The organism is Brevibacillus soli (assembly GCF_044759095.2).
GTDB lineage: Bacteria > Bacillota > Bacilli > Brevibacillales > Brevibacillaceae > JBIYSM02.
This window is the reverse complement of record NZ_JBIYSM020000001.1, coordinates 1-57,671: the sequence shown is the minus strand read 5'-3', so window position 1 is coordinate 57,671 and position 57,671 is coordinate 1. Positions and strand designations below refer to the sequence as shown.

Sequence of the window (57,671 nt, the reverse complement as noted above, 5' to 3'; positions counted from 1 at the left end):
CCCGCCGGACATGGTTGTGTCGGAAGACCGTTTGGATGGATACAAACAGGCCTTGGCCGAAGCAGGGCTCACCTGCCGACCGGAGTGGATCATGACCGCTGAAATGCTGCAGGCAGGTGGATTCCACGCCACCTCCATGGTGATGAACCAGCCTGAACGCCCCACCGCCTTCGTCGTGATTGACGACGTTGTTGCCTTTGGCTTCATTCGTCAGCTGTATGAAATCGGCCTGCGGGTCCCGGAGGATGTCTCCATCGTCGGGTTCAACAACATCATGCTGTCGGAGCTGAGCAATCCGCCGATCAGCACAGTGGACATCGGGATCTACCACCTTGGCTACATGACGGTGCAGCTCCTCATCCGCAAGCTGTCCGGTGAAGAGATTCAACAGCCGCAGCTTGTCCTGCCGCACCGTTTGATTGTGCGCGGTTCCTCCTTTCGACCGAACCCGTGATGATTGAATAGGGAAGGAGAACAATTGACATGAATTTGTCACCTGTTACCAACAAACCGTATATAAACGACGCCATTATCGGCAATTCCTCCATGCTGGCCGCCCTGGGACGGACGGGGGAGCTGTACCGCCTTTGGTGGCCCCACGTCGATTATCCGCAGCACGTAGAGCGGATGCGCGCAGGGATCTATCTGGAAGGAGAAAGTGCGGAGACGCTCTGGCTCGATACTCCGTTGGAATGGCAGTACGAGCAGTCCTACGTACCCAAAACCAACGTTCTGAGAACGGTCGCAGCTGCGAAAAAACTGCCCGTCCGCATGGAAACGACGGATTTCGTCGCGCCGGACGACCCTCTGTTGATCCGCTGGTACAAGCTGACCAATACGGGGCAAAAGCAGCTTGACCTCCGATTTTTCCTCTACGCGTCCCTGACGATTGGTGAAAGCGGCCTGTACAATACCGTGGCGTACGAGCCCAAAGTGGACGGTCTCGTCTACTTCCGCCACCAATACGCTTTTGCGCTGGCCAGTCCGCTGGGCTGCACACAGTACACCTGCGCCGATGCCCTCAAACACGCCGCCCAAGGTTACTTGCCTGGCAACAAAATCGCCATGACACCGGATGGAGCCCTTGGCTGGAAACTGTCGCTCGCGCCGGGAGAAACGGTCTCCCTTCCTGTTTATCTGACAGCAGGTACGACCATCGACGAGGCGATTGCAGGCATGCTGTCCGCCCATTCCGTTCCCGCAGATACCTGGCTGGAGCGTACGATCCATTATTGGCACCAGTACCTGAACAGTCTGCCCGCGCTGCCGACCGCAAACGAGCAGATCCGCCGCATCTACGATCGCTCTCTGTTGGTCTTCAAACTGATGGCGGACAAGGCAACAGGCACTGTCATCGCAGCACCGGAATTCGACGAGGCGTTTACCCGCTGCGGCGGCTACGCCTACTGTTGGGGCCGGGATGCCGCCTACATCACCACCGCTTTCGACCGGGCCGGTTTGACCGACCTGACCCGCCGGTTTTACCGCTGGACGCTGACTGCTCAAGATGCGGACGGCTCCTTCCAGCAGCGCCACTATCACGACGGACGCCTGGCTCCTTCCTGGGGACTGCAGATCGATGAAGGAGGCTCCATTCTCTGGGGCATGTACCAGCATTATCTGATGACCCGTGATCGCTCATTTCTGGAGGAAGTGTGGACAGCCGTGGAGAAAGGGGCTGCCTTCCTGCTCTCCTATCTGGATCAGGACACGGGGCTCCCGCTCCCCAGCCGCGATCTCTGGGAGGAGCGCAACGCGGAGCACACGTATTCGGCCGCAGCCGTTTACGCCGGCATGAACGGGGCCGCTTCCATTGCCAGAGAGCTTGGCCGTGACGATGTGGCCGGCCGGTGGGAACAAGCGGCAGAGTCACTGAAGGAAGCGATTCTGACTCAGGCATTCAACGACAAGAACGGCACGTTTTACCGAGGCGTCAAACTGCAGGTGGACCGCTCCACCTACGAGCGCGCGTTGGAGGCCGGCAAGCAGGTTTCTCTGGAGACGGATGAAAAAGGCTACGTCTCTTATTTCGTTGCGCATGACGACATCTATGACATCAGCCTGATTGGCTTAACGGTTCCGTTCGGTGTCCTGGATGCGGCAGATCCGCGGATGGCTGCGACCGCGGACGCAATTGAGCGCACGTGCACTTCGCCGATTGTAGGGGGAATCCGCCGCTATGAAGACGATCACTACATCGGCGGCAATCCGTGGATCCTGACCACACTGTGGCTGGCTCAGTACCGGATCGCCCAGGGGCGTTACGACGAAGCGAAGCAATACCTGAACTGGGCCGTTTCCCACGCCACTTCACTCGGCCTCCTGCCGGAGCAGATCGACAAACAGACCGGGGAAACAGCCTGGGTAGTGCCGCTTACCTGGTCCCACGCGATGTTCGTGCTGACTGTCCACATGCTGAGTGACAAGGGGCAGCTGTAACATGAGCGGTCGCGCAGACAACCGACTGTTGTCGTTGGCCTGGCCGGCCATGCTGGAAATGCTCCTCTACATGCTGGTACTGTTCGTGGACACCCTGATGATCAGCCCGCTCGGCCCTGCCGCACTGGCTGCTGCCGGCATCGCCAATCAGATTTTTTCCATCCTGGTCCTGCTGCTCTCCGTCGTGGCAACCGGCTGCAATGTGCTGGTTGCCCATGCGAGCGGCGCCAATCTTCCCGCAGAGGCGAAACAGGTAGCGGAGCAATCCCTGTTCGCCTCTTTTTTGATCGCAGCAGGGGTGACAGCTGCAATCACTCTGACCACTCCCTGGATGATGGCTCTATTTCAGGCACAAGCCGATGTGCAGGCGTTAGGTGCCCCCTTTTTGCGAATTCTCGCCTGGTCCATCCCTTTTTTGGCGCTCTCCATGACGCTGGGTGCTTATTTGCGCGGCAAAGGGGACATGAAAACACCGATGCTGGCTGCATTTTTCACCAATTTGTTCAACGTGGCGGGCAATCTGGTGTTCATCCATGGCGTGGGACCGATCCCCGCCCTCGGAATCGACGGCTCCGCCCTGGCTACACTGCTCGCCCGGATGGCGGGCCTCGCTCTTTTGTTTCTGCTTCTGTATAAAAGACACCATGCCATCGGCAGCAGCATGTTTCGCTTGTCCCAGCACCGTCCCGACGTGTACCGACGCCTGCTGTCGATCGGCGGGCCGGCTGCCCTGCAGCAGGCAGGCTATCACGCGGGTCAGATGGTGATGGTCATCATCATCGCCCTGATTGGCACGACTGCCGTCGCCGCCCGCCAGATCAGCATGTCGGTGGAGTCCCTGTCGTTTCTCCCAGGCTTCGGCATCGGCCTGGCCATCACCTCGCTGGTCGGCTTGCATCTGGGGGCGGGCTCACACCGCCGCTGCTACGAAGAGGCTGCTTCCGCCATCCGTCTCGGCGTCTCGATTATGGGCTCAATCGGACTCGCTCTGTTCCTTTCCGCCGAGTGGCTGGTCGGCATGTTTACCGCAGATCAAACTGTCTTTCCCCTGGCCGTGCTTTGCTTGAAAATCATGGCGTTCGTCCAACCGGCCAAGGCTGCCAATATGATCCTCGACGGTATCTTCCGCGGTGCGGCCAAAACCCGCTGGAGCCTCTATGTAACGCTGGCCGGCGTGTGGATGTGGGGTCTGCCCCTTGCATACGCAGCAGGTGTCCAAATGGAGTGGGGACTGCCTGCCGTATTTGTCGTGCTGGCATTGGAGGAATGGTTGCGGGCAGGGGCTAATACGTTGTACTTTGTGAAACGAAAGTGGCTCATTGCAAAACCCACCAAATCAGGCTAATTGCCTAGTGGTGGGTTTTCACTATCACTCTATTTCCATCTCCAGCAAAGCATAGCTTAAACTTTTCCCGTGTGTATCCATGACAAGCGATGTTGTAACTCCTCCCATTAACGCCTGTTCACAAACGAATTGGAGGGCAGAAATATTTGGAAGTTCATACCGAATTACCTCCCCCGCCACAATGCCTATAAGATGCCTCCTTACTTCCTCCGCCGTTACCTTTGCACACAAAAGAGAAAAATCCTCTTCCTCATAACAGATCAAGGACAAAATCAGAGTGTTCCCCTTGTCACCTGCTCTGCAATGGGCAATTTCGTACAGTTTTCTTTTCACGCTCTCCACTCCCGAATCGTCACATGTGGTGCTGTTTTCTCTCTTTCGACGGCAACGGATACAATCCCAATCACTTCTTTCACGTACTTCCGCGCCCCGCCCCCGCCGGCCGGTCCGTTGGTATAGAGCGCCTCGACTTCCTCGCCAATTTGTTCGGCGGCTTCTCTGGTCGGTGCTTTAGCCGCCACTCGCAGGCGTACCTCGTATGGTTCGGGACATTGTCCAAACAGCGTGCGATGTACGGAAGACATGCCAATATAATCAACCCGTATTTCCGTTACATGGCTCTTTAATCGCTCCGAAACAACTTCCCCTGCAAGCTTTGCCCTGGCCAATGCGTTTGAACCAGCGTAGGAGATTTCTCCTTCTCCAACAAAACCAGCATGATACCCGACGCTTACCTTCAATGTAGCTGGCCTCGGTATCCCCGAGCTGCCGCTTACCTCTACCCGATTTTCCCCCGCTTGACGCAGACGAACCGTTGAAAAGTCAACAATAACGTCCGGGGTAATGTATTCAAACGGGTTCGTTACTTCATAGAGCAGCTGTTCTTTTGCCGTAGCCAGGTTTATGACCCCACCCGTACCTTCTACCTTGCCAATCACTGCGGTTCCCTCTTCATCCACATCGGCAAAAGGAAACCCTAACTGTGACAGGTTTGGTACCTCTTTTTTCCCCGGATCTGCGAAATACCCGCCGGTAATTTGTCCTGCACACTCCAGCAAGTGACCAACTACCGTCCCCTGGGCCATACGCCTTATATCTGCGGTTGACCAACCGTAATGATGGATCATCGGAGCGAGAAACAAGGAAGGATCAGCTACCCTGCCTGTCACGATGACGTCCGCCCCAGTTTGCAACGCCGGTAGAATCGCGTCCGCTCCCAGATAGGCGTTTGCTGAAATGATCGGTCCAAAACGGTGGAGCGGCTCATTCGTTTCCAACGAAAGATCCTCCATTGAAAGATGTTCCAGAACATCGTCTCCGGTTACTGCCGCTACTTTAATAGAAATGCCGGCTCGTCTGGCAATCTCCACAATCTTTTCAGCGGCGGCAACGGGATTTGCCGCTCCCATGTTGGTAATCAATCGCGTTTTTGTTTTGGCAAGGGAGGGAAGCAGAAGCCCCATTCGTTTTTCCAACAGTACGTCATACCCCTGGGACGCGTCCTGACGTTTTCTCATTTGTGCCAGGGCAATCGTTCGTTCCGCTAGACATTCCAATACAAGATAATCGAGATTTCCCTTTTCAACCAGTATGACTGCAGGCTCCAAGCGATCGCCGGAGAATCCTGCGCCTGAACCAATTCGAATCATGGTATCACCTCAAAGTGAGATAGCGCCTGTTAGTAACGCAACAATTGTCATGACGATGGTGGTACCGAATGCCCATTTGAAAATGAAGCGTTGATGGTCCCCAAGCTCCACTCCTGACATACCAACGAGAATAAACGTGGATGCGGTCAGTGGGCTTAGCGGAAATCCTGTCGTCATTTGCCCGAGTATTGCAGCCCGCCCAATTTCGATCGGATCGATGCCAAAAGAGGACGCCGTCTGGCTCATTACCGGAAGGACCCCAAAGTAGTAGGCATCGGGCGTAAACACCAAACTGAGAGGCATGCTCGTTACGGCAACCAATACGGGCAAATGTGCGGCAAGCCACTCCGGAATGATTGAAACCAATGCAGCTGCCATTCCATCAATCATTTTCGTCCCTGTCAAAATTCCGGTAAAAATACCAGCCGCAAAAATCATGGTGGAGACCATTACCACATTTCCCGCATGGCTTACCAAGCGGCGGTGCTGTTCATCAGGATGAGGATAGTTCACAAACAGGGCAACCGCAAAGGCAACCATAAACAAAACGGGAAGCGGCAGAATGCCGGAGACCAGAGCAATCAACAGAGCAGCAGTTAGCAAAACGTTAAACCAAAAGAGATGAGGACGTCGGGCTGACGCCTGTTCTTCGGAAAGTTCGCCCGCATGATCGTAGTGAAAATCCACAACTCCAAGCCGCTGGCGCTCTTTTTTTCCCAACAGGTACGAGGCGATCAATACCCAGACAATCCCGGCAATCATGGCGGGTATTACCGGATTGAACAGTTGGGAGGCATCAGCATGCAGGGTCGTCATCGCCCGCGCCGTAGGCCCTCCCCAAGGAGCGATATTCATAACCCCCGCACCCAAGGCAACGACACCAGACAAAACCAGAGGATTCATTTTCAGTCTTTTGTAAAGTGGCAGTAAGGCCGAAATGGTAATCATGAACGTAGAAGCGCCGTCGCCGTCAAGGGCAACGATCAGGGTAATGATTGCGGTTCCGACGACAACTTTTAACGGATCCCCTTTTACCAGCCGCATCGTGCGAGATATGATCGGATCAAACAAACCTGCATCGATCATCAGTCCGAAGTACAAAACGGCAAAAGCCACCATGATACCGGTCGGTGCAACCTTTTTAATCCCCTCCAGCATCATACTGCCAATTTCCGGACCGAATCCACCGATGAGGGCAAAGGGCACGGGCACCGTAATCAAAGCCACCAGCACCGAAAGCCTCTTGCTCATAATCAGGTACAGAAAACCGGCAACGGTGAGAAAACCTAGTAAAGCAAGCATACAACCTCCTCCATTTCTTTTGGTTTTTCATGAATAGGGAACGATTACTTCCTCTTTTCCATTGAATAAGCAAGTGTCATGCCAATAAAGAAAGCGCTTCATAATAAGCGCTTTCAACTATGGATTGTATTTCATTTTTACAATTATTTAGAAAAATGAATTCACTCTAGGCCGAAGCTTTCAACGATTGTACACGGGAAGTAGAATCAAATGGATTAGAATGCGTTTCTAATCATTTGGAATTTTTGACGAATCAAGCTTGTACTTTTTTATTTTGTTATACAAGGTGGCTAACGAAAAACCAAGTGCCTTCGCCGCTTCTCGCTTCTCATCACTTCCGAACCTTTCCAATGTGTCTATGATCAATTTTCGTTCCACTTCGTCCAGAACTTCGCGAACAGTTTGACTGTCAGGTTTTCGCAACAAGTCGGGCGAGGTCTGCTTTGCCTTGGCGATAAGCACCGGAAGATGTTGAAGGTCAATCTCTCTCCCATCCGCCATACATATGGCATAATCAATAGCGTTTTTTAACTCTCTTACATTTCCGGGCCAATCGTAAGACTGTAATACTTGTAGCGTAACCCCTTCAACCGAATCGACCAACCGAGGGCCATCCAACGTATTTACGGGAGAAGAACGGATAAATGAATCGATCAGTTCAGGAATATCCTCTCTTCGTTCACGTAGTGGAGGCAATTGCAAACGGAATACATTCAGACGATAAAACAAATCCTCACGGAAGCGGCCCTTCGCTACAAGCTGCTCAAGATCGTGGTTGGTTGCGGCAATAATTCTCACATCGATGTCTTGCTCCTTCGTATCCCCGATCCGGCGAACCTTGCCTTCCTGAAGGACCCGCAGTAACTTTGCCTGAAGATCATAGGACATATCCCCGATCTCATCCAGGAAGATGGTGCCATGGTTGGCCAGTTCAAACAAGCCCATTTTTCCGCCTTTTTTCGCATTGGTAAAGGACCCTTCTTCGTATCCAAAAAGTTCACTCTCCAACAGCAAGAGGGGAATGGCTGCACAGTTAACCGGTATAAAAGGCCGCTCTCTCCTGCTGCTGTTGTTGTGTATTGCCTGGGCAAACAATTCCTTTCCCGTGCCGCTTTCTCCGAAAATGAGAACCGGCAAGTGAGTTTCCGCCGCTCTTTTGGCGATGTGAACGATCTGTTTTAGTCCCCGGTCTTTGCCAATGATTTGATCAAACGTGTACTTCGCTTGATGGAGGGAATCCATTGTTCTTTCCAACTGCTGTATTTTCTCTTTTTTCTTTTGCAATTCTTTGGAAAGCTTGTGCACCTCGGTTAAACTTTTGCAGACAGAGACAGCCCCAATTATCTCGTCATGAACGACGATCGGAGCCATATCCACCACATATTCATGCTCTCCTTCTTTCCGGTAAACACCTACTCGGCATTTTCCGTCCCTAAGTGTATCAGGCAACTGGGCCCCCGGACGAAATTGGCGTAGTGGCTTCCCGATGATTTTTTCAGGAATAACGCCGGTAATTCTGGTGTATTCGGGATTCACCATTTGCACGATCCCTTGGTGATCAATAACTAGGACCCCGTCGTTTATCGAATAAAGAACGGCCTTCCACCATTCGATCTGGTTTTGCAAGGAACGATCCATCTCTTTCCGCTCCCTTCCTGCTGGTACGGGAAACACCACGCTGAATTTATCCATTATTTTAACAGAAAGTTCAAACAAAGCTGTAGCAAAAAAACCACTGGCTCAATCCAGTGGTTTTTCTTGTTGTATAAGAATTTATAAATTTGGACATCCCATACAGCCGCTAGAAAAGTGTTCGGGGCCCCGCCCGGCGAAGCGTAAGCTAATGCCGGGTGGGTTTTCTTATTCATCGAGGGTGGTTCCCTCGGACAGGTTCAGATAGTGCTGCAGCTCCTCGTAAAAGGCGGGATTGCAGGCCATGACGCTGCTTTTTTCGTCGAAGGGGAGCCGGTTTCCCGCCATCGTCGTCACAACCCCCCCCGCTTCCTCGACAATAATCCGTCCCGCGCCGAAGTCCCACGCATTCAACGACAGGCTGACGTAGCCGTCCAGCCGTCCTGCCGCTACGTACGCCATTTCCAGTGCGGCGCTGCCCAGGAGGCGCATGCCCCGTACTTTTCCGGCCAGTTTTTTGACGATCAGATCGATGCCGATTTGCTCGGCCTGCTTGTTCCAGAAAACGCTGGTGCAAAGGAGCGCTTCTTCCAGCGTCACCTGACGGTCAAGCCGAAGTGGGCGATCGTTTAAAAAGGCGCCCTCTCCCTTGACCGCGTAAAACATCTCGTCTCGGGAAGGGTCGTACACGACGCCGACCATCCCCTCTCCCTTGTGATAGACAGCTATGGAGACGGAAAAATTAATCTGCTGGTGGACGAAGTTGGTGGTCCCGTCAATCGGATCGATCACCCAAAGCGTGTCAAACTGTTTGGGGTCACCTGCAAACGTACTCTCTTCTCCCAGTATCCCGTGATCCGGAAACTTTTCAAGGATCGTCCGAACAACGTGCTTTTCCACTTCCTTGTCCACAGCCGTCACCAGATCGGAAGCGGAGGTTTTATATTCAACGGTGAAGGGCTGCTTCATCCGCGTAAGGCTTAGTTCACCTGCTGTTCGGGCACAGTGAAGAGCGAGCTCCTTTAGTGCCGCGAGTGTTGATGCTTGCACACGTATCGCCACCTACATCATGACTTTGCCTCTAGTTTACCATACTTTTCATACGGTTACACCCCAAGCGGTCTCTCATAAGAAAACCCAGCCGACTTAAGCGATCGCTGGTGTCGGCTGGGGCCCCGAACACTTTTCTAGCGGCTGTATGGGATGTCCAAATTTATAAATTCTGATACACCCAAAAAAGAGGCCCGCGCCCGGGCCTCCTTTTCTCACCTGACTAGCAGCAACGTGTGACTCCGCCTTTTTCATAACGGTCACGCAGCGCACACATGTAATATTCTCTTTCTGTCATCGGGAACTGACCGGGCGCGGCGTGATTCGCGTACCAGTGCTTCAGATAGCGATCGTAGTCCGGCATGCCAAAAATCGTCTTGATCGTGGAACTCATTCGGCGCAGGTACTGGCGAGCCGCTCTCCACTTCCTTTTCATGCGACATGATGTCCTGTTCCGTCGTAGTAGTTGTCGCCCTTGGACTGTACATACGGGGACTCCTGAAGCGGATACTGCTTGCCGCGCAGAATGTTAATCCAGAGACGCATACCGTCCAGGATGATGCCGATGGTAATCACCATAAAGATGGCGCAAACCGCTGCATCGATCTGGTCGTTCAAAATCATTTTTTGGGCAGCCTCTACGGTTTTTGCCCCTGGAGGCAGCTTACCCTCGGCCAGTGCTTTTTGGAACGATTCAGCATGAGCGAGGAAGCCAATTTTCGGGCTTGTATGGAACAGCTTCTGCCAGCCGGCAGTCAGCGTAGCCGTACTCAGCCAGGCCATCGGCACAAGCGTTACCCAAGCGTAGCGGGCCTTGCCCATCTTGAAAATAATGGTCGTTCCAACCACGAAAGCGATCGCAGCCAGCATCTGGTTGGCAATGCCGAACAACGGCCAGAGGGTGTAAATACCGCCGAGCGGATCCATAACTCCCTGCAGGAGGAAGTAACCCCAGCCCAGCGTAATGACTGCGGAACCAATCAGGTTGCCAGGCAGCCAGGTGACATCCTTCATTTTTGGAATGACGTTGCCCAAGAGATCCTGAACCATGAAGCGTCCGACACGCGTACCGGCGTCAATCGTCGTCAGGATGAATACAGCTTCAAACAAAATCGCGAAGTGGTACCAGAAAGCCATAAGCGCTTTTCCGCCGAGAACCGCCGAGAAGATAGTCGCCATCCCGATTGCCAGCGACGGTGCTCCTCCTGTTCGGGACAAAATGGTTTTTTCGCCGATGTCGTTGGCGAGCGTGGTAATTTGGTCAGGTGTAACGGTGAAGCCCCATTCGGCAATTTTCGCCGCAGCCGCAACTGCGTCCGTACCGATTGCGGCAGCCGGAGAGTTCACGGCGAAGTAAAGACCCGGTGTCAGCACGCAAGCCGCGATCATGGCCATGATGGCGACGGCCGACTCCATCAGCATGCCGCCGTAGCCAATCGCCGGTGCGTGAGATTCTTTGGCAATCATTTTCGGCGTCGTACCGGAGGAAACCAGCGCGTGGAAACCGGACACGGCACCGCAGGCAATCGTAATGAAAAGGAACGGGAACAGGTTTCCGGCAAAGACCGGTCCTGTACCGTCAATGAACTTGGTCAGCGCAGGCATTTGAAGCGGCGGCAGCGTAAGTACGATACCTACTGCCAGTACAGCGATCGTACCGATTTTCAGGAATGAGCTCAGGTAGTCGCGCGGTGCCAACAGCAGCCACACCGGCAGTACAGAAGCGATGAAGCCGTAGACGATGATCATCCATGCCAGCTCTACCTTCGTAAAGGTAAAGGCAGGTCCCCAGGTCGGAGATGCCGCAACCGCTTGCCCCCACCACAGAGAGAGGAACAAGAGCCCCAGGCCGATCAGCGACCCCTCCATCACGCGGCCAGGTCGGATGTAGCGCATGTACAGGCCCATCAGAATGGCGATCGGCAATGTCATGAAAATCGTAAAGGTAGCCCACGGAGATTCCGCGAGAGCGTTTACCACAACCATCGCAAGAACAGCGATCAGGATAACCATGATGGCCAGGACACCGATAAGCGCCAATGCTCCGCCAAACGGCCCGATCTCTTCTTTGGCCATCTGGCCGAGGGTTTTCCCGTTGCGGCGCATCGATCCGAACAGAATGATGAAGTCCTGAACGGCTCCGCCGAGCACAACACCGACGATAATCCAAATGGTACCCGGCAGGTAGCCCATTTGTGCGGCCAGCGTCGGACCGACGAGCGGGCCTGCACCGGCAATGGCCGCGAAGTGGTGACCGAAGAGGATCCACTTGTTTGTGGGGACGAAGTCTTTTCCGTCGTTGTTCACTTCAGCGGGAGTGGCGCGATTATCGTCCAGACCCATGATTTTACTGGCGATGAATCTGCTGTAAAAACGGTAGGCTACAGCGTAGGTACAAAGGGCGGCTGTCAGCAGCCAAAACGAGTTGACCGACTCTCCTCGGGAGAGCGCCAACGTCCCGAAGCCAACTGCACCGAGCGCGGCGATACCCCCCCAAATCAGGGCAGAGAGAAACCATTTTTGCATCCCGGTATCCTCCTTAGGATAAAAAGAAATATAAATTCATACCTCTACCCTACAAAAAAAGCGGTTACACAAAAATGCAAATTGTCTAAACAGTACAAATTCATGCGCGAAAGGGGATATATCTGCGCGAAAGCGATTTCATTTTCAAAATCCCAGGCGTCTCTTCAGTTCTTTCACCACATTGCGGCTGACGGGCACCTCCGTACTCCGCTGATCCTGCATGATCAAATGGACGGCTCCCTTAAACCACGGCACCAGCTCAGCCGTTTTGGACAAATTGACAATGTAGGCGCGATGCGTACGAAAAAAAAGCTGTTGCGACAGGCGGTTCTCCAAGTCCTGCAGGGTAAAGGAGGTGGCGAACTGCTCGCACTCCGTGTAAATGGTGGCGTACCGCCCGTCCAGGGTGGCAAACACGATTTCGTCGGGATCCAAAAGCAGGATTTTTCCGTTCTTTTCCACGGGAATCCGACGCAGCTGCTTTTCGTGCAGGACCGTCTGTAAAAGCGAGTGCAAACGCTCTTCCAAGGGGGGGGAAGCCGCTTGCGGCTGTTCGGTCTGAAGACGCAGCTTGCGCACCCGATTGATCGTCTTTTCCAGACGGTGTTCACTGAACGGCTTGACGATGTAGTCCACCGCATCCGTCTCAAATGCGCGTACCGCGTGGATCTCGTAGGCGCTGGCAAAAATGAGGATCGGCGGGTTTACCATCAGCTCGTACAATTCCTGCCCGACGTCCACCCCGTCCCGGTCGTGCAAATGGATATCGAGAAAAACGGCATCCGGCGCTTCCCCCGGGATCAGCTCGATGGCCTCCTCTCCGCTCGCCGCCTCTCCTGCCACCTCCACGTCCGGAAACTGTTCGAGCAGAAAACGAAGCTCGGCACGAGCCGGAGCTTCGTCATCCACGATGAACACTTTCAGCATGCACCTTCACTCCTATAGGCAAATGTATGGTACAGGTGGTCCCTCTTCCTTCTTTGCTCTCTATGGCAATGTCATAGGGCTGGCCATAAATCGACTGAAGCCGGCCTCGAACATTTGACAATCCGATACCGGACAGACGCCGCTTGCCGTCACTTGTTGGGGAAGCTACGGCAAACGGATCGGAGGTCATCCCCACACCGTTGTCCGCTACCGTCAACTCGAGTGTCTGAAAATCCTTGCGTCGGGCGAAAATTGAAACCACTCCCCCCTCTCGTTTGGGCAGCAGTCCGTGTTTGACCGCGTTTTCCACCAACGGCTGCAGCACCAAACCGGGGACGACATACTTTTCCACTCCCGGCTCGACATCGTATTCGACGCGCAGTTTCTCTCCAAAGCGCGCCCGCTCAATGGCCAGATACGCTTCGATATGCTCCAGTTCCTCCGCCAGCGTGACAAAGCCCCCGCTGTCGTGCAAATTGCGGCGGAAGTACTCGCCCAGATGAATGAGCAGCTCCCTTGCCTGGCTCGGGCGAAAACGGATGAACGAGACGATCGTATTCAATGCGTTAAACAAGAAGTGCGGGTTGATCTGGGCATGCAGCGCCTTGATCTCCGCATCGGCCAACAGACGTGACTGCTTCTCCAATTCAGCCAGCTCCAGCTGCGTGGAGATCAGATTTCCCAATCCGCGAACCAATTCGAGATCGACTGCAGAAAGCTTGCGGTAGCGGTCCTGGTAAAGCTTCAGCACACCAGCCACCTCCCGCTTGCGCATTAGCGGCACCAATATGGCAGAGCGCAGCGTACAGCTGGGCTCCTTGCAACCGATCTCCTCTTTGGAATTGGCAATCTTTAGTTCCTTGGTCTCCACCACTTCCCGCGTCGCCTTGGTGGAGATATCCTGTCCCGCTGCGTGATGGGAGGAACCGGCTCCGACGTGGGCCAACACCGATTTGGTGTCGCAAATGGCGACTGCCGCCACCCGCGTCGTCCGAAGAATCTCCAGCGCCACTTTTTCCGCTGACTCAAAGGTTAAGCCCTGGCGCAGATAGGAAAGTGTCTTGTCGGCCACCTGCAACGTCCGCTGGGCCTGCAGGGCGCCGATTTGATCCTCTTCGCTTTTTACCAGATCAATGATGATCATGAAAACGGCAATTCCCAACGAGTTGACCACTGACATCGGCACGCTGATGGCTTTCACAACTTCGAGCGCTTGTGCGAACGGTTGGGCGACGAGCAGGATGATCCCCATTTGCATCCATTCGGCTACAAACCCGACTGCCAATGCGGTTGTCCATTTGATTTCCTTGTTGCGGTGAAAATGATAGACCAACCCCGCCATCATCCCTTCTGAGATGGTGGAGATGGCGCAGGCCAGATCGGTAAAACCGCCCAGCGTATAGCGATGTATGCCGGCAATCAATCCGGTCGCAAGCCCCACCCACGGCCCTGCCAATAGGCCGGCAACGACGGCGCCGATGACGCGGTTGTTGGCGATGGCGTCCTGAAACCAGATTCCGTTGTACGTTCCGAGAATCGAGATACAGGAAAAGATCAGAACCATGATCGCCTTTTCCTTGCGCGTCGCCCGCTGATGCAGGGTACTCCGAAACGCTTTTACCCGCGTAAACAAAAACGCAGCGACGACCAGCACAGCGGTCCGTTCCGCAAGCGATATCATCAGAGCCATGTTCACGGATGTGTTCCTCCTCCCACCACAGACGTTGTGGTTCCATTATCGCCACTGGGCGGGCAGCGGGTCAAGCTGAATTGTCAGCAAAATCAAAACTTACACAAAATAAAACCCGCCGGTGGATTTGCCGCCAGCGGACCTACACAAGAATTTGATTGTTTTACAGATTGCCGCGAAGCTCTTGTTCACGTTCCAGCGATTCAAACAACGCTTTGAAGTTGCCTTCGCCAAATCCGCGGGCACCTTTGCGCTGAATGATTTCGATAAAGAGCGTCGGGCGGTCTACGATCGGCTTGCTGAACAACTGCAGCAGATAGCCCTCGTCGTCGCAGTCCACCAGGATGTTCAGCTTTTTCAACTGCTCGATGTCCTCGTCAATGCTGCCTACACGCTGTTTCAGATCTTCGTAGTACGTTTCCGGTACATACAGGAAGTCGACGCCGTTCGCGCGGAGTTGGGTAATGGTTTCGACGATGTCGTTGGTCAACAGCGCCAGGTGCTGCACGCCCGCCCCGTGATAGAACTCCAGATATTCTTGAATCTGGGATTTGCGCTTTCCTTCAGCGGGCTCGTTGATCGGGAACTTGATGCGTCCCGTACCGCTCTGCATGACTTTGGACATGAGTGCGGAATACTCCGTGGAGATGGATTCGTCGTCAAAGTGACGCAGAACGCTGAATCCAAACACCTTTTCATAATAGGAAACCCACTCTTCCATGTTTTCCACGTTGCCCACGATGTGGTCGATCCCGATCAGGCCGGTGGACGGGGCCTGCACCGGAGACTCGTAGGCGGTGTAGCCCGGGAAGAACGGTCCGTTGTAGTTCTTTCGTTCGATAAAGGAGTGGACGTTGTCGCCATAGGTAGCGACAGTCGCTTTTTTCACTGTGCCGAACTGGTCGGTGTACTCGGTGGGTTCCATGACAGGCTTCGCTCCGCGGGCAACCGCCTCCTGGAACGCTTTTTCACAGTCTTCCACGCGAAGTGCCACGTCTTTTACGCCGTCGCCGTGCAGTTTTACAAACTCCGCAAGCGGACTATTCGGCGTCAGTGTTCCACTGATGACAAACGTGATGTGATTTTGTTTCAGCACATAAGACACTTTTTCGCGGGAACCGGTTTCCAGACCGGCGTAGGCTACCGCTTTGAAACCAAACGCTTTGGTAAAGTAGTGCATGGTTTGCTTGGCGTTGCCAACGTAAAACTCCACGTAGTCCCAATCTTGAATCGGAAAGAAATCGGTGCTCATTCGTTACCCTCCGTTTTCAGAGTTTCAAAACGATTGCAAGCATTTCGTCTTTATCCTGAGATTACATGGGAAGGGTTTACTCCTGCAAGAACACGGAGCAACGCATAAACGCTTTTCCCCCATAAAGTACGCAAATGCAATCGCGCTTGGTACGATGAGTTTCATTGAGGCTGCGAGGAGTTGATTTTAAAGCGAGACAAAAACAAAAAGTTGCTATCTGCATAAAATGGTTTTTGAGCTTGGCAAACGCTCTTGAAATGTGAAGGGAAGTGTTCAATTTATGGCGGACGACGTTCAATTTATTATAAAAAATTTCAGAAAAAAATTCGGGTACGACATCAACTTAAGCAATCCCCAAACTATTTCCGAGAAATTGCAATGGATTAAACTCTATGGAAAACTAGAGAGGTTTGCAAAATATACCGATAAGTATGAGGTTCGCCAATTTATAAAGGAGAGGATCGGTGAACAGTATCTTGTTCCACTCCTTGGTGTTTACGATAATGCACATAACATCAAAGTACATTCCCTCCCCCGATCATTCGCATTGAAAGCAACCCATGGCAGCTGTTGGAATATCCTTGTCAAAGACAAATCACGACTGAATTGGTACAAAACCAGGAGAAGAATGAATAAGTGGCTCAATACCAATTACTGTGATTTATCTGGAGAACGCAATTATAAACCGTTACAAGGTCGCGCAATGATTGAAAAATATTTACATGATCCGTCTGGGGATCTGAAAGATTACAAGATTCAATGTTTCCATGGAAAACCAATGGTTGTTTCGGTCATCGGAGGTCGATCGGCTAACAGCAAGCCAAAGGTTCGATTGTATGACATGAATTGGAAAGAGCCACCTTTCGATTTTACTGGGGTGAATTTATTCCCTCAACCACTGAAGAAACCGAAACGCTTCTCAGAGATGGTGGCCATTGCCCAGCAACTTTCGCAAGACTTCCCCTATGTACGAGTTGACCTCTATCATACAAATGACAAAGTTTATTTTGGCGAATTAACCTTTGTGCCATTATCGGGTTATTTCCTCAGTCCATTGGATTTCCAGAAATGGTTGGGTTCATTTCTGGATTTGAGTCGCTATGTCTAAAAGGCTCAACTGCAATTGTTTATTTCAGAAACTGCAGTATGCAGCGCGCGGGAGGCAACCATGATACCATTGGATCCATTACAGGATAAGGTACGGGAAGTATGCGAGTTATATCCTTGGTACAAAGGCTTGATCGGCGGAAAGAAAGCAGAAGAAATGGACAGCTTGCAGGATTTGCCTCTAATGACATCGGAAATGATCGAGAATTATTATTACAACCAACCTAACGATCCAAGTCTATTCGTATACCAAACTTCAGGTACAAGCTCGGGCCGGCGAAAATCTATCATTTTCTCTGAGGAAGACCTCAGGCACCGCATGAATATCATTGTGAAGCTGTACAGCGAATTTATTGCGGGAAGCGGGTGCACTAAGGCTTTGGCGGACATGGGTGGGTCCACCGGCGTTGTGATGAGCAACTCTCCGGCCATATTCGCACGGCTGGGATTGGAATACGAATCCATTTCCTTTGAACTGCCGATCGAGCGGCACATAGAACGGCTGCAAACGTTTAAGCCCGATCTGCTGTACACGATGCCTTCTATTCTGGACCATATCGTATATGCCGCCGAGAATCCGCGTGCGTTTGGTATCCGCAAGATGATTCTGCTCGGGGAATTCACCACGCCGAAGTGGCGGAGAAATATGGCCCGTCTGTTCGGAATTGAGCCGCATGACATTATGGTCACATACGGTTCGACTGAACTCGGCTTAATCGCTTCTTACTCCCATCATCTTGACAGGTATATTCTTGTCGACGGAATTTTTGCGGAAGGAATCGCGACGCACGAATTAGGCGGTGAATTCGAGCCGCTGGGCAAAAACGAAAGTATCCTGGTGCTTACTTCACTCAATCGCAAATTATTTCCGGCCCTTCGTTTTGTGACCTATGACGTCGTAAGGGATTTTCGTCCTGTTATGGTGAACGGTGCAGAGAGACAGAGCTTTGAATCTATTGTCAAACGGGTAGGCCGCGAACTGAAGCACGGGGAAAAAATCAGCCTGTATGATATTGAGCAGGCTGTCTATCGGCATGTCGAGGATGCGATGATCCGGGTCAAGGTACGAAACAATTCGCTGACCGTTTATATCAAAAGCAAATCTGCGGTTGACTCCCTGATTTCGACGATCAGGGAGGAAATCATGGATTGCATTCCGGAAATCGGCACGATGATACGCAACCGTCTGCTCAATGAGATTGAGGTGATCTGGGTAGCCAACGATGAGCAACTGTTGAGCGGGCTGATCAAAAATAAAAAGATATATTACGAGAGCGGGGAATTCTGATGAAGAAGATTTCCTTTCCTTGGCTAGCTTTGATTTTCGTCATCTGTTTAAGCTTGATCTCGACGAGTTGTGCCGGCGGAGAACAAAATTCTGGAGGAGGCACTGCCCTCTCACAGGCGAACAGCCCAAACGGTGCAAGCGGACAGCCGATATCCGTGAATTTAAAAGCGGCCACCAGCAATACGCAAACCTCCGTGTACCTGTTTACCGCAGCATTGGGCGAAATATTATCTGAGGCAAAACCAATCAAAATAAACCTGGACATCTTGCCTTATGCGGGTGCCATCGGAAATGTCGAATTGGTCACGCGGAAAGAAGCGGATTTTGCCACCAGCTTTAATGTCACGAATAAATGGGCTTATGATGGTGTCGTTGCTTACGATCACAAGTTTGAGGATATTCGCGGACTGGTGGGCGGTTTAAATCAATATTATGTAGGCATTATTGCCAGCGATGAATTTTTGAAGAAATATAATCTCACTTCCTTGGCACAAATCAAAGAAAAGAAAATTCCCGTGAGAATCATTACCAATACCGTGGGTACATTGGCGGAGTTCAATACCCGCCATGTATTGCAAGCATACGGACTAAACGATGAGATGATCAAAAGCTTTGGCGGTTCTGTGGAATTCACTTCCAATGATGTAATCAAAGCCAAATTCCAGAACGGTACGGCTGACCTGCATATTTTGGCTATGACCAAAGCTCACCCGGTCATTACGGAGATTGCGCTGCAAACGGATATCGCCGTTTTGCCCCTGGAAGATATCACAACGGATTTGTTTAAGCAGTACGGATATACCCAAGAAGTTTTTCCTAAAGGAGAATTTAAAGGTCAAAGTGAGGATATTCATACGGTAGGCTTTGTCACAGGATATATTACTCACAAAGACATGAGTGACGAAGTGGCCTACACCATCACCAAAGCTGTTGTCGAAAATAAAGCTGCCTTGGTCTACGGGCATAAATCGGTAGAGGATTTTGATCCTCAAAAGGCGGCCGATCCCGATTCGCTCGGCATTCCTCTTCATCCTGGAGCGGTGCGGTACTACAAAGAAGTCGGAATCTTAAAATAAGAGGGGCTGGACGTGAAAAAATATACAGGGTGGATGCCGATCATCGCCCTCAGTTGGTCAATCTTTCAACTCTATCTTGCCGGATTGGGTCCATTAACCTCGCAAATACAATCTTCCCTTCATCTTGCTTTTGCTTTGGCACTTACCTTTGTGGTCTTTCGCAAAGGACAAAAATCAAAATATTTCCTGATTCGAGGCATGGACTATCTCATGTCCCTGGTTTCGCTGGCATCCGGGATTTACATTTATATAGAGGCCGATCGGCTGCTGGCCCGCATTCAATTTGTCAGCGATTTGACCCTATTGGATTATGTGTTTTGTTTTGCCATCCTGATTCTGCTATTGGAAGCCGCAAGGAGAACCGTTGGCAAGTCCATGACCATTCTTGCCCTGATCTTTCTTGCGTATTCATTTTTAGGCACTTTTTTGCCTGGTCCTCTGCATCATGGAGGACTCACGCTTAAACGCTTGACGGAAGTATTGTATTATTCGCAAGATGGAATATTAGGTGTTCCTCTAGGGGTTTCTATGGACTATGTCTTCTACTTTGTCTTGTTCGCCTCATTTTTGGATCATTCCGGGGGAGGAAAGCTTTTTATCGATCTTACCTTCCGTTTAACCAAACGGTCCAAAGGGGGGCCTGCCAAGGCGGCAGTGATTTCCAGCGCATTGCAGGGCACGATAAGCGGAAGCGCCGTCGGCAACGTGGTAAGCAGCGGCGTCTTTACCATCCCGCTCATGAAAAGAGCCGGATATACTCCGACCTTTGCCGCTTCGGTTGAAGCGGTGTCTTCAACGGGAGGTCAAATGATGCCTCCCATTATGGGGGCTGCAGCATTCATTATGGCCGACACCATAGGTGTCCATTATTCAATGCTGGTATTAGCGGCTATTATTCCCGCCATTTTATATTTTTTTTCATTATTTCTCATTGTCCATTTGCAAGCGAGTAAATCAGGATTGAAGACAGCGGAAAGCATAATGCCACACGAAAGTCCGCTGAAACAATTGCACTTGCTTGTGCCCATCGTCATCCTGATCTTTTTCATTTTTTTAGGAAAAACACTGCAGCAATCCGCATTTTGGGCCATTATTTCCGTTGTGGTCGTCAGTTATGTAAGAAGATCAACGAGACTAAAAGTGGATGAGATTATGGATTCGTTGATTAGCGGTGCTAAACAAGCGATCCAGGTTGCCATACCTTGCGCTGTAGCCGGAATCGTGGTCGGAGTTATTATTCATTCCGGTTTGGGGCTTACGTTCAGCAGTTTCATCATTGATTACTCATTAGGAATACCCATTATATCCGTTTTATTTGTGTGTTTCGGATGCATCATTCTCGGTATGGGAATGCCGACCACATCCGCCTATATCACGGCTTCCGTATTATTGGCCCCTTCATTAGCGAAGTTAGGTTTCCAGCCCCTAGCCGTGCATATGTTCATTTTCTATATGGCCTGTTTGTCCATGGTCACTCCACCGGTAGCTTTGGCATCTTATAGTGCGGCAAGCATAGCGCAGTCTAAGGCTAATAAAACGGGTTACTTGGCTTTCTACTTGAGTATTCCTAGTTTTTTGATTCCTTTTTCCTTTATTTTCAACCCTGCGCTTTTATTAATCGGCGAGCCTATATCTATTGCCTGGATAACGATAAAAACGATAGTCGGTTTAATCGCTTTATCGGGTGCGCTCGTTGGTTATTTGATAGCTCCAACACCATTCCTAGTTCGAATCCTAATGGCAGCGGCAGCCATTCTTATGATTGGTCATGGGATTGTTTCTGATATTACCGGGTTGCTCCTATTTGCCGTTCTTCTTACGATTCAATTTCGTGTAAGTTTAACCCACCTTTAACTGAGTGGTGCTTTATTCGGTTCTGCAGCCGAACACGATTCGTGATCCAAGTGAACAGCCCTCTTCCCGCATGCTGACCGGGAGAGGGCCGTTTCGTCCTTTTATGTGCGTCCTACGACATCAATTTTTTTACATCCCGGTAGCTGATCGCCAGTTCACGATCTACGACGCTCGCCTCTTTGACATGGGAGTCCAGTTCTTCGTGCATGACGTCCAGCAGTTCCTTGGCTTGATGAACCTGAACGGCAATCTCATCAGAAAAACGCTTTTGCTGCTGAATGGTCTCCATGACGCCCGATACTTCGCCATTTACTTCCTGGAAGGCGCGGACGATGCCTTCCATTTTCTCTGAAGCATCCTTGCTGGTGGACAGGCCGGTCCGGATGGCGTCGGTGCTCTTCGCGCTGTTGGAGAGCGCTTCTTTTGTCTCTTCCTGAATTTTTTCAATCAGCGACGCGATGTTTTTCGTGGAGTTGGCTGTCATCTCGGCCAGTTTCCGAACCTCGTCAGCGACAACGGCAAACCCCCGGCCCTGTTCCCCGGCCCGGGCAGCTTCGATGGCTGCGTTGAGGGCCAGCAGATTGGTCTGGTTGGCGATGTCACTGATCACCTGTACGATACTGGTAATTTCCGAAGAGCGTTCCTCCAGTCGACTCATGGAAGCAGACGTATTGGCCGAGTCCTGTTCCAGTAGCGTCATGACTTGAACCACTTCCGCCATGGCTGCCTTGCCTGCGTTCGCCCGCTCAACCGACTGCAGACAGATGGAGGTCAACCGCTCGCCCCGGGACTGCAGCTGATCGGCAGACTGGTCGGAGCCTTCACTGATGGCTTGAATGTTGCCCACAATCTCTTTCATCCGTGCCGCCAGCCTTGCAATTTCTCCGTGCTGTGCGTTTACCACACCGTGTTGATCAATCAGTGCGCCCATCCGCTCATACAGGGACAGAAGTTCACGGTTCAACTCTTCCTTTTTATCGTATTCAGGTTCTGCTACAGCTACTGCCACTTCTTGAAGTGCCTCGTCTTTCTTCTTTTTCCAGAACATGCTTGACCCTCCCTCTTCCCTTACAAGTCATCGTCGCGGTGTGCGAACAGGCGCGATTCCTTCACACCCGGATGCTGTTTTACCAATGTCAGCAGGTTTTCCAGGAAGTAGTAATGACCCTCCAGGAACTCTACATCCTTGCGTTCAAACTTTTGTGCCTGCAGATACTGCTGCATCTCCAGCGCATATCGCTCCAGCTTGTGGTAGAAGTCGTTCGCCTTCAGCATTTGCTCCACTTCCGGATACTCCGCCTTCAATCGGTTGATCTCGCCGTATATTTTCGTTCCTTCCAGAATCAGCTGATACGCCGCCCGTTCGTAGGATGCGGTTGTAGCCAGTTCCTGCTCGCGACGAGCCTCGCGCAAAGCGGACAAGTACGTGATAAAATGATAGATGGTTAAAAATAATGGCCCTAAAAACAAGATGATGCCTGCTTTGTACACGTGCTGATTCGCGATGCCGCTGATGAGCAAAAACAGGTGATACAGGATCGCTCCCAACCACACGTAAATGATGATGTGATGGTTTACTTTTCCAGCTTCCTGCTGGCGTGAAAAAACAAACGTCAACCCCAACAGGTAAAAGGCGAGCAGCGTAAAGCTGGCGCTGAACAAGGCCATTTCCATCTCCTGCAGCCAATCCGCCTCGGCGGGAATCTCGATGAGAAACTCAAAGGCGAGTACCAAAAGTGAGAAGAGCAAACCCATAACCCAAAATCGACCCACCTCCGAGTCGACCCGTCGCTGAGAGCGATATCGTTCCGCACGGGAAACTTTCAACGTTCGTCACCTCACAACCTGAAAGATTCGCCACGATTCTCCAATTTCCTCTAGCGCCTATCACAAAATCTGACATTTGGAGGCACATATGAGCATTCACTTCCCACCTGCTTTTGAAGAGCGTATGAAAACGCTCCTGCAAGACGAATACGCCGCTTTTGCCAAAAGCTACGAACACCCGTCCTGGCAGGGGCTGCGCATAAATCCGCTGAAAATTGAACCGTCCCGTTTTTTGGAGATGCAGCCGTTCTCCCTGAAGCCGATCCCCTGGTGTCCAACCGGATTCTACTATCCCGAGGGGGAGCGTCCTGGCAAGCATCCGTACCACGCCGCCGGCCTCTACTACCTGCAGGAGCCGAGTGCCATGTCCGTCGCCGAGGCGGCCGAGGCGCAGCCGGGCGAAACGGTGCTTGACCTGTGCGCCGCTCCCGGAGGAAAAACCACACAGTTGGCCGCCGCCCTAAACGGCCAGGGGTTGCTCATCGCCAACGAAATTCATCCGGTGCGGGTAAAGGCTCTTTCCGAAAACGTCGAACGCCTCGGCATTCGCAATGCAATCGTCACCAACGAAACGCCGGAAAGGCTTGCAGACCGGTTCCCGCAATTCTTCGACCGGATCGTGGTGGACGCTCCCTGCTCGGGTGAAGGCATGTTCCGCAAACTGCCGGAAGCCCTGGACGACTGGTCGGTCGAAAAGGTGACAGAGTGCCATCTGATGCAGCTGGACATCCTCGAAGCGGCCGCCCTCATGCTGAAACCGGGCGGAACCCTTGTCTACTCCACCTGCACGTTTGCTCCGCTGGAGAACGAACAGTCCATCGTCCGATTCCTTGAAGACCATCCGGAGTTTGAACTGGCGCCGCTGCCCCACCCTGAATACTTCTCGCCGGGAGTCCCGGAGTGGGCTGATCCAATCAAGCCGGAATTGGCGAAAACAGTACGCCTGTGGCCCCATCGGCTCGCGGGAGAAGGGCATTTCATCGCGAGATTGCGGAAACGCGCGGATGCTGAACGCGTTGATCGAATGTCCCCTCGCAAGGAGAAAAAAGCCAAAGCAGGAGTTGCCGGACGGAAAGAAGCGCTGGGTGCATGGCGTTCATTTGCCGCAGAAAACGTGCCGGCCATCCACGAACAACTGCAGGACGAATCCGCGTTTACCCTGTTTGGCGAGCAGCTGTACCACGTTCCGGCACCCTCTCTTGATCTCGGCGGGCTGAAAGTGGTGCGGGCCGGTCTGCATCTGGGCACCGTGAAGAAAAATCGGTTCGAACCGTCCCATGCCCTCGCATTGGCTGCGGCGGCTGACGACGCTGTTCGCAGCGCCGATTTCTCCGCAGATGATCCTGACCTGCAGCGCTATCTGCGCGGGGAAAGCCTGCCTCACGACGGCAGCGGCGGCTGGACGCTGGTGACAGTCGACGGTTTTTCACTCGGCTGGGGAAAGCAGGCGGACGGTCAGTTGAAAAACCATTATCCCAAAGGACTGCGGTGGCTGTAGGAGCCCAGTGAAAAGGCCAAACCCCCCGATCAAACGGGGGGTTCTTTGTGTCCAAGATCAACGCTGACGCCGCGAGTACTCGCTGTCCACGACGGTGAGCGAACCGGTTTTGATGTAGCGCAGAATTTTGGAGACGGAGATACCGGTTGCGTTGGCAATTTGCATTGCATTGGAGTTAGGGTTGCTTCGCAAATACTCTCGTACTGCTCGATATTCGTCCATGTCGCTATGGTTGCAAACCCGGCAAACTTCTTCTTGCGCCGGCTTGATATTCCCGCATTTCTGGCAAATTTCGCTCATAGTCTCTCTCCCTACACCCCGGAACAGCAGCCTGGGCCTATTGTCTTCGTCCAATTTGGCTGGAAAATACAACCGTTCTCTACCTATCTTACCATTACCCGTTTTTCTACGGAAGAAAAACAAGAAAACGTCCGGCGGTTACCGGACGTCTACGTCTTGTATTTGAGGCATTTACCGCGATTTTTTTACAGCTGTCTTCGCTGTCTTTTTTCGAGCGGCCTTGGCTTCTTCCCGGCGACGCTTTTGCTCATACTGCGTCTTCCACTCTTCCATTTCCTTGGCCAGCTTCTTTTTGTATCCCGGTTTTACTTTCGCCGATTTCTTCAGCGCCTCCCGGAGCGGAGCGTCCTTCTTTGCCTTCTCCCGCTTCTCTTCCTTTTGCTTCTCTTCGCGCAGCTTGACAAAGTACTCCTCGCGCTCCTTGGCACGTTCCTTGCGCCCTGCGTCGAGGTGACGGCCGGGAACGAATATTTTTTCCTCAATCTTCGCTTTGGTGGCCTTGGCGAAACGGGCAATCAAGCTTTTTTGGCGCGGCGAGCAGAACGAAATGGCCGTGCCTTTTTGGCCGGCGCGACCCGTTCGGCCGACACGGTGAATGTAGCTCTCGACATCGTTGGGAAGGTCGTAGTTAATCACGTGCGTGACGCCTTCCACGTCCAACCCGCGGGCAGCAATATCCGTCGCCACCAGGTATTGAAACTTGATGTCACGAAACTGCTTCATCAACTGCTCCCGCTTGTTTTGCGACAGGTCTCCGTACAGCGCCTGCGCTGCGAACCCGCTTTCCTGCAACCGGGCAGTCAGCTGCTGCACGCGCTGCTGGGTATTGGCAAAAATGATCGCCAGGTACGGATTTACCGATTCCAACAGGTCGACGAGTGCGTCCGTCTTGTCGCTTTGATTGATCACGTAGTACAGCTGCTCAATGATTTCCACGGTTTTTTGCTTCGTCTCGATCCGAATATGGGGCGGCTGGTCCATGAAGCGTTGGGCCAGCTTTTTCACCAGATCCGGCATGGTTGCGGAGAAGAGAAGAACCTGGCGATGCTGCGGCGTAGAGACAATAATTTGTTCCACTTCGTCGAGGAACCCCATCTCCAGCATTTTGTCCGCCTCATCGAGCACCAGCGTGGAGATACGCCCAAAATGGAGCGACCCGCGCTTTATGTGATCCAGCACCCGGCCCGGTGTGCCCACCACGATATGGACAGTGTGCTTTAACTTGCTCAGCTGCCTCTCAATATCGGTTCCACCGTGCAGGGAGAGCACGTTCACCTCCAGATGCTTGCCCAGCTTTTCAATCTCCTGCGCAATCTGGATGGACAGCTCCCGCGTCGGTGTCAGAATCAACGCCTGAATGTCCCGCTTGTCCAGCTGCAGCTTTTGCAGAATGGGAAGGACGAACGCAGCCGTTTTTCCCGTACCCGTCTGGGCCTGGCCGATGACGTCCTTCCCTTCCAAAATGTAAGGGATTGCCTCTTCCTGAATCGGTGTGGGCTCTTTATAGAACAGGTCTTCAATACCCTGCATGACTTCCGGTCGAAATCCAAATGAAGCAAACGATTTACCCATGATACTCCACTTCCTTTCTTACAAGCACATCTTACCATAGTAAAATAGTATTTCCAAAAAGACAAGAAAAAGGGTCGCGCACTTGATTCGCGGCCCTCCGGTTGTCAAGAAAGTGGTTGCAATGGGGAGAAGCAAATGGATTCTTATTTCGCCAGTTCGTAAATAGCCTGGGCGTAGATCGCCGTGGCCTTTACCAGATCATCCACCAGAATGTGCTCGTCCCGCTGGTGTGCAGTGTCGGGACGGCCCGGGAACAGCGGACCGAACGCTACGCCCACTTGCAGCGACCGCCCGTAGGTGGCTCCGCCGATGGCGATGATGTTGGCCTCCTCACCGGTGTGCTCGGTATAGACGCGTTGGAGTGTCGTCACCAGCGGATGGTTGGGGTCTACCCGATGGGGTGCAAAATGTTCCACTACCTCCAGACGGAAGGCCGCTTCCTTAAGACGGCTGGTCAGAATCGGCTCCCACCGGTCGTACGGCTGGGAATGCGGGTAGCGGATGTTGACGCGGAAGACGATCTCCCCGTCCGTCGCGTACTCGATCACGCCGGTGTTGAGCGTGAGCGGCCCCATTTCCGGATCGCTGTGTCCAATGCCAAACGACTCCCCATAGTGCTGTCGATACAGGTAGCGTTCTGTAAACTGCACGAACTGTTCCGCCCGCTCATCCAGACGAAGCGTCGACAAAAAGTGAACCAGTTCCGTCCCGGCGTTCACCCCTTTGCTCGGGTCCATCCCGTGAACGGAGACGCCTTTCATACTCAGCTTCACCAGATTGTCCTCGACTAGCGCCTGTCCTTCCAGGTTGGCTTCGGACAAATAAGACCGGTAGCGTTCAACAATGGCCTCCGCCGTTTGGCTGACAGGCTGCACCGCAGCTGTCGCCTGATCTGGCACCATGTTCATTCGAAGTCCGGCCTGAAGGGCAATCAGCTTCCCTTCGGCATCCGCTCTGCTCGGAAGCTGCTGAGCGGCATACGCCTCCTGCGTCTGACGGAACGTCAGGTCGGTCAAGCCCTTCTCCGCATAGATTAACGGAAAATCGGCGTCAGGCGTAAATCCCATCGTCGGCATCTCTTCGCGCTGGAAATACGTTTTGACACACTGCCAATTGGACTCCTCATCCGTTCCGAAGATCAATCGTACCCGCTTCGACAGAGGCAGCCCCAGCTCTTTTACGATTTTGGCAGCAAAGATGGAGGCCATCGCCGGGCCCTTGTCGTCAATGGCGCCGCGGGCGACAATCTTTCCGTCGACGATCTCGGCCGCATACGGCGGGCTAGACCATCCGTCTCCCTCCGGCACCACGTCCACGTGACTGAGCACACCGATCAGTTCATCTCCCTGACCGAATTCGGCATGGGCTGCATAGCCGTCCACGTCCTTGATGGTCATGCCGGCGTCGGCACAAACCTTCAGGGCAAAATCAAGCGCCTGACGGATTCCCTCGCCAAAAGGAGCGCCATCCCTTGCCGTGTCTGGATCCAGCACGCTTTTGATTTGCAGAAATTGCTGCGTCGTAGCAATCAGGTCTTCCTTTCGCTTTTCCACTTCTTCCAGCCAGTTGATTGTCTGATCGTTCATCATTTACTCCGTCCCCTTCTGCTTTCTTGGTTCCTCGTCATGAACCGCATCCATTTCCACATCCAAATCCAACTCTACCAGCGACAGGAGCGATTCCATCGGCACTTCTTTCTTGCTGGTAAACTCCATTTGCGCTTCCTTGATCTCGTCACGTATTTTGTTCATTTCGCTGTCCAGCTTGTAGGAGGCTTTCGCCGCTTCGATCAGGCGCTGTCTGATATTAAAGGGGATGATGCCCTCGTACTTGTAGTTCAACGAATGTTCAATGGTCGCCCAGAAGTTCATACCCAAGGTGCGAATCTGGATTTCCACCGGGATGGTTACATGTCCGCGCGCCGTCATCAGCCCATACTCTACGGCCAGATGGTAGCCCCTGTAACCGCTTTCCTTTGGCGTGCTGACATAGTCTTTCTCCAGATAAATGTGCATGTCGTTCCGCTGCCGAATCATCTCGACAACCGCGGGAATATCGTCGATAAACTGACAGATGACGCGTATTCCTGCGATATCCCTGATTTCCCAGGCAATGTTCTCATCGATGGGAAACTGCAGACGGTTTGCCTTCGCATATATGCTCGGAATCGATTTGACGCGTCCCATGACAAATTCGATGGGAGCGTGTTCCTTCCGCTTACGCAGCTCGTTTCGAATATTTTTCAGCTTTACCTTGATTTCCTCGACCGCTTGTTCATATGGCAGCAGGTACATTTCCCAGTCTAACTTATGCACGTTGTGTTCCCTCCGGCCCATTGATCCACTGTCCTTATGATTCAACATTTCCCATCGGTTATCCTTCAAAAAAAGAGAACCTGCAGACATTTGCTTCCCAGGTTTTCCGCGGAGCGGTCGCCTTCTTTTAGCAATCGAACAAACTTCGGATTGGCCGTCCCTCCGCCTGATCCCGCATCCTACCAACTAGCCACAATGAAAAATGTTTTTAAGCTATCGGGCATCGTTAGTTGAAAACAACAAAAGGAGAACACATATGATTCACAGATCATATGTGTTCTTCTCTCTTTCGTAACGATTTTTCTCTTCCGTTTCTATTGACTGTGTCTCTTCCAGGTGAAACGCCGAAAGTGATTGCAGCAGGTGTTCCGCCAGTCCCGCCAGCTGGTCGGCAGAGCGAACGATCAGTTCCATGGCGGCACTTTGCTCCTCCACCGCAGCCGATATGCTCTGCATACCCGCAGAAGCTTCGGCGGAAGCGGATGAGACCTCCTGGGCCACTCCTACCACTTCCTGGGCACTGGGGACCATCCGGGCAAAGGCCGTGCTGACTCCCTCCATCTCCCCGGACACCCGCAGGATGTTTTGTTCGATCTGCGCAAACAGCTCCCCTGACTGCTGAGCTGTCTTCATGCCATGAACCACCGTGGCGGTGCCGTGTTCCATCCGCTCCACGGCCTTCGCTGTATCGGACTGGATTTCTCCGATCATGGAAACGATTTTTTGGGCGGCCTGGTTGGTGCCTTCAGACAGTTTGCGCACCTCACTGGCGACCACCACGAACCCTTTGCCATGCTCGCCGGCACGTGCCGCTTCGATGGCGGCGTTCAGTGCCAGCAAATTGGTCTGGCGGGCAATCTCGGTAATCACCTGAATGATTTCGGAAATCTCTTCTGAACGCTGTTCCAGCCCTCTGATCACCTGCGTGGTTGACTGTACCGCCTGGCTGATCTCCCTCATGCTGGCGATAACCGCTTCGATGGCCATCCGCCCGGATTCCGTGTGGAGTTTCATCTCCGTTGAGGAAGAGGCTACCTTTGTTACGTTTTCCGTCGCCTGACGGACATCGGCGGTTAATTCTTCGGCAAGCGTCAGCGTCTGCCCCATCTTATCCACCTGCAGGTCGGAGGTCGCTGCCACATTGTCCACCACCTGAACGATGTGCTGGTTGGACGCGGCAATATCGCTTGTGTTGCCGTGAATTTCCTGGGCGGCGCTCGTCACGGAGACGGCTGCTGTCTGCACTTCCCGTAAGATGTCGTGCAATTGACTGCGCATCGCATGCAGGGAGCGGGCCATCTCTCCAATCTCGTCTTTTCGTTTGAAGAGCGCCGGATGGAAGGCAAAGGTGAAGTCCCCCTGGCCGATTCTCTCGACCACAGCCAGCATCCGGGAAAACGATTTGCGCAGGCCGCGCGCGAATACGGCGGCGATCACAATCACGAGAACCAGAACGATGCCGTTAACGACCAGGCTGGTGTTGCGTATCTTGTTCGGTCCCGACATGATCTCGGTCATATCCATCTCCGCCAGGATCGCCCAGGTCAGTTTTCCTACCTTCACCTGGTCGTAGGAAACCAGCACTTCATTTCCGCGGTAGTCGACGGCCACTGTCGTCCCGGTCGGCTGATTGGAAAAGAGAACAGCCTGTGCCGTCGGGGTCTCCACTTTTTGTTTCAACAGGGTTTCCTGACCATTCCCCAAATCGGTTCGCATCAGTTTATCCTGACCGAGAAGATAGATTTTTCCAGTTTTCCCCAGACCATCCCGGCGGTTCAGTTGTCGGGATATGTAGTCGAGTGGCACCTCCCCGGCCAGTTGACCAATCAACGCTCCGTTTTCAAAAATGGGAACAGAGATGAAGACGGAGGGAACGTTGCCGGACGGCTCATACCGTCTGACGTCCGTCAGCTCCGGGCTTTGCGCCTTGAATACACGCTCCGCAGCATGGCCGAGGGCTGTTCCTTTCCATTTGCCGTCGAGAAGGTTGGCCCCGAAATCGGATTGCGGCTTTGTTTCGTATACGATGTCGCCCGTTGCATTGATCAGATAGGCGTTGGAAAACCCATACCGGGCGACAAACATCTTCAGCTCTTTTCCGTATTCATACTCAACTTCCTGGTAGGCAGGCGACTCTTTTCCTTGCTTCCAGACCCGCTCGAACTCAACCAGGCCCTGGATCACCGAACCTGTACCGGCCATGGCCTCCATGTTTTTGGAGCGTTCGCGGAAGTAGTTTTCCACCTGTTCCTTGTTGCTGTTGCGAAGCGCCTCCAACGTAGCGGCGCTTCCCTGCAAGAGTTCCTGTTTGGTCTGCAGGTACGCAAAAACCCCGGCCACAGTGAGCGGTACAATTCCCACCAGCAGCAAGGCGAGCAGCACCCGTGCCCCCATTTTCATAGCATAGCCCCCCATCATCGTGACGACTCTACCTCGTAAAAACCCCTGCAAAGTTACATCCTGTGCCCCGCAGGGGGTTGAAGAATGATTCGATGATCCTATTTTCTCTATGAATGATAAGAATATCTTACCAAAAATACAGAAAATAAAAAACTATGCTATATTTTTGATTTTTCAAATCCTATAAAATCCCTATACTGTCTCCACGATCATTGCGATTTCATCGCAAACCGGCAGCTTCGAGCAGTTGATGCAATCCTTCCAAACCTTCTGTGGAAGCGTCTCTTTCGGAACGATGCGAAAACCGCACTTCTCAAAAAACTCTTTTTGGTAGGTGAGTGCCAGTGCGCGATTGATTCCCAGCACCCTGCACTGTTCCACCAGGTACAACACCAATCGCTTGCCCACTCCCATCCCCTTCGCTCTCTCGGCGATGGCCAGGGAACGAATCTCCGCAAGGTCTTCCCACAGAATGTGCAAACCGGCGACACCTACCACCGAATCCCCGTCATGAGCCACGATAAAGGACTGCAGATGCTCGCATACGGACAGTTTGGTGCGTGGGAGCATCAACCCTTGTTGTGCATATTGATTAATAATTTCAAGCATCTGGTCGACGTCTTTCATTGTCGCTTGACGTACTGTGAGGGCTTTTGTAGCACTCATCTATCCATTCCTCCACTTCGGCACTTCAACCTGATTGTGAATAATAATTATTCATTATGATATATAAATATACATTCCCTCCCGCAAGAAGTCTATCCCTTTTTCTTGTCGGAGAATGGATATGCTATAATATGGAACGGAGGTGTTTTCCTTTGACGACACGCAGAGAACGAAAGAAACGCGAAACCAGACAAAAAATTTTTAACGCGGCGATCAAGCTGTTCAAAGAGCACGGATTTGAGGCAACGACGATCGATATGATTTCGGAGGAAGCTGACGTAGCTCGCGGAACCATTTTTCTTCATTTTACGTCAAAGGAATCGATCCTCGCGAACTGGGGCTATGAACGTCTTCAGGAAATTGAAGAGCGCCGGGAAGAATGGGATTTCGGGGAAAGCTGCAAACAGCGCGTGCTGCGGATCTACAAAATTTTAAACGAAGTCAATATTCAAAATTACGATTTCATCAAAGTCCTGATCGAGTCCTCCATGAAACACCGCAGAGTTCTGGAATCGGAGAAAAACGTCTACATTGAGCTGCGCGAACTGTTCGCCGACCTGATTGAGGAGGCACAGGAAAAAGGGCGGCTCAAAACCAAATTCAACCCTCTGGTCGCTGCCAACATGCTGGAAAACATCTATTACAACGCTCTGTACGATTGGGTGCGCAGCGAAGGCGCCTGGCCGCTGGAAGAGATTATGGAAGAAAAGGTGTCGATTGTGTTTGAAGGGCTGGACGCTGAGTAAAGCGGCGGGGTCCTCATGACGCCTTACCCCGCCGCAACCGCCTTTTCTCCCTGCTGCAGTTGATACATCTGATAGTACTTCCCCTGCTTTTTCATGAGTTCTTCATGGTTCCCCCGCTCGACAATCTCACCGCGATCCAGGACGAGAATCAAGTCCGCGTTTTTAATCGTAGAGAGCCGGTGCGCGATGATAAAAGTCGTGCGGCCCTTTTTCAACACGTCCAGGGCTGTTTGGATAATGGCCTCGGTCTCGGTATCAATGCTTGATGTCGCCTCATCCAGAATGAGGATGGCCGGGTCAAATGCGAGGGCGCGAGCAAATGAAATAATCTGTCGCTGCCCGGCAGACAACGTGCTGCCTTTTTCCACGACGGGTTCATCAAACCCGCTGGGCAGGTGACTGAACAACTGGTCGGCTCCAACGTCGCGCAGCGCCTGCTCTACCCGCTCCCGACTGATCGCCGGATCATCCAGGCTTACATTGGAGGCGATCGTCCCCGTGAACAGAAACGGGTCTTGCAGCACGATACCCATATGCTGGCGGATGAGCTGCCTCGGCACATCCTGCACATTGCGACCGTCTATGAAGATGGTGCCGTGATTGACATCGTAAAAGCGAAACAACAAATTCATGATCGAGCTTTTGCCCGAGCCGGTGTGTCCGACCAAGGCGACCGTTTCCCCTTGCTTTGCTTCAAACGAAATGTGTTTCAGTACATACTGGTCTTCCTTATAGGCAAAGGAAACATTGTCGAAGCGCACATCTCCCCGGTAACGCGGCAGTTTCCCCTCATCGACATCCACTCCATGCTCATCCAACAGCTCAAACACCCGTTCTGCTGCAACCCGCGCCTGTTCCAGCTGGCCCAGTTGATTCACCATATTGGTGATCGGCTGGAACAACCGGTTGAGATAATCGACAAAGGCATACAAGACCCCCATGGTCATCACGCTTCCGATACCCTCGGAGGCACCGCCAAAGTACCAGATCAATGCGACAAAGGAGATGTTCTTCATAGCCAGCACAAGGTTAAAGGAAGCAGCCGCATTCAGGCTCAACATTTTATTTTGATAGGTAAAATGCTCTTCGTTCAGCGCCTCGAATTCCCGCTTCGTTTCCGTTTCACGGCGAAAGGCCTGAATGATCGGCATTCCCTGAATCGATTCGTTAATCATTCCGTTGATATCGCTGATCCGTGCGCGAATGACGTGATTGTATCGGGAAGCAACCCTTCGATAAAACGTAAACCAGACCACGAGGATCGGCAGGATGGTCAAGCAAACCAGCCCCAGCCTGACATCCAACAGGAACAACGCGACACAAATCCCGATCAGGTATATGCCGCTGGTAAAAAACGCAGCGAGAACCTTTACGAACAGCTCATGGATGGCCTCTGTGTCATTGGTGATACGGGCCACCACTTTGCCGGCCGGGAGGTTATCGAAATAATGGATGGGCAGCCGTTGAACCTGCGCGAATAAGTCGTGACGCATTTTCTGGATGATTTTATTCGCTGACACCTGCAGCATGTACTTCTGTCCATAGTGAAAAAACGATGCGATCACCAGTAAGGCAAAGTAACCTGCAGCCAGAGTGAACAAGCTGTTCCTTTCCGGTTGATAAAAGGCATAAAGCTCGCTCTTGGTCAATTTCACCGAGGCTTGATCGATAAAATAATAATCACGGCCAATCTGCCGCACCCGCACTTCCTTCCCCTTCGGCTCCCCTTCTGCAAAGCGGTCCGCCCGTTTATACCATTTGCCGTTGTATAGTACGGCGTGGTCTCCCTTTGTCGTTTCATACCAGGGAAACTCAATTCCGAGAATGTGCGTATCGATCATCTTTTTTGCCAAAAACGGCCCTGTCAGCTCTGCTCCGGCCGCGATGGAGAGCATCAAGAGCGCAAGCAAAATGGTCTTTTTGAAACGCATTGCGTATTGAAACAACCTTTTCCCTGGTGTCATGGCGTCACCGCCCTTTCCGTTACTTGTGCTTCCACTTGCTGTCGTTCGAATTGTTCCTTGTACCAACCCGCTTGGGTCAGCAGCTGTTCATGTGTTCCCTCTTCCACAATTCGTCCTTCGTCGAGGACGATGATCCAATCGGCATGCTGCACAGCCGACATGCGATGGGTGGTAATCACCGTGGTTTTTCCGGCACGCACCCGACGAATGTTGGCGATCATTTCTGCTTCTGTTTTTCCGTCAACGGCGGACATCGCATCATCCAACAGCAGGATTTCGGGATCCACCAGCAAAGCCCTCGCAATGGACACCCGTTGTTTTTGTCCTCCCGAGAGTGCGACTCCCTTTTCCCCGACGAGCGTTTCCAGGCCATCCGGCAAGAACCGGACATCCTTGGCAAACGAGGCAAGTGTCAATACTTCCTGCATGTGCTCTTCCGTGCTTTCTTTCTTTCCAAATAGAATGTTCTCTCTGATTGTCCTGGAAAACAGGAATGATTCCTGAGGTACATACCCGATCCAGCTCTTGACACTGTTCAAGGCTATTTGCTCAAGCGGGACGTCGGAAATGGTAATCGACCCTTTTCCCAGTGGGTACTCACGCAGCAGTTGTCTGATCAGTGTCGTTTTCCCGCTTCCCGTCCGTCCGACGATCCCGAGGGTTTGGCCCCTCTTCAGGGTAAAGGAAACGTCGGCGAGGTTATCCACTTGAGAAGTCGGATAGCGAAATGTCACATTCTGAAAACGAATCGTTTCCGGAACGGCCACAGGTGCCGCATCGACAGGCTCCCGGACGTCAGGCTCAGAGGCCAGCGTCTCGTTTACCCGATCGAGCGAGGCGCTGCCCCGCTGCATCACGTTGATCAGTTCCCCGATGGCAAACATCGGCCAGATCAACATCCCCAGGTACATGTTGAAAGAGACCAGTTCTCCCAGCGTCAGCTCATTTTGAAACACGAGATAACCGCCATAGATAAGCCCGATCATATAGCTGATGCCGACCAGCATTTTGATCGTGGGTTCAATCAAAGATTCCACTTTGGCCACAGCCATGTTTTTGTGAAAGACGTCCTCTGTTTGAGCGTGGAACCGCTTCTGATCGGCCGCTTCCTGCACATAGGCCCGAATCACACGCACACCTGAAATCGACTCGAGGGTTCGGTCGTTTAATTCGCCAAACGCATCCTGCGCCCGGGAAAACCGTTCGTGAATCAACTTTCCGTATCGGTTAATGGCAAACGCCATCAGCGGAAGCGGAAGAAGAGCAGCAAACGTCAGTTTCCAGCTGATCAGAAACCCCATGGTTATGACAATGACGGCCATGTAGCTGCTGGAGTCAACCAGCGTCAAAATGCCAAAGCCGGCTGTCATGGATACTGCTTTCAAGTCATTGGTCGCCCGCGCCATCAGGTCGCCTGAGCGATTCCGCTGATAGAACGACGGCGTCATTTTCAACAGATGATCCATCAATCGGGAACGCAGCGTCCGCTCCACCAGAAACGAGCCGCCAAACAATTGATAGATCCAGACATAGTTGATCAGGTACGTCAGCACGAGCACCGCCGCGAAAAAGAGAAGGATGTCTCTCAATCTCTCGCCCGTCAGCGTGCCTAGCTGCAGGTCGTCAATGGCAACCCCTACGATTTTCGGGGGGATTACTTCCAGAACCCCGCCTAGAATGAGAAACAGAACGGCGACGGTGTAACGTTTCCAATGTTGTTTAAAAAACCAGCCCAACTTTCCTATTACCGTGAACATCTGCTGTCATCTCCTCCCCACAAAAAAAGACATACCGCTCGCAAGCAATATGCCTCTGCACACAAAAAAGCACATGTTACGATGGAAAACGTAACCTGCGCCATTTGGTTGTCTACATTTTAACGATGAAAAGTCCAATTACAAACGCTCAAATGGAATGGTTACATCATGTATCAAGTTGTTTGCTCGTGTACGAACCATTGCAATCATGACGTAACCCCCTTTCCATTTCGTTCCATTTTCATTTTCATTGTATGTTGAAATTTACCATTGTTATTCCTTTTCTGTCAACTTCTGTTTTCCAGCCGGTGCGGCAGGTAGGGTAATGGCAGCGACAGTTCCCTTTCCGATTTCGCTGTCAAAAACCAAAGTTCCGCCCATCGATTCTACAATTCGAAAGGAAACCAGCAGCCCCAAACCTGTTCCCTTTTCCTTCGTCGAAAAAAACGGTTGCCCAAGCTGTCCCAGCTGCATCGGGCTCATACCCTGCCCCTGGTCGCGTACGGTGATCACCACATTCCTGCCGCGTCGGTTGGTGCGAATCTCCAGTACGCCCCCGGCCGTCATTGCCTCGATACTGTTTTTCATCAAGTTCATCAGGGCCTGTTTCAATTTGATCGCATCACCGCGGATCAACAGCCCGTCTTCCGCGAATGAATGGATCTCTACCCCGTTCATCACCGCAAAAGAAGACATGCTGACCGACACATCAGAAGCGATTTCCCCCATATTGAGCGTGGAGATCGTCTCTACTTGTGGCTTGGCCATGCTTAAATAATCCGTGATGATATACTCTGCACGGTCCAACTCTGCCAGCACGAGCCTGATGTACTCCTGATTCTTCTCATTGCTGTGCTCCCGCAGGAGCTGCACGAAACCGCGGACAACTGTAAGTGGATTGCGCACCTCGTGAGCCACGCTGGCAGCCAGTTCGCTGATCATACTCAACTTTTCCGAACGAAGAACCTGCCTGCGGATGAAGGTGGTTTCCCGAACATACTCCGTCAGGTAGATGACCACCATCATTACGCAGATATGCACACTCCCCACCAATACGATCGCGTCCAGACGATTGAAAGCCACCTCCAATGTCTGTTCCTGAGCCAAGGAAACGCAGATGATCGCGATGGCCGCCGAGAGCTGCTTCACCCCTGCCATTATCATGCCAAGGACCATTTTTTTCACGATCGAAAAACTGAGCCAGCGCTTCACGAGCAAGAATGGGAGAACGGCGTACAGCGCATAACCAAAGAGGGTTACGAAAAAGCCTTCCCCCCCCAGATAAAAGCGGTAGAGGAACGTCACTGCTGCAGTAATGATCCCCGGCCCAAAGCCCCCGTAAAGGATGCTCAGCATTAACGGAATGGAGCGCAGATCGTAGCGAAGCCCCCCGTCAGTCTGTATGGGAAACGTCATGCACAGCAGAACACTAACAGAGCTTACTACCGTAACCAGGTAAACGTCCATCTTCGGCCAACGAGAGGCGTGCCGTTCCAGCCAGATGCTTTGGTACAGTAAAATTGGTACGGTGATAAAGAGCAGCTGCAGCAGTATCTCTTTTATGATTGGCATGCATCTTCCTACTTTTTCTAGAAATTACCTGTTCTATCAAGCATACCACCATCTGGGAGATGAAGAAAGAAAAGAATTTGTTTTTTCCCTTGAACCCGGTGTACGCGTCTCCCTTTCACCCAAAACGTTCAAATGTTCGTTATCGACGGCCACATCAAAGCGTTGAAGCAGGACCCGATTCTGGATTTCTTTTATGGATTACACGTAGGTGAATGGGAAGACATTCATTTCGTGACGGTATTGGAGATTATCTCGATCTTAACCATTTTGCTTGTCCTATCGGGCTTTGTTTACTTCCTTCCAAAACGCAAGGCAATAAGAAAACCCACCCGGCATTAGCTATCCTCGACCCACTCGGCGTTATCTATCGCTGTGCCGAGTGGGGTCCCTTTCTTCGCCGGGCGGGGCCCCGAACCCTTTTCTAGCGGCTGTATGGGATGTCCAAATTTATTAATTCTTATACACTAAATAAAGCTTCTGTCGAAGCCCTTTCGTAGAAGCTGGTTCTTCCTTAGAGGAGGCTTTTACGAAATATGGACCTTGCCAAATATCGCAAAGAAGAAAAATTGGTGTTCTACTCACTGGATGATGAACATGTGCGACATCTCATCTCTGCTGGGATAGACCATGCGAAAGAGGAAAAATGAATGTCCGAGCCAAAGGATGACTCGGACATTCCCTCGCCTATCATTCAAATAATTAATTGAGTGATTGTTCGTTCCTCCCCATCTTTTCCTTGCAAAAGACCGGTACATTTCCCTATGATGGAGGAGGAATGGAGGTAACGAATAACGTGCGAGACACAATTAAGCGTGAAGATATCGAACTATTGGCCCCTGCCGGCAACTGGGAGTGCCTGAAAGCGGCCGTTGCCAACGGAGCCAACGCCGTCTATTTCGGTGTGGAAAAATTCAACGCCCGGGCGCGCGCCGAAAACTTTCACATGGCGGAGCTGCCTGAAATCATGTCCTATTTGCATATGTACGGGGTAAAGGGCTTCCTTACCTTTAATATTCTCGTCTTTGAAAACGAATTGCAGGAAGCGCGCGAGCTGATCGAAGCCTGTATCGACGCAGGTGTGGACGCAGTGATCGTTCAGGACCTGGGCTTGGTCAAACTGATCCGCGAAATCTCTCCCGATTTCCCGATCCACGGTTCGACACAGATGACGATCACTTCTCCGGAAGCGGTGGAGTTTACCAAGCCATTTCACATCGAGCGGGTCGTGCTTGGCCGAGAAAACTCGTTAAAGGAGATACAGGTGATCGGCCAAAAGGCAAAGCTGCCGATGGAAGTGTTCGTTCACGGCGCTCTCTGCGTCTCCTATTCCGGCCAGTGCCTTACCTCCGAGATGTGGGGCGGTCGTTCCGCCAACCGCGGAGAGTGTGCGCAGGCCTGTCGTCTTCCTTACGACCTGATGGTAGACGGCGTGGAAAAGGACATGGGCAACATCGCCTATCTGCTTTCCCCCAAAGATCTGGCTGCCATCGACATCGTGCCCGAACTGATTGAGGCGGGAGTCACTTCCTTTAAAATCGAGGGACGCCTCAAATCGCCGGAGTACGTGGCCAATGTCGTCAGCAAGTACCGCGCCGCCATCGACCGCTACTTCGCCGGACAAAATCCCGAACCGAGCCAGGCGGAAATCCGCGAACTGCAACAAAGCTTTTCCCGCGGTTTTACCCATGGCTTCCTCAAGGGAACCAACAACAAAACGCTTCTGGACGGCACCTTCCCGAAAAGCCGCGGCGTCTTCCTCGGCACCGTAAAAAAAGTGCTGAAGCATGCGCTGCTCGTCGAAGTCACGTCTCCGCTGAAGCGCGGCGACGGCATTGTATTTGACGCTGGTGACCCAACGCAGAAGGAAGAAGGAGGACGCGTCTACGACATCCTTGCGCGCGGCAAAAAAGTGGACGGCGAGGTAGAACGAGGCCTGTATGAGATCGTCATGGGCCGAAACGACGTCAACCTGCAGCGTGTGAACGTCGGCGACCGCGTCTGGAAAACGAACGATCCGGAATTGAACAAGCGGCTTCGCAAAACCTTTGAAACAGACAAGCCGTACTTCACCTTCCCGCTTGGGGTCCACGTCTTTGGACGTCTCGGTGAAAAGCTGCAAACCACCTGGGTGGATGAGCAGGCCAACCATGCTGTTTCCGTTCAGTCGGATTTGCCGCTGGAAGCAGCTCTCAAACGCCCTCTGACTCACAGCCTGCTGCACGAACAACTGGGGAGACTGGGAGGCACTCTGTTCCATCTGGACGCGGACCGATTGACCGTCGACCTGGAAGGAGAGCTGATTCTCCCCGTCAGCGAACTGAACCGCATGCGGCGGGAAGCCGTTGAGCAGCTCGTCTATCTGCGCAGCAAGCCGCCTGTTTACCAGAAGCGTGCGGTTGATGTCTACTCCGACGTTCCAGCCATGCAGCAGGTAGAACAGCCGCTGTTGACAGCCCTCTGCCGATCGCTGGAGCAGGTGGAGGCGGCGGCGCAGACGGACGTCGATTTTCTTTACGCCGATTTTGAGTTCGTCAAACAGTACCCGGATGCGGTGAAACTGGCCCATCAATACGGCAAAAAGATTGGAATCGCCACCATGCGCATTCACATGCCGGACGAAAACGGCGTCCTTGCCCTGATCGCTCGGAGCAAACCGGACGCCATCCTCGTCCGCAACACGGGCGCGCTCTACTATTACATGTCCCGCCGACACGAACTGAACATCCCGCTGATCGGTGACTTCTCGCTCAACGTTGCCAACCACAAAACAGTTGGTCTGTTCCTGGAGTGCGGGCTGGAGCGCGTGACCGCTTCGTACGACCTGAACATCCAGCAGATGCTGGATCTCTTGAAGCACAGCGATACGTCCAAAATCGAACTGGTGATTCACCAGCACATGCCGATGTTTCACACGGAGCACTGCGTCTACTGCACCTTCCTCAGCGAAGGTACGGATCACACGAACTGCGGCACACCGTGCGAATCGCACCGCATCTCGCTCAAGGACCGCGTCGGCTTCTCCCATCCGGTCCGCGTTGACACGGGCTGCCGCAACACCGTATACAACGCCATCGATCAGTCGGGCGCCGAATACCTGAACGAATTCAAAAAGCTGGGCGTCTGCAGCTACCGCGTGGAGTTCCTGGAGGAGGAGCCGGAGCGGGTACAGGAAGTGATCCGTCTATATCGGCAGGCCCTGCGCGGCGAAGTGAGCGGCACTCATGTTTGGAAAACGCTGAAGGCAACCAACCAGCTGGGCGTTACGCGCGGCCAGCTGACCAAATAAAAACGATCATGAGTTCGATAAGGACAGCAATGTTTGCCGGACTTATCGGACTTCCTTGGAGGAGAAGAAAATGGCAGATTTACGTCACCCATCGCAAGAGAATCTGGCAGTGATCATTGAGGGGATCAAGTCCAGGCTGAACATGGCCAACACCGCCGTGATGCGCCCGGAGGATTTTGACCTGTCTCATTACGACGATCTTCTCTACCTGTACAACATGGTCCAGAAAAAAACCAGCTTCAGCATCAACGAGATGACCGCCATCGTCGAAGAGCTGGGCAGCATGCGCAAGCAGTCCTGACAGCAAACGAACGCCGTACCTCCAATGGGTACGGCGTTTTTTTTAATGAAATTCAACATCAATTCTCTTTTTCGTATTGGGTTCGGTCTTGGGCAATCGAATCTCGAGTACTCCATTTTTATAAGTGGCCTTTACTCCTTCTTCGGAGACTCTGGCTGGCAACGCAACCGATCGTTGAAAACGGCCGACAAACCGTTCTTGTCTATGCATCTGTTCGTTCTTGATTTCGGTAGTCCGGTTAACGCTGCCGCTTATGGTCAGGATGTTGTTATCCACTTCAATGTGCACATCTTCCTTTTTTTCCAAGCCAGGAATATCACATGTTGCGATGACCTCTGTGTCCGTTTCGTGAATGTCTATACTGGGCATTCCGAACCGATTATCAAAATGACGGAGCGAAGGAAGACCAGTCTCGAAAAATCGATCTAAATCTTTTCTCATGTTCTCAAGCACGCGAAACGGTTCGTAAGGGATTAACGCCACGATAATGCCTCCTTGTAAATTTATTTACAAGGAATATTTTTCATCGAATCACGGATTCTTATTCAACAAAAAACGCGGAACCTTCAAAAGGCCCCGCGCTTTCTGCCTTGACGATTGCTAACTGGGAACGTACCCTTCCCGATGCTCTCCGTCGGACGCCTGTTTGGTCTTACAGACAGCGTCATCCCCAATCACACGGATCTGCATGACGGGGTAGTTGGTTTGAACGGCGAGGCGCAAGTCTTCCAGCAGCGAACAGAGCACCTCTTCCTGAATGCGCTGATCAAACGACAGCCGGATGTCAATCTCGTACGGATCCGTGTTCGGCTGCTGTTTGGCGTCGGCGTTTCGCAACTCCATTCCTCCTCCACACACACTGTTACCCATTAGCGTGTCTGACGAAGAGGCAAATCATTCATGCCTCTAGTGATTGACAATGCCGACCCGCGCTTCCACGGTTTCCAGCGGTTCCGCATGAACACAGCCTTCCTTCCACAAAAGGTAACGGATACTGTCCGTCAGCGCTTCCCAGCTCGCTTCGATGACATTGGTAGAGACGCCGACGGTGCTCCACTTCTCGCCGTTTCGTGCCGACTCGATGAGCACGCGCACTTTGGCTGCCGTCGCTTCGCTTTCATCCAGCACCCGTACCTTGTAGTCAGTCAGCTGCATCTCGGCAAGACAGGGAAAATGATTCTCCAGCGCCTTGCGCAGGGCGTTGTCCAATGCGTTGACGGGACCGTTTCCTTCCGCCGCGGTATGGACCAGTTGGCCGTTTACCTTCAGCTTGACCATCGCTTCGGAAGAGATCCTGTCACCCGCCGACTTTTCCATCAGGATTTTGAACGAGTCCAGTGTAAACAGTTTGTGAAGTTGGCCCGATGCCTCCAGCAGCATCAAGGAGAGTGACGCCTCCGCCCCCTCGTATTGATAACCGTGGAATTCCCGCTCCTTGATCTGCTTGATGATCTCTCTCGCTTCCTCTTTATCCAGCTCTACGGAGATATCCAGTTCTTCCGTCTTGGCCAGCAGGTTGCTTTGACCGGACAGCTCCGAGACGAGTACGCGCCGCTTGTTGCCGATCTGTTCCGGACTGATGTGCTCATAGGTCTTTGGATCCTTCAGCACGGCGCTTACGTGGATGCCGCCCTTGTGGGCAAAGGCGCTGGTGCCTACAAACGGCTGATTGTTCGGCAGTGCCATGTTGGCGATTTCCGCCACGTAGCGGGAGAGTTTTGTCAGTTGCTGCAGCTGTTCCGGCGCCACGCAATTGTAATGCAGCTTTAGCTGTAAATTGGCAATGACGGAGATGAGATTGGCATTGCCGCAACGCTCGCCTATGCCGTTGATGGTGCCCTGTACCTGTTCAACACCGGCCTGGACAGCGGCCAGCGCATTGGCGACGGCCAGTTCGCCGTCATTGTGTGTATGAATGCCAAGCGGTGTCTGCACACTGCCTCGAACTGTCTTCACGGTCTCATAGATTTCATGAGGTAGGCTGCCGCCGTTGGTATCACAAAGGACGATCCAGTCAGCTCCGGCCGCTTCCGCCGCTTCCAGTACCCGCAGGGCGTAGACGGGATTGTGCCTGTACCCGTCAAAAAAGTGCTCCGCGTCAAAGATAACGGTAAGCCCTTTTGCTTTTAAAAAGGCCACCGATTCCTTTACCATCCGCAGATTTTCTTCCAGCGTCGTCTTCAACGCATCGGTGACGTGAAGGTCCCACGATTTGCCAAAGATCGTCGCAACCTGCACGCCGCTTGCCAGAAGCGCCTGCAAATTCTCGTCATCTGCGGCTGCAACACCGGGACGACAGGTGCTGCCAAACGCCGTCACCTTCGCGTGCTGGAGAGGAACCTCCCGGATGCGTTCAAAGAACGCCATGTCCTTGGGATTGCTGCCCGGCCAACCGCCCTCGATAAAATCGATGCCAAACTGATCAAGGCGCTGCGCGATCTTGATCTTGTCTTCGACGGACAAACTTATGCCCTCTCCCTGCGTACCATCCCGCAGCGTGGTATCGTAAAGCGTTATCTTTTTTCCTTTCAAATCTCTCCACCCCAAACATTCTTCTCCATTTTTTCTGAATTGTCTTTGTATTTACATATTTATGTTGCCTATCAGTATACCATAGCCAACAGGAGAAGAGAACGTGGGATTTCGGCAATTTTATTACGATTTTTGGGCGGTGACAAACGAAGCCGTCAGCTCTATCGCGCGCTCCAACTGCGGGGAAGATCCCGCAAAAGGATGCCTCGTGTTAAAGGTGTGGTCCCCGCCTTCGATCCAGTGCAGTTCACTTTGACGAGCCGCCTCATGCAGCTGTCCTGCACCTTTTACCAACCGGGCGTAATCCTTGTCCCCCTGGATGATGCAAAGCGGCTGGGGCATGTCGGCTACCTTGCGCAACAGGTCGTATTCCGCCGCGTGTCGGTCGACGTCATCTATTACCTCACGCGTAATCGGCATGCGCTGTCCCGTACGGGCGTTGGCTATGTAACCGACACCGTTCTCGGCAATCTCCCTGCGCAGCGCGCCGTCAAACAAATCGACATGAGCCACGCCGTTCCAGGTGATGATTCCCTTAACCAGCGGGTGGCCGGCCCCGAACAGAATGGCGTCTGCGCTCCCCTTGCTGTGTCCCAGTAAAAACAGTTTTTCCTTGTCAAATCTTGCCGGAACAGGTAATCTATCTTCAAGAATCTGATTTACGAGAATAGACAAGTCGGCCAGTTCACGGGCATAGGTGTTTCGTCCGAACTTCTCCAGCTCATCGAATTCTGTCAGACTTTCGCCGACTCCGTTGCAGGAAAAGTTGAAGCGTATGACCGCCATTCCTCGTTTTGCCAACTCTTCCGCAACGTATGGAAAGCTTCCCCAATCCTTAAACCCTTTGAAGCCGTGGCAAAACAGCAAGAGCGGCTGCGTGTCCGGAGCTTCCGTCTCCACATGCAGGTCGCCGCGTATGGTCAGTTGTTCGCCCGCCGGGATCGAGAACGAAACCTTCATTTCCCTCACCTCTTCTGTCATTTTCTATCCATGAATATTATGCCTGGAAATCAATCGCCTTGCAAAACATTCGGTCCGAGGTGCCACATGATCCGTTGGAGTGATCGTACGCCAGCCAGACGCTTCCGCATCCTTCTGGCAGCTGCCATTTTGTTGTTTTTCCTGATAATGAGCTTGGTGCTGTATGTGTCGCTTGACCGGTACGTCATTGACGATACCGCCAGAAATACGGAAAATGCCGTGCAGCAGCATTTTACCTATCTGTTCGGCAATATGTTCGATCACCAGGATCACGCCGCTCCCCAGCATATGGACAAGGTGATTCGCGTCCACTTCGACATCTACGATATCGAAGCGGCCGATTTCTTCCATCCGGACGGGACAATCGTCTACAGCTACGAGAATGATAAGATCGGGCAAAAAGCGAACGAACGGCAACAGCAGATTATCCGTTCCGTTCAGGAGACACGGCAGCCCGTTTCCTCTCTGCAGGCGAATACACTGTCTGTCTGGTTAGCCGTGACGGACAAGGATAGCGGCGCCGTACAGGGCATCGTCCACGTCACTCGCAATATCTCCTTTAAAACGGAGTTGTTCCGTCGGATTCTCGTTACCTGCCTGTTCGCCCTCTACCTCTGCGGAGCGCTGCTCTACTTTTCCCTGAAACGAGTCTTTGACCGTTCCACAGAACAACTGGAAGAAAAGGCGGAGAAAATTCGCGAGGTACTCGACGAGATCGAAACGACATACGACGCGTCCCTGCAGGCCCTTTCCAGCGCCCTTGACTCCCGCGACAACGAGACGAACGGCCATTCCTTCCGTGTGACCGCCTACACGATCAGGCTGGCTCAGGAGATGGCCGTGGAGGAGGACAGGCTGGCTCACATGATTCGCGGTGCCCTTCTGCACGACGTAGGGAAAATTGGCGTCCCGGACTCCATCCTGCTGAAGCAGGGCCCGCTCACTTCCGATGAGTGGACCCGGATGCGCAGTCACGTTGAAATCGGCTACGAGATGCTCAAGCATATTCCCTTCCTGCAAAACGCCCTGGAAATCGTGCGATATCATCACGAACGTTGGGACGGCAACGGCTATCCGCACGGAATCAACAAAGAAGAGATTCCTCTCTCCGCCCGCATCTTTGCGGTTTGCGATACCTATGACGCCATCACCTCGGACCGCCCTTACCGCAAAGGCCGTGCGCACGAGGAAGCGGTGGCCGAAATCGCCGCCCAATCGGGCAAGCAGTTCGACCCGTCCGTAGTGGAAGCGTTTTTGCGAATTCCTTCGGAAGAGTGGATCGGAACCGGCAGGCGGGCTACTGATTATCATGAGGACAATCGCCAGTTCGAAAGGCTGGTTCGCTTTCCCCAGTCGGATGAAAGCAAGGCGGGATAATATCAAAAACCCAGCCCCAAACACTTTCTAAGTAACTGCATCAAAATACCGTACTTTTATACTTACCGATATACCTAGAAAGAGCAGGCACTTCCCTGCTCTTTTTCATTTTCTTCTCCTGTTTCCGATTCTTCTTGTTCCTGTTTCCGAAGAAGATAGAGCGCGTATTCCATGGGACGGCGCACAGCAGTGCGATACAGCTCCGGCTGCCCCAGCTTTCGGAAGATGTCCCGGCCCGGCTTCGGATTGATTTCGATAATCCAGGGGCGGCCGTCTACGTCAATGCCGATATCAAAGCCAAACTCCATCATCGGGCCATAGTGCCGTTCGAGCTTTTCCACCGTTTGAAAAGCAAGTTCCCGGCACTCGGCGACGATGGCTTCCGCTTTCTGCCGGCCAAACTGCTTGCTCAGAAACGCGGACGCGCGCACGGCCTTGCCGCCGGCGTGCAGGTTGGAGGTGGAGCTCTTCACTTGTCCGATCCTCATCCCCATCCCGGTGATCGTCCATTGGCCACTGCCGTCCTTCTGGATCAGCAGGCGGGCATCCACCGTGCGGTTGGGCAGCAGGGCGAGATGTAATCCCTGCTGGATGAAAAAGCTCTCCTCCCCGCTTTTTTCACTTTCGATCCACTGTTCGACCCGCCGCGTCAGCGACTGCAGCGTAGAATGCACCTCATTCCGCTTTCCCTGCCGCTTCGTAGTACCGTACAGCACAAAGCTGCCGCCCTTGCGTTCTACTCGCAAAATGCTTCGTCCCCCCGTGCCGTTGGTCGGTTTGATGTAGATACTCTTGTACCGCTTCAGCATTTCCGTAAGCTTTTCCCGACTGTATATATGGGTCTCCGGCAGCCAGCGCTGCAGCTCTTCTTCCTGGTACAGCACCTGATGAACCCGCAATTTGTTCGAAAACCGGCTGTTTGCGAAGCGAAACAACGTTCCCCGACGAAGCGGCAGGTAAAGCCGGTGTTTGGGAACAGGATAGTAGCGATAGTGGTCAATTACCATATCGGGCCATGAATACCAACTGCTCTTCCAACCGGTAGAAGTCGGTACGTATCCTCTGATCTTTCTGGCGGCAACCGACACATCCTGGGGAGAAAACAGGAACACCTCCACCCCCAGTGCTTGCCCCTCCTGAACGAGCCGCTTGAGAAAGGCGCCATTCGTAAAACCCCTCTCTTTTCGATAGGCCATGATCCCAATCCGTTCTCTCACGGACATGCATCCTCTCCAGTGACGTTTTTCCCTACCAGATTATGCGCAAATGAAAAAAACGTCTTCACGGGAAAAGCCGTCCGTGAAGACGTTTTGACGTTATCGTTGATGTTGTTCCAGATAGGCGAGAACGGAGCGGCCCAATACCTCGGCAGCGATCCGCATGGCGCTTTCGTCGATGTCAAAGCGGGGATGATGATGCGGGTACTCGGCTCCCTTTTGCGGGTTGCGCGCGCCGACAAAGACGTATGCACCCGGCACTTTTTCCAGGTAGTAAGAAAAGTCCTCGCCGCCCATGGTCGGCTGCATGGGCAGTACGTTGTTGCTGCCCACCGTTCGGATGGCGGCCTGTCGTGCCGTTTCGGTCTCCGCCTCGGTGTTGATGAGAGCCGGATAGCCGCGCATGTACGTCACCGTCGCACTTCCGCCCATCAACGCCGCGGTGCCTTCTGCGATCTCTTTCAGACGCTGCTCGGCACGGTCGCGCACCTCGGGCAAAAAGGAGCGAACCGTCCCGGTAAGTCGGCACGTATCCGCGATGACGTTGTAATTGTCGCCGGCGTGAAACGTTCCTACCGTAACGACGACGCTCTCCAACGGATTGATGTTGCGGCTGGCAATCGTCTGCAGGGTGGTCACGATCTGCGAACCAATGACGATGGAATCGACCGTTTCCTGCGGGATCGCTCCATGTCCCCCTTTTCCCTGGATGTCGATGATGAAGTCGTCCACGCTGGCCATCACCGGTCCGGCACTTACCAGTACGTTTCCCACCGGGCACGTGGACCAGAGATGAACGCCAAAGATCGCGTCGACTCCATCCATCGCGCCGTCCTCGACCATCTGGATGGCGCCGCCGGGGTTCTCTTCTTCCGCGTGCTGGAACAGGAAGATAACCGTGCCCGGAATCTCGTCGCGATGGCGGGCGAACACGGTTGCCAGTCCGAGAAGCTGTGATGTATGGGCGTCGTGCCCGCAGGCGTGCATGACTCCAGGCACCTTTGACTTGTACGGCACATCTTTTTGATCCTGAATCGGCAGGGCGTCAAAATCGGCGCGTACGGCCACAGTCGGTCCCGGACTGCCGCCGCGCAGCACGCCGATCACCCCTCTTCCGCCCACACCGGTGCGAACTTCGTCACATTTCAATTCACGCAAAATCTCCGCGATCATCGCCGGTGTCTTCTCCTCTTGAAAAGACAATTCCGGGTATTGATGCAAATGGCGGCGCCAGGCAACCATTTGCGGTTCCATTTCATGCAGCAGCTCATACAGCGTATCCTGCAAACCCATCTTGCTTGTTCCTCCCCCGTTATGCTCTCTCCTCTATCATAGCAAATACACAGAAAATATTCATAGGTTTGAATAAAAATTCAAACAAGAGGAACCTCTTTTCGCCTCCGTTGATCAAATACGGCGATGGAGTGAAATCCGGCCTGCTGCAACCTCTCCCTCGCCTCTGCCAGATGGCTGCCAAGATGGTCCGGAAAATGAGCATCGGATGAGGTTGTAATGGCCACCCCGTGATCGGCCAGCACTTCCAGGAAGCTCATGCTGGGACACATCTCCCTGACCGGATAGCGGTAATACAGTCCTGTGTTGATTTCTGTCGCCACGTCATTTTCCCTGAGCAGTTCTGCAATACGCTGGTAGTGGGGCTTTAGGAACGTCTCATCCGGCCTGTGCCCGAACACTTTCAGGTTGTCGAGATGGGCCACGATGTCAAACAGATTGCTGGAAATTGCCTGCCCAACGACCGAAAAATGGCGGCCGTACAGGGAGAGCAGGTCCTCCTCAGCGAAGCGCTCCTGCGTGTCCGGATTGTCAAATCCCCATCCGGCGAGAAAATGAACCGAGCCGATGCAGTGATCCCATGGATAGCTGTCCATCACCCCGGTCAGCTCCTGCTCTCCTCCAGGGAAGTAATCCAGCTCGATGCCCAGCTTCAGCTGTATGCCTTCCGTTTCCCAGCGCGGCTTTTGCGATTGGACAAATGTTGTGAACTCCTCTATGGAAGCGACACACACCTGATCCAGCCAGCACTGCTGCAGCTGCCCCAGCGGGTCGTCAGCAAGGTGCATGTGCTGTTCGAAATATCGCTTGTATTCGCGAAAGCGATAAAGATGATCGACAATCCCTACCGTCTGCAAACCGAGGTCCTTGGCCCGCATGCGGTACAGGTCGAGCCACTCGGCTGAGTAGGCGCCTCGCCGCATCCGATCAGCCAGGCGGTGAAACAACCCTTCCAGCCACGGGAGGCTGTGCTTCAGCTGGGAATCAGGGCAGAACGCTCGCAAGGCCTCAGCCGTTCGATTGAGCCAGCGAAGCGAGTACGGCCCCTCCTCCAAATGAACGTGATAATCAACTTTCATCGTGATTCTCCTTCCGCAAGTACCCAGCTGACCCCTTTGACCGCCAGTTCCTTTCTCCAGGAATCAGGCTCCGGATGTTCGCAGATCACCATATCCACCGCATCCAGCGGGCGGTTAGCCGATTCCGGTATTGGATGGATTTTGCCAGCTCCATTACGGTCGTTCCCGTATCGATGATAATGGTATCTCCGTCCTGTACATAGGCCGCAGCCCGTTTGCCGATTGCCGCCTTTGCCTACTGATGCAGGGCTTGCCGCTGAAAGTACGGCGGCTCTCCCTCCTGGTACATCTTGCGGACAGCACCGCCGTACACCCGCTTTAATTTGCCTGCTTTCTCCAGGAAATCGAGGTCCCGGCGGATGGTCTCCTCCGAGACGCGGAAGCGTTCGGCCAGGGAGACGACCTTGACTTTGCCAAATTGGTTCAGTTCTTCGAGGATCGCGATCTTTCGTTCTTCGGCAAGCAGTGACAAGGTTGTGGCTCCCTCCTATAGCACCACGCACTCCGCTTCGGGGATGAACAGCCGAACCTTCGCGCCCCGGCGCAAGTCGTTTTCGTTTTGCCGTTGTGCGTTTAGTTGGTCGACGTGAAGGACAACGCCGTTCACCTCCACCTGAAAGCGAATCACGTTTCCTTTCAACGTATGCTCCACGATCGTTCCGCTGCATACCCATCCCTGTCCGATCCGATCGGAAGCATCAGCCGTTGGCGGCAGGATCTGCATGACTTCCGGGCGTAGGGCTACGCTCTGCCGAACTTCTGCCGACGGTCCGGCCAGCCGCCGCCACTCCTCTGCCGACAACACATTGTAGTTGCCGATGAAGCGAGCGACAAACTCATTGGCGGGCGCACGGTAGATGGAGTCAGGATCGCCGGATTGGACGATTTGTCCTTTTTCCATGATGAATATCCGGTCGGAAAGCGTCATAGCCTCCTCCTGATCGTGTGTAACGAACACGGTGGTAATGGACAGCTCCTGCTGGATGCGGCGAAGCTCCATCTGAAGACTTTTGCGGATTTTGGCGTCGAGGGCGCTGAGCGGTTCATCCAACAGCAAAATGCTAGGCTCCACGACAAGCGAGCGGGCGAGAGCGACGCGCTGCTGCTGTCCCCCTGACAGCTGGTGCGGATACAGCCCCTCCTGCTCAAAGAGATCCACCAGTTGAATCATCCGCTTCACTTTCGGCACATAATCGGCTTTGCTCCAGCCCTTCATTTTTAAGCCAAAGGACACATTTTCAAAGACGGTCAGATTGGGGAACAGGGCGTAGGATTGAAACACCATGCCGACGCCGCGATCCTTGGGCGCCAAATGGGTGATGTCCTTGCCGCCGACCGCAATCCGCCCCCCCGGCTCCATCTCCGTGAGGCCGGCGATGCAGCGCAAAAGCGTGCTTTTTCCGCAGCCGCTGGGCCCGAGCAGCGTAACCAGTTCCCCTTTCTCAACGGACAGCGATACCTGCTCGAGAACACGCTGCTCCTGGTATCTCTTGGTCACATTGTCAATCTGGACAAAACTCATACGTTTCTCTCCTTTTTGGCCCGACCCAGCCGCAGCACGGCGGCGGAAATGGTGAGAATAAACAGGAAGTAGGCGACGACAATGGCGCTGGCCAGGTGTCCGTTCTCGTCCATTCGCCTCTCCAGATAGATCTGGATCAGCTCGTAATGGCCGCCTACGAGCAGATTCGCGAGCACGAATTCGCCGAACAAAACGGAGAAGGAGAGCAGCGTTGAAACCAACACTCCCGGTAAAATGTTGGGGAAAACCACGTTCCAGAAAGCGCGCATCTTGCTCGCCCCGAGAAGCTCTGCCGCTTCGATCAGCTGGGAGGCGTTGACGGTGCGCATGCTGTTGCGAATTCCCTGATACATATAAGGCAAAATGAAGACGAAGTACGCCGCCGCCAGCAGCAAAAGACTGCCGGAGAGGGCAAAAGGACCGCTGGAATACATTTTGATCAACCCGACGGCAACCACTACCGGGGGAACAGCGTAAGGGAGCATCACCAGTCCCTGCAGCAGCCGCTCCCAACGGGGATAGTAGACCGTCACCGTAAACACGGTCAGCACCATGACGATCAGACTGGCCGCAACGGTTAGCAGACAGAGCAGCAGCGTCCGTCCCAAGGCGTCGAGAAAACGGGGATCGGCCAGCAGTTCCCTATACCAGGCGAGCGTATATCCTTCCGGCAGAATGGTGCGGTACCAGTCCGTGGCGACGGAGTAGAGAAAGGTGGCCGCCAGCGGTACCAGCAGGTAGACAAAGACGGCCCCGATGACAAAGCGATGCCACAGTCTGCCCGTACTCATTGCAAATCTCTCCTCACGCGGCGCATCATCCGCTCGTTAATCCACATCGCTCCCAGCATCGTCACGCCGAGGATCACAGCCAGTGCGCTGGCCAACTCAGGCCTGGTAATGACATCGCCCGCCACCAGCGATCCGATGCGGATGGAAAGCAGGTTGTAGCTGCTGCCCACCAACGCGTAGGCAGTGGCGTAGGCTCCCATGGCATTGGCAAACAGAATGCTGAACGTTCCCACCACACTGGGAAGAATCACCGGCAGGCCGACATGCCGCCAAAATTGGGCCGGCGATGCCCCCAACAGGGCTGCCGATTCCTTCCACTGCTCCTGGATGCCAAAATAGGTCGGATACAGAAGCAAAACGGCGAGAGGGATCTGAAAGTAGACGTAGACAAGCGTCAACCCTGTCCAGCTGTACAGGTCAAAGTCGGCCAGAACCTCCCACCCCATCCGCTGAAACAACAGCGTAAACAACCCGTTGTTTCCCAATAGAATGACGTAGGCAAAAGCAAGCGGAACCCCGGCATAATTGGATGTCATATTGGAAAAGTTCAGGATCTTCTCCCGTGCGCTCGGCGAAAAACGGGTAATCGAATAGGCCGCAAACAGGGCCACGATGATGGCGCAGACACTGGAAAAAAAGGAGATCAACACACTGTTTTGCAAAGCGACGAGGTAGAACTTGTTGGTCAGGGCCGTGACGTACTGCTGCAGGGTCCAGCCCTCGCCGCCGTCCCCGCGAAAGCTGTCCAGCGCCATCGCGAGCAGTGGGATCAGCTCGAAAGCGGAGATGATGACGGCAAACGGCACCAGCAGCAGGAGGGTTCTCCCTTGTTTGATCCATGCGTTCACAGCGCATGTCCCCTTTGGTTGGCAAAAGGCCACTCGTAGGGCATCATCGCGGCAGGCGGTTCAATCCCGAACAACTGACAGACAAGCGGTGCCACCGCCAGCTGCGGTACCGGTTCCGGGTACACGCCAGGAGCCACGCGGCTTGCGATCGTGTACAGCGGAACAAGCCGCTCCTCGTCACCCGTACCGCCATGCTGACCGTCTCGGTTCATCCCATGATCGGACGTGATGACGATCTCGCAGCCGGCTTCCATCCAAACCGGCAAGAGCGTGGCGAGATGGCTGTCCATCTCGATCGCTTTGCCGCGATACTGCTTGGAATCGGAACCGAACAGATGGCCGGCATGGTCCACTCCCATCGGATGGATGTAAAGAAAGTCAGGGTCATAGCGGCGCCGCAGCAGCTCTCCGTCGAGCAGCAGATGGGAGTCCGGATAGGCATCGTCAAAGTAGAACAACCCGTACTGGATGAGGTTTTCCTCATCCGTTTGAAACCGGTCCTCCGCGTGGTGAAACGGCGCCCGGTTATACAGCTCACTCACCCAGTAGTAAGCCGCTGCAGCCGTTCGCAAGCCTCGCTCCTTCACCAACTGAAACAGGCTGACCTGACTGGAGCGCCTGACCGCCTGGTTGGAGGTGATCAGGTTGACCGAACTGGGTGTGCCCGTTAGGAGAACCTCGTACAGCGGCCGGGAGAGGCTGGGCAGCTCGGATTTCACCTGAAACCGGGCTGCCTTGCCCAATTCCACCAAATGATTGAGATACCCCATCTGGGTGACGGCCGTGTCGAACTGCAAGCCGTCTACGACCACCATGATTACCTTGGTTGCCATGGATAATCCTCTCCCTACTTCATGTTGGCCAGCACTTGCTCTTGCCAGAGCTGCGGCAGTTTTTTCGCCGTCTCCTCCCACGCCTTGTAATCCTGGATCGGTTTGGCGTTGGCATACTGTTCTTTGGGGATCAGCTTTTTCGCCACTTCATCAGGCAGTTTTACGCTGTCGCGGATGGGACGGGCGTAGCCTTTCGCGAGATTGATTTGCCCGGCGTCACTCAGGATGTACTCGCGGGTTAGCATGGCTGCATGGGGGTGAGGCGCGTACTTGTTGATGATCGTGGCGTAGCCGCTGACCACACTGCCTTCCTGGGGAATGTTGACTTCAAAACGGTTCGGGTCGATCTGGTCGCGGTATCCCAGGGCGTTGAAATCCCACAGAAGTCCGACCGGAATCTCGCCTTTTTCAAAGCTGGCCACTTTCACGTCTGCCAAGGAAATGCGCCCTTGCTTGGCCAGTTCCGCGAAGAAGTCGATGCCCGGCTGAATGTTTTTCTCGTCGCCGCCGAAAGCGATTGCCGCTGCCAGTACGGCCATCTGCGCCTGCGCCGCCTTGGTGACGTCGCCAACCGCTACCTTGTAGTCGCCGTTTTTGATATCCGCCCACGACTTCGGCGGGTTTTTCACCAGTTCTTTGTTGGTTATCAGGGAAATGGAGCCTTGGTAGCCGACAATCCAATGCCCGTCCGTATCTTTCGCCCAAGCGGGAATCTCGTCCCAATAAGAAGTTTTGTACGGCTGAGTCACGCCTTTTTCCACGGCGACCGGCCCAAACGCAATCCCAACGTCACCGATGTCCGCCGTCGGGTTGTTTTTCTCCGCCTCAAACTTGGCGATTTCTTCTGCGCTCGACATGTCCGTGTCGGTGTGCTTCAATCCGTACTTGCTGCCCAAGTCGTTCCAGGTGTCCTTCCAGTTGGCCCAGGAATCAGGCATGCCCACACTGACGACCGTTCCCTCTGTCTTTGCCTTATGCTCGATTTCAGCCGGTGTGAGATTGGCTGCAGGAGAAGCCGGCTGCTGCACCGGAGCGGCTGAATTGGCGCACGCGGTCATCGTGAGCACTGCCACACTTGCCAGACCGGCCAGCCACGCCCGTCCCGCTTTCGCTGCTTGCATCATAAAAAATCCCCCCATCGCTCTACATACTAGTTTGTATGTTGGTTTTTGTTGGTTTATGAAGTTTCTTGTGTACGTTCAGTCTAGCTAATCTGTTTGAACAAACGGTGTTGCGTCTGTAAACGGTCTGTTAAACTGTATACGGCTTTCCTTAACTTCCGCTAAATAAAAAAAGCTTCGATTGAAGCCCTCTCGAAGAAGCTGGTTCTTCGTTAGTGGAAACTTTTTATGCGTTCCGGAAAGTCTATTTCAGGGCGCTTTCACACGGTGAAGCCCTTAAACTTTCCTACACGATAAGAAAACCCACCCGGCGTTAGCTATCGCTGAGCCGAGTGGGGTCCCTTTCTTCGCCGGACGGGGCCCCGAACACTTTTCTAGCGGCTGTATGGGATGTCCAAATTTATCAATTCTTATACACCAAAAAAGACAGCCCGTGAAAGGCTGTCTTTGAGTAGGACATTACTTGCGTTGGTAGAGATAGAAGGTATGAGGGTACGGGTTTTTCTCGTCAACAATGCCGTCCTTCTTCCAGACGAGGGTAAACGCGCCACGATCCCACTCTGGAAAAAAGGTGTCTCCCTCCGCATCGAGGTCAATCTCCGTTATGTAAAGCCGGTCGGCAACGTCCAGAAACTGGGCGTAAATCTCCGCTCCTCCGAAGATCATGACATCGCCAAGCGCCAGCACCTCTTCCTTGCTGTGAACCACGTCCACGCCAGGTGCGGAAAAGTCGCTGCTTCGCGTAAGCACCACGTTCCGCCGGTTGGGGAGAGGGCGCCCCAGCGATTCAAACGTCTTGCGCCCCATGACGATGGTTTGGCCCGTGGTCACTTCTTTTACATGCTTCAGATCGTTCGGAAGGTGCCACGGCATTTTTCCCTCCTTGCCGATCACCCGGCCGTTGGCATAGGCGACAATCATGCTGATCATACGGAGACGTCCCCCTTGATATGCGGATGGGCTTCATAATGGAGAAACTGAATATCTTCATAGGTAAAGTCAAAAAGAGACTGCACATTCCGATTCAGCTGCAGAGTCGGAAGCGGCAGGGGTTCCCGTGTCAACTGTTCGTTTACCTGCTCCAGATGGTTGAGATAAAGATGGGCGTCGCCGATTGTATGGACAAACTCGCCTGGTTTCAGTCCCGTCACGTGTGCGACCATGTGGGTCAGAAGCGCGTAGCTCGCGATATTAAACGGAATACCGAGAAAAATGTCGCCGCTGCGCTGATACAACTGGCAGGACAGTTTTCCGTTTGCGACGTAGAACTGAAACAGGCAGTGGCACGGCGGCAAAGCCATTTGGTCGATCTCCGTCGGGTTCCAGGCACTTACCACGAGACGACGGGAGTCCGGGTTCCGCTTGATCTCCTCCACGACCCATTGAATCTGGTCGACGGTCTTTCCGTCCGGACCGCTGAAGGACCGCCATTGTTTCCCGTAGACCGGTCCCAGCTCACCGTTTTCATCCGCCCATTCGTTCCAGATGCGGACGCCGTTTTCCTGCAGGTAACGAATGTTGGTACTGCCAGACAGGAACCAGAGCAGTTCATGCACAATCGACCTGGTGTGGAGTTTTTTTGTGGTTAATAATGGAAAACCATCGCTTAGGTCAAACCGCATCTGGTAGCCGAAGACGCTGATTGTCCCTGTACCGGTGCGGTCTTCTTTTCTAACGCCATTGGCAAGAACGTGTTTGAGTAAATCCAAATACTGTTTCACCGTCTCCAACCTCCCCAATTCCTAACCAATCCATTATAGCGCAAAACACGATTTTGGTCAGGTGCGAAGAGTCAACCCATCAGCTGTTGCCGTCATCACTGCTTATGATTTCTGCAGAGATAAAACCCCTTGTTGGTTACGGTTTTGATGGTGACCTCGCCGCCCGTTGCCTTCAGCAGTTTTTTCCGCAGGTTGAAAATGTGAACGTCCAGCACTTTGCCGGACGCTTTCATCTGCCCGTCCCAAATGCTTTGCACCAGTTGTTCCCGGGAGATGATCTTGTTGGAGGAGAGCAGGGAATCAAGCAGCCTGCATTCCAGTCTGGTAAGCTTCCGACGGATACTCTTCCATTCCATGGAGCGGCTCTTCACGTCTGCGTTGAATCTGTTTGGATCGGGCTCTTGAGCCGTGATTTTTCTTCGCAGCATAACCCGAATCCGTGTCGCCACCTCTCGCTCCGAACAAGGCTTCAGCTGGTAATCGTCGGCGCCTGACGCAAACGCCTCCAACAGGTCTTCCTCGTCCCTTTTGACGCTCAGGACGAGAATGAAAGCGTGAGGATAAGCACTCCGGTATCGTGCAACAAGCGGAGCATTCCTCGTTCCCGCGCTGTCTATGATAATAAATTGGATCTCCCGGCAAACCTCCAGGGCTTGTTCCTTCACGAGGTCCAGGGAATACGCTTTCAATTGCTCGCGGAGACGGGAATAGTCGAGTGGATGACTGGATACATACAGCCCTGTTGTCATGTCGCTTCCTCCCAGCATTCTTTCCGTTCATACAAGAGTGTAAGGGAGAAACGTTAAGCTACTTTAAAAAATGTCCCGTCGTTTTTTAATTTTCCGTTTCGTTTTTGCAGCCCGGCATTAGCTAGTTACTCCTGAAAAAATCGTTTTTTGGCAGAAGCATCTCATTGTGGTGAATCTCAGGGGGCTACTGTGTAACTGTATCCGTTAATCGTTGCTTATTTGGCCATTTGGGCTGCTCTTCTGAGGTTATGAGCCCAGATTCCGAA

General features: G+C 53.1%; 50 protein-coding genes and 1 pseudogene (1 of these 51 running past the window's edge). 13 read left to right on the top strand and 38 right to left on the bottom strand.

Translation table 11 applies throughout. The annotated features are described in order from the left end of the window. The 3 genes in view from ACE99V_RS00255 to ACE99V_RS00245 are tightly spaced (at most 29 nt apart) and all read left to right on the top strand, a layout consistent with a single transcriptional unit that may run on beyond the window. Positions 1–454, top strand: partial view of a LacI family DNA-binding transcriptional regulator gene (locus tag ACE99V_RS00255; protein ID WP_400488940.1) — the end only. The gene continues 566 nt to the left of window position 1, outside the view; 454 of the gene's 1,020 nt are visible here — the last part of the coding sequence; its start codon lies off the left edge, out of view; the stop codon is at positions 452–454. Between the two features lie 29 nt (positions 455–483). Beyond that, on the top strand, positions 484–2,439 hold the full coding sequence (locus tag ACE99V_RS00250) for a glycoside hydrolase family 15 protein (RefSeq protein WP_400488939.1): 1,956 nt from the start codon (positions 484–486) through the stop codon (positions 2,437–2,439). A 1-nt stretch (position 2,440) separates the two neighbouring features. Beyond that, on the top strand, positions 2,441–3,784 hold the full coding sequence (locus ACE99V_RS00245; RefSeq protein ID WP_400488938.1) for an MATE family efflux transporter: 1,344 nt from the start codon (positions 2,441–2,443) through the stop codon (positions 3,782–3,784). Positions 3,785–3,808: 24 nt separating this feature from the next. Here the strand turns inward: ACE99V_RS00245 and ACE99V_RS00240 are convergent, their stop codons facing one another. The 10 genes from ACE99V_RS00240 to hppD form a co-directional block, all read right to left on the bottom strand. Further along, positions 3,809–4,117, bottom strand: coding sequence for an AtuA-related protein (locus ACE99V_RS00240; protein ID WP_400488937.1), 309 nt, complete (start codon positions 4,115–4,117; stop codon positions 3,809–3,811). Then, complete coding sequence (locus tag ACE99V_RS00235; protein WP_400488936.1) at positions 4,114–5,433, bottom strand: acyclic terpene utilization AtuA family protein; 1,320 nt, start codon at positions 5,431–5,433, stop codon at positions 4,114–4,116. Before ACE99V_RS00235 ends, ACE99V_RS00240 begins: the two co-directional genes overlap by 4 nt. Before the next feature lie 9 nt (positions 5,434–5,442). Beyond that, the gene (locus ACE99V_RS00230; RefSeq protein ID WP_400488935.1) at positions 5,443–6,735 is read right to left on the bottom strand and encodes a CitMHS family transporter; all 1,293 of its coding nucleotides are present in this window, start codon (positions 6,733–6,735) and stop codon (positions 5,443–5,445) included. Positions 6,736–6,963: 228 nt separating this feature from the next. Continuing rightward, on the bottom strand, positions 6,964–8,373 hold the full coding sequence (locus ACE99V_RS00225; protein ID WP_400488934.1) for a sigma-54 interaction domain-containing protein: 1,410 nt from the start codon (positions 8,371–8,373) through the stop codon (positions 6,964–6,966). Between the two features lie 222 nt (positions 8,374–8,595). Then, the gene (locus ACE99V_RS00220) at positions 8,596–9,417 is read right to left on the bottom strand and encodes an inositol monophosphatase family protein (RefSeq protein ID WP_400488933.1); all 822 of its coding nucleotides are present in this window, start codon (positions 9,415–9,417) and stop codon (positions 8,596–8,598) included. Positions 9,418–9,640: 223 nt separating this feature from the next. After that, positions 9,641–9,853 (bottom strand): CstA-like transporter-associated (seleno)protein, encoded by a 213-nt coding sequence (locus ACE99V_RS00215; protein WP_400488932.1) that lies wholly within the window; start codon positions 9,851–9,853, stop codon positions 9,641–9,643. Beyond that, positions 9,850–11,943 carry a carbon starvation CstA family protein gene (locus ACE99V_RS00210; RefSeq protein WP_400488931.1) on the bottom strand — a complete coding sequence of 698 codons (2,094 nt, stop codon included), beginning with the start codon at positions 11,941–11,943 and terminating at the stop codon, positions 9,850–9,852. Before ACE99V_RS00210 ends, ACE99V_RS00215 begins: the two co-directional genes overlap by 4 nt. A gap of 144 nt (positions 11,944–12,087) precedes the next feature. Next, positions 12,088–12,870 (bottom strand): LytR/AlgR family response regulator transcription factor, encoded by a 783-nt coding sequence (locus ACE99V_RS00205; RefSeq protein ID WP_400488930.1) that lies wholly within the window; start codon positions 12,868–12,870, stop codon positions 12,088–12,090. After that, positions 12,845–14,566: a LytS/YhcK type 5TM receptor domain-containing protein gene (locus tag ACE99V_RS00200; RefSeq protein ID WP_400488929.1), complete on the bottom strand. Its 1,722-nt coding sequence runs from the start codon at positions 14,564–14,566 to the stop codon at positions 12,845–12,847. Before ACE99V_RS00200 ends, ACE99V_RS00205 begins: the two co-directional genes overlap by 26 nt. Before the next feature lie 157 nt (positions 14,567–14,723). Continuing rightward, positions 14,724–15,812, bottom strand: a complete 1,089-nt coding sequence (gene hppD, locus ACE99V_RS00195; RefSeq protein WP_400488928.1) for a 4-hydroxyphenylpyruvate dioxygenase — start codon at positions 15,810–15,812, stop codon at positions 14,724–14,726. A gap of 280 nt (positions 15,813–16,092) precedes the next feature. Here hppD and ACE99V_RS00190 point away from each other — a divergent pair, with 280 nt between their 5' ends. The 4 genes from ACE99V_RS00190 to ACE99V_RS00175 all read left to right on the top strand — a co-directional run bounded on the left by ACE99V_RS00190 (position 16,093) and on the right by ACE99V_RS00175 (position 21,137). Beyond that, complete coding sequence (locus ACE99V_RS00190; protein WP_400488927.1) at positions 16,093–16,920, top strand: ATP-grasp fold amidoligase family protein; 828 nt, start codon at positions 16,093–16,095, stop codon at positions 16,918–16,920. A gap of 318 nt (positions 16,921–17,238) precedes the next feature. Next, entirely contained in the window at positions 17,239–18,207 is a 969-nt protein-coding gene (locus tag ACE99V_RS00185; RefSeq protein ID WP_400488926.1) for a phenylacetate--CoA ligase family protein, read from the top strand. Continuing rightward, positions 18,207–19,283: a TAXI family TRAP transporter solute-binding subunit gene (locus ACE99V_RS00180; RefSeq protein WP_400488925.1), complete on the top strand. Its 1,077-nt coding sequence runs from the start codon at positions 18,207–18,209 to the stop codon at positions 19,281–19,283. Before ACE99V_RS00185 ends, ACE99V_RS00180 begins: the two co-directional genes overlap by 1 nt. 12 nt (positions 19,284–19,295) lie before the next feature. Then, entirely contained in the window at positions 19,296–21,137 is a 1,842-nt protein-coding gene (locus tag ACE99V_RS00175) for a TRAP transporter permease (RefSeq protein WP_400488924.1), read from the top strand. Between the two features lie 112 nt (positions 21,138–21,249). On the opposite strand, the gene ACE99V_RS00170 is transcribed toward ACE99V_RS00175, so the two are convergent. Together ACE99V_RS00170 and ACE99V_RS00165 are read right to left on the bottom strand one after the other, a co-directional pair. Further along, positions 21,250–22,185 (bottom strand): methyl-accepting chemotaxis protein, encoded by a 936-nt coding sequence (locus ACE99V_RS00170; protein WP_400488923.1) that lies wholly within the window; start codon positions 22,183–22,185, stop codon positions 21,250–21,252. Between the two features lie 20 nt (positions 22,186–22,205). Next, on the bottom strand, positions 22,206–22,964 hold the full coding sequence (locus ACE99V_RS00165; protein WP_400488922.1) for a hypothetical protein: 759 nt from the start codon (positions 22,962–22,964) through the stop codon (positions 22,206–22,208). Positions 22,965–23,052: 88 nt separating this feature from the next. Between ACE99V_RS00165 and ACE99V_RS00160 the strand changes: the two genes are divergently transcribed. After that, on the top strand, positions 23,053–24,462 hold the full coding sequence (locus ACE99V_RS00160) for an RsmF rRNA methyltransferase first C-terminal domain-containing protein (protein WP_400488921.1): 1,410 nt from the start codon (positions 23,053–23,055) through the stop codon (positions 24,460–24,462). A 57-nt stretch (positions 24,463–24,519) separates the two neighbouring features. Here the strand turns inward: ACE99V_RS00160 and ACE99V_RS00155 are convergent, their stop codons facing one another. The 6 genes from ACE99V_RS00155 to ACE99V_RS00130 all read right to left on the bottom strand — a co-directional run bounded on the left by ACE99V_RS00155 (position 24,520) and on the right by ACE99V_RS00130 (position 31,715). Next, positions 24,520–24,762: a hypothetical protein gene (locus ACE99V_RS00155; RefSeq protein ID WP_400488920.1), complete on the bottom strand. Its 243-nt coding sequence runs from the start codon at positions 24,760–24,762 to the stop codon at positions 24,520–24,522. Between the two features lie 171 nt (positions 24,763–24,933). After that, on the bottom strand, positions 24,934–26,334 hold the full coding sequence (locus ACE99V_RS00150; RefSeq protein WP_400488919.1) for a DEAD/DEAH box helicase: 1,401 nt from the start codon (positions 26,332–26,334) through the stop codon (positions 24,934–24,936). A gap of 143 nt (positions 26,335–26,477) precedes the next feature. Next, positions 26,478–27,920 carry a dipeptidase PepV gene (gene pepV, locus ACE99V_RS00145; protein WP_400489068.1) on the bottom strand — a complete coding sequence of 481 codons (1,443 nt, stop codon included), beginning with the start codon at positions 27,918–27,920 and terminating at the stop codon, positions 26,478–26,480. Between the two features lie 3 nt (positions 27,921–27,923). After that, positions 27,924–28,649, bottom strand: coding sequence for a GTP pyrophosphokinase (locus tag ACE99V_RS00140; protein WP_400488918.1), 726 nt, complete (start codon positions 28,647–28,649; stop codon positions 27,924–27,926). 261 nt (positions 28,650–28,910) lie between these two features. Next, positions 28,911–31,049, bottom strand: a complete 2,139-nt coding sequence (locus ACE99V_RS00135; RefSeq protein WP_400488917.1) for a methyl-accepting chemotaxis protein — start codon at positions 31,047–31,049, stop codon at positions 28,911–28,913. Between the two features lie 192 nt (positions 31,050–31,241). Beyond that, positions 31,242–31,715, bottom strand: coding sequence for an N-acetyltransferase (locus ACE99V_RS00130; RefSeq protein ID WP_400488916.1), 474 nt, complete (start codon positions 31,713–31,715; stop codon positions 31,242–31,244). 152 nt (positions 31,716–31,867) lie between these two features. Between ACE99V_RS00130 and ACE99V_RS00125 the strand changes: the two genes are divergently transcribed. Then, entirely contained in the window at positions 31,868–32,461 is a 594-nt protein-coding gene (locus tag ACE99V_RS00125) for a TetR/AcrR family transcriptional regulator (RefSeq protein ID WP_400488915.1), read from the top strand. A 23-nt stretch (positions 32,462–32,484) separates the two neighbouring features. Here ACE99V_RS00125 and ACE99V_RS00120 read toward each other — a convergent pair whose 3' ends face one another. From ACE99V_RS00120 to ACE99V_RS00110, 3 genes are all read right to left on the bottom strand, one after another. Further along, complete coding sequence (locus ACE99V_RS00120) at positions 32,485–34,425, bottom strand: ABC transporter ATP-binding protein (RefSeq protein WP_400488914.1); 1,941 nt, start codon at positions 34,423–34,425, stop codon at positions 32,485–32,487. Next, positions 34,422–36,182, bottom strand: a complete 1,761-nt coding sequence (locus ACE99V_RS00115) for an ABC transporter ATP-binding protein (protein WP_400488913.1) — start codon at positions 36,180–36,182, stop codon at positions 34,422–34,424. The genes ACE99V_RS00120 and ACE99V_RS00115 overlap by 4 nt, the downstream gene beginning before the upstream one ends. 273 nt (positions 36,183–36,455) lie before the next feature. After that, positions 36,456–37,754 (bottom strand): ATP-binding protein, encoded by a 1,299-nt coding sequence (locus ACE99V_RS00110; protein WP_400488912.1) that lies wholly within the window; start codon positions 37,752–37,754, stop codon positions 36,456–36,458. Between the two features lie 518 nt (positions 37,755–38,272). Here ACE99V_RS00110 and ACE99V_RS00105 point away from each other — a divergent pair. The 3 genes and pseudogenes from ACE99V_RS00105 to ACE99V_RS00095 all read left to right on the top strand — a co-directional run. Beyond that, positions 38,273–38,401 (top strand): annotated as a pseudogene (locus ACE99V_RS00105) (transcriptional regulator); the annotation flags it as partial. A gap of 146 nt (positions 38,402–38,547) precedes the next feature. Then, positions 38,548–41,040, top strand: a complete 2,493-nt coding sequence (locus ACE99V_RS00100; protein WP_400488911.1) for a U32 family peptidase — start codon at positions 38,548–38,550, stop codon at positions 41,038–41,040. 70 nt (positions 41,041–41,110) lie between these two features. Further along, positions 41,111–41,341: a DUF1128 domain-containing protein gene (locus tag ACE99V_RS00095; protein ID WP_400488910.1), complete on the top strand. Its 231-nt coding sequence runs from the start codon at positions 41,111–41,113 to the stop codon at positions 41,339–41,341. 42 nt (positions 41,342–41,383) lie between these two features. On the opposite strand, the gene ACE99V_RS00090 is transcribed toward ACE99V_RS00095, so the two are convergent. From ACE99V_RS00090 to ACE99V_RS00075, 4 genes are all read right to left on the bottom strand, one after another. Next, positions 41,384–41,824, bottom strand: coding sequence for an Hsp20/alpha crystallin family protein (locus tag ACE99V_RS00090; protein WP_400488909.1), 441 nt, complete (start codon positions 41,822–41,824; stop codon positions 41,384–41,386). A 117-nt stretch (positions 41,825–41,941) separates the two neighbouring features. Beyond that, positions 41,942–42,184, bottom strand: a complete 243-nt coding sequence (locus ACE99V_RS00085) for a hypothetical protein (RefSeq protein WP_420997875.1) — start codon at positions 42,182–42,184, stop codon at positions 41,942–41,944. Between the two features lie 63 nt (positions 42,185–42,247). Then, the gene (cimA, locus tag ACE99V_RS00080; protein ID WP_400488907.1) at positions 42,248–43,873 is read right to left on the bottom strand and encodes a citramalate synthase; all 1,626 of its coding nucleotides are present in this window, start codon (positions 43,871–43,873) and stop codon (positions 42,248–42,250) included. A 123-nt stretch (positions 43,874–43,996) separates the two neighbouring features. Next, complete coding sequence (locus tag ACE99V_RS00075; RefSeq protein ID WP_400488906.1) at positions 43,997–44,833, bottom strand: alpha/beta hydrolase; 837 nt, start codon at positions 44,831–44,833, stop codon at positions 43,997–43,999. 87 nt (positions 44,834–44,920) lie between these two features. Between ACE99V_RS00075 and ACE99V_RS00070 the strand changes: the two genes are divergently transcribed. Further along, positions 44,921–46,231: an HD domain-containing phosphohydrolase gene (locus ACE99V_RS00070; protein ID WP_400488905.1), complete on the top strand. Its 1,311-nt coding sequence runs from the start codon at positions 44,921–44,923 to the stop codon at positions 46,229–46,231. Positions 46,232–46,305: 74 nt separating this feature from the next. On the opposite strand, the gene ACE99V_RS00065 is transcribed toward ACE99V_RS00070, so the two are convergent. The 13 genes from ACE99V_RS00065 to ACE99V_RS00005 form a co-directional block, all read right to left on the bottom strand. Then, the gene (locus ACE99V_RS00065; RefSeq protein WP_400488904.1) at positions 46,306–47,448 is read right to left on the bottom strand and encodes a YheC/YheD family endospore coat-associated protein; all 1,143 of its coding nucleotides are present in this window, start codon (positions 47,446–47,448) and stop codon (positions 46,306–46,308) included. A 99-nt stretch (positions 47,449–47,547) separates the two neighbouring features. Then, a complete protein-coding gene (locus ACE99V_RS00060) occupies positions 47,548–48,741 on the bottom strand; it encodes a M20 family metallopeptidase (RefSeq protein ID WP_400488903.1) in 1,194 nt (397 codons plus the stop codon). An 80-nt stretch (positions 48,742–48,821) separates the two neighbouring features. After that, positions 48,822–49,820 carry a histidinol phosphate phosphatase domain-containing protein gene (locus tag ACE99V_RS00055; protein WP_400488902.1) on the bottom strand — a complete coding sequence of 333 codons (999 nt, stop codon included), beginning with the start codon at positions 49,818–49,820 and terminating at the stop codon, positions 48,822–48,824. An 85-nt stretch (positions 49,821–49,905) separates the two neighbouring features. After that, the gene (locus ACE99V_RS00050; protein WP_400489067.1) at positions 49,906–50,043 is read right to left on the bottom strand and encodes a hypothetical protein; all 138 of its coding nucleotides are present in this window, start codon (positions 50,041–50,043) and stop codon (positions 49,906–49,908) included. Between the two features lie 12 nt (positions 50,044–50,055). After that, entirely contained in the window at positions 50,056–50,292 is a 237-nt protein-coding gene (locus ACE99V_RS00045; protein WP_400488901.1) for a DeoR family transcriptional regulator, read from the bottom strand. Between the two features lie 15 nt (positions 50,293–50,307). Then, a complete protein-coding gene (locus ACE99V_RS00040) occupies positions 50,308–51,342 on the bottom strand; it encodes an ABC transporter ATP-binding protein (protein WP_400488900.1) in 1,035 nt (344 codons plus the stop codon). After that, positions 51,339–52,133 carry an ABC transporter permease gene (locus ACE99V_RS00035; RefSeq protein ID WP_400488899.1) on the bottom strand — a complete coding sequence of 265 codons (795 nt, stop codon included), beginning with the start codon at positions 52,131–52,133 and terminating at the stop codon, positions 51,339–51,341. The genes ACE99V_RS00040 and ACE99V_RS00035 overlap by 4 nt, the downstream gene beginning before the upstream one ends. Then, the gene (locus ACE99V_RS00030; protein ID WP_400488898.1) at positions 52,130–52,981 is read right to left on the bottom strand and encodes an ABC transporter permease; all 852 of its coding nucleotides are present in this window, start codon (positions 52,979–52,981) and stop codon (positions 52,130–52,132) included. Before ACE99V_RS00030 ends, ACE99V_RS00035 begins: the two co-directional genes overlap by 4 nt. Continuing rightward, positions 52,978–53,814: an alkaline phosphatase family protein gene (locus tag ACE99V_RS00025; RefSeq protein WP_400488897.1), complete on the bottom strand. Its 837-nt coding sequence runs from the start codon at positions 53,812–53,814 to the stop codon at positions 52,978–52,980. The genes ACE99V_RS00030 and ACE99V_RS00025 overlap by 4 nt, the downstream gene beginning before the upstream one ends. Positions 53,815–53,828: 14 nt before the next feature. Next, entirely contained in the window at positions 53,829–54,935 is a 1,107-nt protein-coding gene (locus tag ACE99V_RS00020; protein WP_400489066.1) for an ABC transporter substrate-binding protein, read from the bottom strand. Positions 54,936–55,394: 459 nt separating this feature from the next. After that, a complete protein-coding gene (locus ACE99V_RS00015) occupies positions 55,395–55,865 on the bottom strand; it encodes a dihydrofolate reductase (RefSeq protein ID WP_400488896.1) in 471 nt (156 codons plus the stop codon). Further along, a complete protein-coding gene (locus ACE99V_RS00010) occupies positions 55,862–56,656 on the bottom strand; it encodes a thymidylate synthase (RefSeq protein ID WP_400488895.1) in 795 nt (264 codons plus the stop codon). The genes ACE99V_RS00015 and ACE99V_RS00010 overlap by 4 nt, the downstream gene beginning before the upstream one ends. Before the next feature lie 95 nt (positions 56,657–56,751). Further along, a complete protein-coding gene (locus ACE99V_RS00005) occupies positions 56,752–57,405 on the bottom strand; it encodes a response regulator transcription factor (RefSeq protein ID WP_400488894.1) in 654 nt (217 codons plus the stop codon). Between the last annotated feature and the right edge of the window lie 266 nt (positions 57,406–57,671).

Coding starts and splice junctions, on each gene's coding strand:
- ACE99V_RS00250 (WP_400488939.1), top strand. CDS start 484: ATGAATTTGTCACCTGTTACCAACAAACCGTATATAAACGACGCCATT.
- ACE99V_RS00245 (WP_400488938.1), top strand. CDS start 2,441: ATGAGCGGTCGCGCAGACAACCGACTGTTGTCGTTGGCCTGGCCGGCC.
- ACE99V_RS00235 (WP_400488936.1), bottom strand. CDS start 5,433: ATGATTCGAATTGGTTCAGGCGCAGGATTCTCCGGCGATCGCTTGGAG.
- ACE99V_RS00230 (WP_400488935.1), bottom strand. CDS start 6,735: ATGCTTGCTTTACTAGGTTTTCTCACCGTTGCCGGTTTTCTGTACCTG.
- ACE99V_RS00225 (WP_400488934.1), bottom strand. CDS start 8,373: ATGGATCGTTCCTTGCAAAACCAGATCGAATGGTGGAAGGCCGTTCTT.
- ACE99V_RS00215 (WP_400488932.1), bottom strand. CDS start 9,853: ATGAAAAGGAAGTGGAGAGCGGCTCGCCAGTACCTGCGCCGAATGAGT.
- ACE99V_RS00210 (WP_400488931.1), bottom strand. CDS start 11,943: ATGCAAAAATGGTTTCTCTCTGCCCTGATTTGGGGGGGTATCGCCGCG.
- ACE99V_RS00205 (WP_400488930.1), bottom strand. CDS start 12,870: ATGCTGAAAGTGTTCATCGTGGATGACGAAGCTCCGGCTCGTGCCGAG.
- hppD (WP_400488928.1), bottom strand. CDS start 15,812: ATGAGCACCGATTTCTTTCCGATTCAAGATTGGGACTACGTGGAGTTT.
- ACE99V_RS00190 (WP_400488927.1), top strand. CDS start 16,093: ATGGCGGACGACGTTCAATTTATTATAAAAAATTTCAGAAAAAAATTC.
- ACE99V_RS00185 (WP_400488926.1), top strand. CDS start 17,239: ATGAATATCATTGTGAAGCTGTACAGCGAATTTATTGCGGGAAGCGGG.
- ACE99V_RS00180 (WP_400488925.1), top strand. CDS start 18,207: ATGAAGAAGATTTCCTTTCCTTGGCTAGCTTTGATTTTCGTCATCTGT.
- ACE99V_RS00170 (WP_400488923.1), bottom strand. CDS start 22,185: ATGTTCTGGAAAAAGAAGAAAGACGAGGCACTTCAAGAAGTGGCAGTA.
- ACE99V_RS00160 (WP_400488921.1), top strand. CDS start 23,053: ATGAGCATTCACTTCCCACCTGCTTTTGAAGAGCGTATGAAAACGCTC.
- ACE99V_RS00155 (WP_400488920.1), bottom strand. CDS start 24,762: ATGAGCGAAATTTGCCAGAAATGCGGGAATATCAAGCCGGCGCAAGAA.
- ACE99V_RS00150 (WP_400488919.1), bottom strand. CDS start 26,334: ATGGGTAAATCGTTTGCTTCATTTGGATTTCGACCGGAAGTCATGCAG.
- pepV (WP_400489068.1), bottom strand. CDS start 27,920: ATGAACGATCAGACAATCAACTGGCTGGAAGAAGTGGAAAAGCGAAAG.
- ACE99V_RS00135 (WP_400488917.1), bottom strand. CDS start 31,049: ATGAAAATGGGGGCACGGGTGCTGCTCGCCTTGCTGCTGGTGGGAATT.
- ACE99V_RS00130 (WP_400488916.1), bottom strand. CDS start 31,715: ATGAGTGCTACAAAAGCCCTCACAGTACGTCAAGCGACAATGAAAGAC.
- ACE99V_RS00120 (WP_400488914.1), bottom strand. CDS start 34,425: ATGACACCAGGGAAAAGGTTGTTTCAATACGCAATGCGTTTCAAAAAG.
- ACE99V_RS00115 (WP_400488913.1), bottom strand. CDS start 36,182: ATGTTCACGGTAATAGGAAAGTTGGGCTGGTTTTTTAAACAACATTGG.
- ACE99V_RS00110 (WP_400488912.1), bottom strand. CDS start 37,754: ATGCCAATCATAAAAGAGATACTGCTGCAGCTGCTCTTTATCACCGTA.
- ACE99V_RS00095 (WP_400488910.1), top strand. CDS start 41,111: ATGGCAGATTTACGTCACCCATCGCAAGAGAATCTGGCAGTGATCATT.
- ACE99V_RS00085 (WP_420997875.1), bottom strand. CDS start 42,184: ATGGAGTTGCGAAACGCCGACGCCAAACAGCAGCCGAACACGGATCCG.
- ACE99V_RS00075 (WP_400488906.1), bottom strand. CDS start 44,833: ATGAAGGTTTCGTTCTCGATCCCGGCGGGCGAACAACTGACCATACGC.
- ACE99V_RS00070 (WP_400488905.1), top strand. CDS start 44,921: ATGATCCGTTGGAGTGATCGTACGCCAGCCAGACGCTTCCGCATCCTT.
- ACE99V_RS00060 (WP_400488903.1), bottom strand. CDS start 48,741: ATGGGTTTGCAGGATACGCTGTATGAGCTGCTGCATGAAATGGAACCG.
- ACE99V_RS00055 (WP_400488902.1), bottom strand. CDS start 49,820: ATGAAAGTTGATTATCACGTTCATTTGGAGGAGGGGCCGTACTCGCTT.
- ACE99V_RS00040 (WP_400488900.1), bottom strand. CDS start 51,342: ATGAGTTTTGTCCAGATTGACAATGTGACCAAGAGATACCAGGAGCAG.
- ACE99V_RS00035 (WP_400488899.1), bottom strand. CDS start 52,133: ATGAGTACGGGCAGACTGTGGCATCGCTTTGTCATCGGGGCCGTCTTT.
- ACE99V_RS00025 (WP_400488897.1), bottom strand. CDS start 53,814: ATGGCAACCAAGGTAATCATGGTGGTCGTAGACGGCTTGCAGTTCGAC.
- ACE99V_RS00020 (WP_400489066.1), bottom strand. CDS start 54,935: ATGCAAGCAGCGAAAGCGGGACGGGCGTGGCTGGCCGGTCTGGCAAGT.
- ACE99V_RS00015 (WP_400488896.1), bottom strand. CDS start 55,865: ATGATCAGCATGATTGTCGCCTATGCCAACGGCCGGGTGATCGGCAAG.
- ACE99V_RS00005 (WP_400488894.1), bottom strand. CDS start 57,405: ATGACAACAGGGCTGTATGTATCCAGTCATCCACTCGACTATTCCCGT.